The following is a 53,148-nucleotide window of genomic DNA, read 5'->3' on the forward strand; positions in this document are numbered from 1 at the left end:
GCGGCGGACACGACAGGGGGAAAACTGTAACCCATGTATCCGGTTCAAAGTGTTACCCATCTATCAACTGGACACCGTCGTCGACGGTTTCGCCAACGACAGGCGTTGCAGGACGAGCGCCGAGGGGCAGCCAGCCTCTTTCTCCCCGTTTACGGGGAGAAATGCCCGGCAGGGCAATGAGGGGCGGCGCCGACATCGATATGGTATGATAGGTGCATATTCTGCAAACGATCTGACGAGAAATGGATGACCATCTCAAACGAGAAAGCTTTGGAGCACCGACATGGCCGCGAGACGCCGCTAGAGACAGCGGCGCGGCTTCGGGCCGAATTCGGGATCGAACTTAGCAAGCAGGCACGTAAGCCGCTGCCGCGCCCGGTCTATGACGAATTGTCCGGTGAAGACTGATGCTTGTCGACGGGGTCGCTACGGTTAGGCTTACGGATCTGGAGACTGTCCCCTGACAGGCGGTGATCCCTTCCGCGCCATACTGCGCCGGATCATGCCGAAATCGGCGCCGCCGATGGCGAAGGCGGTGACGAAATAAAGCAGCGCCCCGCCGGCGACGAGCCCAAGCAGCGTTGCAGTCTTGACCACCAGCGGCGAGCCCGAAGCCAGTTGGGCGGCGAACCAGTGTTCGGCAAAATATAGCCCCGTCGCCATCACCGCGGCCGACAGCACCAGCCGTGGGATGCGTCTCATGAGCGGCACGTCGCGGCCCCAATGGCCGCGCCGGATCAGCAAGCCGAGCAGCATCAGCGCATTGACCCAGCCGGCGACGGCCGAGGCGACGGCGATGCCCGGCGCGCCCATCTGCGGAAACAGCGTCAGCGCGGTGGTGATGTTCACAGCCACCGAGATAGCGGCGAAGATCATCGGCGTGCGCGTGTCCTCGCGGGCGAAATAGCCGGGGGTGAACGCTTTGATCAGCACGAAGGCCGGCAGCCCCAAGCCGAAGATCGCCAGGATCGCCGCCACGATCGGCGTCGAGTTGTTTGCGGCAAATGCTCCGCGTTCGTAGACCAGCCCGACGATCGGCTCCGCCATGACCAGCAGTGCCGCCGCCGCCGGCAAGGTCAGGAACAGCGTGAACTCCACCGACCGGTTTTGCAGATTGGCCGCCTCGATCAGATTGCCCGACTTCAGCGCCCGCGACAGTTCGGGCAGAAGCACTATGGCGACGGCGATGCCGACGACGCCGAGCGGCAGCTGATAGATGCGATCGGCATAGGCGAGCGACGACACCGCGCTGTCCTGCGCCGAGGCGATTGCGGTGCCGATCAGTTGGTTGATCTGGGTGATGCCGCCGGTGATCGCCGCCGGCAGCGCCAGGATCAGCAGCCGCTTGACATTGGGCGTCATCCTTGGCCGGCGAAAGCCGATCGAGATGCCGGCATGGCGCACCGCCACCCAGACGATCGCCAGTTGCACCAGCCCCGCCGCCAGCACGCCCCAGGCCAGTGCGAAGCCAACGGTGCGCGCGTCCGATCCCTTGTGCCAGGCATAGGCGAGCACGCCGATCAGGATGACGTTTAGGAACACCGGCGCCACCGCGGCGGCGAAATAGCGGCGCAGCGAATTCAGCATGCCGGCCATCATGGCGCCGAGCGACATGCAGATCAGATAGGGAAACATGATGGTCGCGAGCCGGACCGTCATCTCGAACTTTCCAGGCGAGTCGGCAAAGCCCGGCGCCACCAGGTAGCGCACGATCAGCGGCATCGCCAGTTCCATGGCGATGGTCAGCGCCAGCAGCGCCGTGAACAGCACGCCGAACACCTCTTCGGAAAAGCGCTTGGCGCCATCGGTGCCGTGGGTCTCGATCTCCTTGGCGAACAGCGGCACGAAGGCGGCGTTGAAGGCGCCTTCGGCAAACAGCCGGCGGAAGGTGTTGGGAAACTGGAAGGCGGCATTGAAGGCGTCGGCGATCGGCCCGGTGCCGAGCGCGGCCGCCATCAGCATCTCACGGCCGAAGCCGAGGGCGCGGCTCATCAGCGTGCCGGAAGCGACCGTCGCGAACTTTTTGACAAGGCTCATGCGTCTGGAGACTGCCTGCAGGATTGGGACAAATGAGTGGTGGCTGTCACTCGGCTGCAGCCTTGGCCTTGCCGCCGCGCTCGGGCACGGTGCCTTCGAGGACGGCGATCAGCCTGTTTTTGATGGCGGCCATGCGGGTCGGGCTGTCGATCTTCTGGCCGGTGAGATCGGTGACATAGAAGGTGTCGATGACCTTTTCGCCGAACGTGGTGATGTGTGCCGAGGCGATGTCGAGCGACAAGTCGGACAACGCCCCGGTGATCTCGGACAGCAGGCCCGGCCGATCCAGCCCCTCGACCTCGATCACCGAGAACCGGTTCGACAGCGTGTTGCGGATTTCGGCGCGCGGCTGGATGCGGAAGACCTTGGCGCCGCGCCGCGGCTTGGTGCGCTTCTCGATCATCTCCGGCAGCCAGCTCTTGCCCGACAGCACGTCCTCGATCAGCCGGCCGACGCGTTCGGCACGGCGGCGTTCGTCCTCGTCGCGGTCGAATTCCCTCGAGATCAGGATGGTGTCCAGCGCGCGGCCGTCGGAGGTGGTGAAGATCTGCGCATCGACGATGTTGCCGCCGGCCGCCACACAGGCGCCGGCAATGACCGACAGCAGGCGGGGATGGTCCTGCGCCAGCACGGTGATCTCGGTCACCGCCTCGAACTGGTGGGTCTTGATCATCGTGGCGAGCTTCTTGCCCGCCGCATCCGCCTCGCGGATGAATTCGGCGTGGCGAAGCTGGTCGGCGAGATCGACCGCCAGCAGATAATTCTCATAGTGCTTGGCGACATAGCGCTTGCGCGCCTTTTCCGGCCAATCGGCGAGCGACTCGGCCAGCTTTTCGCGGGCAGCCGCGGTGCGCATCGCACGCGACACTTCCGAAAACCCGCCGGTCAACAGCAGTTCGGTTTCGTAGTAGAGCGTGCGCAGCAACTGACCCTTCCAGCCGTTCCAGACGCCAGGCCCGACGCCTCTGATATCGCAGACGGTCAGGACGAGCAGCAGCTTCAGCCGTTCGACCGACTGCACGATCGCGGAAAAGTCCTCGATCGTCTTGCGGTCGTTGAGGTCGCGGGTCTGCGCCGTCATCGACATCACCAAATGGTTCTCGACCAGCCAGGCGACCGTTTCGGTGTCGGCCGCCGACAACCCCATATGCGGGCAGATCCGCCGCGCGATCCGGGCGCCAGCTTCGGAATGGTCCTCCGGCCGGCCCTTGGCGATATCGTGCAGCAGCACCGCGACATAGAGCGCCTCGCGGCTTTTCTTCAGCCCCGGCATCAGCGAGTGGGCAAGCGGGTGGACCTTTTCACCGTCGCCGCGCTCGATCTCGGCCAGCACGCCGATGCAGCGGATCAGGTGCTCGTCCACCGTATAGTGGTGGTACAGCGAGAACTGCATCATGGCGACGATCTTGCCGAAATCCGGGATCAGCTTTGCCAGCAGTCCCGCCTCGTTCATCCGCCTGAGATTGAGTTCGGCATTGCGGTCCGACGTCAATATGTCGAGGAACAGCCGGTTGGCTTCCTCGTCGCGCCTGAGCGCCTTGCCGACGAGGCCGAGCGAACGGGTCAGCAGCTTCAGCGCATCGGGGTGAAATTCCAGCCCGTGCTTGTCGGCGAACCAGAACAGCCTCAAGAGATTGACCGGATCGCGCTCGAACACCAGGTCGTCGGCGATGTTGATGCGATGGTTGTCGATAATGAAATCGGACGTGCCGGCAAGCTTGCGCTTGCGGCGCGAGAAGGTGAGGAAGATGCGGTTGAAGCCCGGCACATGCTTGGCCTGCTCTTCCTCGAGCGCCGCGCAGAAGATGCGGGTCAGATCGCCGACGTCCTTGGCGACGAGGAAGTAATGCTTCATGAAGCGCTCGACCGCCGACAGGCCCGGATGTGTGGTGTAACCCAGCCGCTCGGCGATCTCGCGCTGGATGTCGAAATGCAGCCGTTCCTCGGCCTTGCCGGTGAGGAAATGCATGTGGCAGCGCACCGCCCACAGGAAGTCCTCGGCCTTCTGGAATTCCCGGTATTCGGTGCCGGTGAAGACGCCCTTGTCGACCAGTTCCTCGCCGGTGCGGACCCGGTAGAAATACTTGCCGATCCAGAACAGCGTCTGCAGGTCGCGCAGGCCGCCCTTGCCGTCCTTGACGTTGGGTTCGACCAGATAGCGGCTTTCGCCGGCCTTGGCATGACGCTCGTCGCGTTCGGCAAGCTTGGCCTGCACATATTCGGGTCCGGTCGTGCGCACCACCTCGCGGTCGAAGCGCTGCAAGAGCTCGTCATAGAGCTTCTGCTCGCCCCACAGAAAACGCGCCTCCAGGATCGAGGTGCGGATGGTGATGTCGGTGCGCGACTGCCGCAGGCATTCGTCGATGTTGCGGGTGGCGTGGCCGACCTTCAGCCCCAGGTCCCACAGCACGTAGAGCATGTATTCGACGATCTGCTCGCCCCATGGCGTCTGCTTGTAGGGCAGCAGGAAGAGCAGATCGATATCGGATCCCGGTGCCAGCGTGCCGCGGCCATAGCCGCCGACCGCGACGACGGCCATGCGTTCGGCCGATGACGGGTTTTTGACGCGATAGACGTGAGTGGCGGCGAACTCGTAGAGCGCGCGGATGATTTCGTCCATGAGATGCGACAGCCGGGCGGCGCAGGCAGTGCCGCTGCCGTCGTCCGTCAGCATGCGTTCGGCGATGCTGCGGCCGGCGGCCAGCCTGCCCTTGAGAAGCTGGAGAACACCGGCACGCGCAGCCTTGCCGGAGCCGTCGCCTGCCGTGGCCGCAGTCAGCGCGGTCATCTCGCGGCGCAAGGCTTCGGCGTCGATCAGTTCGTCGAGCTTTAGAGAGATTCTTGCCATAACTGCCGTTCGGCCTCGCCGTTTTGGCGGCGTCTATAGCGCGTTTTCGCGGCGCTGGGTATGGGGCGGACAGACAGGCTCTCCACGGGAGTCGAAACCGGATGATCGCCTCCTGCCGCACTTGATAGATGGTCTTGCTGGACGATGTTGCCAAGCCCGGAAGTGGCGGCGGCCATAAGCATGGAAGCGGTTTGGGTCAGGCAGTCCGGCATGCACCACGGCACCAAGGGTCGAAATTGGCCCTTGACCTTCCAGTCACTGGAAGCACTACCTCTGTTGCAAGTCCGAGACAGAGCGGTCTTTCCGCATTGACGCATTCCGACCACGACCATCACGCCCATAGCGGTTGCTGCTCGCCGAAAGCTGCTCCGTCCGTCGCCGACGCGGTCATTCGCGACCCGGTCTGCGGCATGACCGTCGATCCGGCCGCCGGCAAGCCGACCGCCGAGCATGGCGGCCATCGCTATCATTTCTGCAGCGAGCGCTGCCGTTCGAGGTTCACGGCCGAGCCGAAAACTACATTGCCGCCACCGATCCGGTCTGCGGCATGCGTGTCGAGCGTGCCGCCGCGAAGCACTTTTCCCGGCATGAAGGCCAGGGCTTCTATTTCTGCTCGGCCGGTTGCAAGGTGAAGTGAGGCGGAGCCGGCAAACTATCTTGGCGACAGGCCGGAGCAGCAGGCGATGCCGAAAGGCACGCAATACACCTGTCCGATGCATCCAGAAATCGTCCGCGACAAGTCAGGCGCCTGCCCGATCTGCGGGATGGCGCTGGAACCGATGGGCGTGCCGACCGGCGACGAGGGCCCGAACCCGGAACTGGTCGATTTCTGGCGCGGATCGTCGAGCTCGTCGCCAAGGCGCAGCGTTCGCGCGCGCCGATCCAGGGCCTGGCCGACCGCCTCTCCTTCTATTTCGTCCCGGCCGTCGTGGTGGTTGCGATCGTTGCGTTCATCGCCTGGGCGATCTTCGGGCCGCAACCCAGTCTGATCTTTGCAATCGTCTCGGCGGTCTCGGTGCTGATCATCGCCTGTCCCTGGCAGCGGCGATGAGCCTGTCCTCGGTTTCGGTGATCACCAACGCGTTGCGGCTCAGGACGTTGAAACTCTGAGCCAAGTCCCCAGATAGGAACTCGTTCAAAAAGGAGATCATGAATGACGTTGGCCAAGAAGATCGTGCTGCTGCTGATGGCGGCCGGAATGCTGCTTGCCGTTTTCCTGGAAAGCATTCCGTCGCAAGCCCAGGAGACGAAACACGACATGGGGGCGCACGACATGGGGGCGATGGGCGCGCAGGGTGCCTCGACCGACAGCTACAAGGCGGCGATGGACAAAATGCACACCGCGATGACGGCGATCGAATATTCCGGCAATGCCGATGTCGATTTCGCCCGCGGCATGATCCCGCATCACCAGGCGGCTATCGACATGGCCAAGGTCGAGCTTGCCAATGGCAAGGATTCGGAAATGCGCAAGCTGGCCGAAGCGGTTATCGCGGCGCAGGAAGCCGAGATCAAGCGGATGCAGGATTGGCTGGCCGCCCATCCGGTGAAGTAGCATCAGCCATCGGGCCTCGACTGGAGCACGCCATGCCGTCAACGATAAGAACCACAACATTGCCCTCGGGCGAAGCCGTTCCCGTGCTGGGTCAAGGCACTTGGAAAATGGGAGAGGACGCCCGCCGCCATGCCGATGAGGTCAATGCCCTGAAGCTTGGGCTGGATCTCGGCATGACGCTGATCGACACCGCCGAAATGTACGCCAGCGGCGGTGCCGAGGAAGTGGTGGCGGATGCTATTGCCGGGCGCCGCGACGAGGTGTTCCTGGTCTCCAAGGTGCTGCCGTCCAACGCCTCGCGCACCGGCGTGCCGGCGGCCTGCGAGGCAAGCCTCAGGCATCTTTGCACCGACCGCACCGATCTCTATCTGCTGCACTGGCCCGGCAGCGTGCCGCTGGCGGAAACGGTCGAGGCGTTCGAGGCGTTGAAAAAAGCCGGCAAGATCCGCCACTGGGGCGTCAGCAATTTTGACACTCATGAGATGGAGGAACTGGTCAGCCTGCCGGCCGGCGACGGCGTCCAGACCAACCAGATCCTCTACAATCTGTGCCAGCGCGGCCCCGAATTCGACCTTGCGCCCTGGAGCCGGCAGCGCGGCATTCCGCTGATGGCCTATTCGCCGGTCGACCAGGGCGTATTGGCGCGTAACGCCAGCCTCGAAGCCATCGCCGCCCGCCACGACGCGACAGCGGCGCAAATCGCACTTGCCTGGGTGATGGCACAGGACGGCGTCATCGCCATTCCAAAGGCCAGCAAGCAGGAGCATATCCGCCAGAATGTCGCGGCGCTCGACATCGAGCTTACGCGTGAGGATTTCACCGAAATCGACCGCGCCTTCCCGCCGCCGAGGCGGAAGCAGGGCCTGCAGATGATTTGAGGGATGGTGCGGGACCAGAAGCCAAGGTCGCGTTCTACGGCGCCCCCCTCTGTCCTGCCGGACATCTCCCCCACTTGGGGGGAGATCGGCAGCTTCGCCGTCCCGCTCCTCTTCAACGTTGGCGATTGGCGAAAGCCGAGATGACGGCCAATTTCCCCACCTGTGGGGGAGATGTCCGGCAGGACAGAGGGGGGCGCCGTAGAGCACCGAGGCCCAGCTACTTCCCCGCCATCCCCTTCAGCCGGTAAAGCGCCTCCAGCGCCTCCCGCGGCGTCATCTCGTCGGGGTTGATCTCCCCTAGCGCCGCGCTCAGCCCATCGCTCTTTGCCGGGCTCGATGCCTCCCGCCTCACCGCCACCGAAAACAGCGGCAGATCGTCGACCAGCCGGTTGGCCTTGCCCGAAACCTCGCCAGCTTCCAGTTGGTGCAGCACTTCCCTGGCCCGCCCGACTACCGCCTCCGGCAAGCCGGCCAGACGCGCCACCTGCACGCCGTAGGAGCGGTCGGCGGCACCCTTGCCGACCTCGTGCAGGAAGACCACGTCGCCTTCCCATTCCTTGACCCGCATGGTGACATTGTGCAGTCGAGCGAGCTTGCTGGCCAGCGCAGTCATTTCGTGGAAATGGGTGGCGAAGATCGCCCGGCAGCGGTTTTTTTCGTGCAGATACTCGACCGCCGCCCAGGCGATCGACAGGCCGTCGAAGGTGGCGGTGCCGCGGCCGATCTCGTCGAGGATCACCAGCGCGCGTTCGCCGGCCTGGTTGAGGATCGCCGCCGTTTCGACCATCTCGACCATGAAGGTCGAACGGCCGCGCGCCAGGTCGTCGGAGGCGCCGACACGTGAAAACAGCCGGTCGACGACGCCGATATGGGCTGATGCCGCCGGCACGAACGAGCCGGTCTGGGCGAGGATGGCGATCAGCGCGTTCTGCCTGAGGAAGGTCGATTTGCCGCCCATATTCGGGCCGGTCAGCAGCCAGATCGCGCCGTTTTTGGCATTGCCTTCCGGCGACAGATCGCAATCATTGGCGACGAACGGTCCTTCGCCCGAACGCCGCAGCGACTGTTCCACCACCGGATGCCGTCCGCCCGAAATGGCGAAGGCGAGGCTCGCGTCCACGATGGGTCGGCACCATGCCTCGCTTTCGGAAAGCAGCGCCAGTGCCGCCGACACGTCGAGCACGGCGAGTGCTTCGGCGCCGGCGCGGATCTTGTCCGCCTCGCCGACCGCTTCCGCCGTCAGCCTGTCGAAGGCGGCAAGCTCGATCGCCAGCGCCCGGTCGGCGGCATTGGCGATCTTCGATTCCAAGTCCGCCAGTTCGGTCGTGGTGAAGCGCATGGCGTTGGCCATGGTCTGGCGATGGATGAAGCGCGCCTTCGCCCCGTCGCTGCTCGTCATGATCGCATGGTTGTTGGCGGTGACTTCGATGTAGTAGCCAAGCACATTATTGTGCCGGATTTTCAGCGAGCGGATGCCGGTTTCGTCGATCAGCGAGCGCTCCAGCCCGGCGATCACCTTGCGAGATTCATCGCGCAGCGCCCGCATCTCGTCGAGCTCGGCGTTGTAGCTGGAACGGACGAAGCCGCCGTCGCGCCTGAGCAGCGGCAGCTCGTCGGCGAGCGCCCGCGTCAGATGCTCGGTCAGCGGGCGCGGCAGCGCCTCGATCGCCGCCCGCGCCGCCGTCAATTCTGGCGGCAGGGCGGTCGCCCCAAACAGTTCGGCAATAGCGCCGGCGGCCTCGAACCCGGCACGCAGCGCGCCGAGATCGCGCGGGCCGCCGCGGTTGAGCGCCAGCCGCGACAGCGCGCGTGGCATGTCGGCGACGCTCTTCAGGCTCGCCCGCACCGCCTGGCACAGCCGTGTCTCGGACCGGAAGAACGACACCGAATCCAGCCTTGCGCCAATTGCCGCCGGATCGGTCAGCGGCGCCATCAGCCGGTCGGCGAGCAGCCGCGCGCCGCCGCCGGTCACCGTGCGGTCGATCGCCTTGAACAGCGAGCCCTCGCGGCTGCCGGACAGCGTGCGCAGCAGTTCCAGATTGGCGCGTGTCGCCGGATCGATGAACAGCGTCGAACCCTGCTCCTCACGCTCGGGCCGCGACAGCGGCGGCCGCTCGGCCTTCTGCGTCTTCTCGACATAGGCGATGGCGCCTGAGATCGCCGACAGCTCGGCGCGGGAAAACGTGCCGAAGCTGTCCGGCGTCGCCACCTCGAAGAAACGGGCTATGCGCCCGGCGGCCGACGCCGAGTCGAACAGGCTCGGCGGCTGCGGACTGGCGATGCGGCCGAGCACATCGAACACCGATTTCAGCTCCGGATCGTAAAACACCGGTTCGGCGACGATCAGCTCGCGTGGGTCGACGCGAAAGACATCGGCGAGCAGCCGGTCGGCGCTGGTCTCGGCAACGCGGAAGGCGCCGGTCGAGATCTCGATCCAGGCCAGCGCAAAAGTTCCTTGGTTCCCTGTCGCGCTGCCGCGATCCCCGCTTCTTTGTTCGGCTCCGCCCTTGACCCGGCCAAGAGCCATCAAGAAACTCGATTCCGACGGCGCCAGCAATTTGTCCTCGGTGATGGTGCCGGGCGTTACCAGCCGCACCACGTCGCGGCGCACCACCGATTTGCCACCGCGTTTCTTCGCCTCTGCCGGATCCTCGATCTGCTCGCAGACGGCGACGCGGAACCCTTGTCCAATCAGCTTCTGCAGATAATCGTCGGCGGCATGCACCGGCACGCCGCACATCGGGATGTCGAGGCCCTGGTGCTTGCCACGCTTGGTCAGGACGATGCCGAGCGCCCGGCTCGCCTTCTCGGCGTCATCGAAGAACAGCTCGTAGAAATCGCCCATGCGGTAGAACAGCAGCGAATCCGGGTTCGCCGCCTTGATCTCGATATACTGCTCCATCATCGGCGTTGCCGGCGCAAAGGCCGGCGTAGCGCTGTCGCTGCGAATGGGCGTTTCGTCGTTCAAGAAGTTGCTTCCAAAATATCCCAAGCCATCTGCTTGGCGGTTTACAGCGGCGAAGTGTAGCCTTAATCCCGAACGTTCCACAAAAGAAAGCACCGCGCCCGTCTCAACGAGGTGCTGCACGGGTGAGGAAATCGAAAGCATCATGGCCAAGAAAACCGAAAGCAACGGCCCCTCCGTCAGTGCGCAGGAGGCGCTGGAATTCCATGCCATGGGCCGCCCGGGCAAGCTGGAGATCGTCGCCACCAAGCCGATGGCCACCCAGCGCGACCTCAGTCTCGCCTATTCGCCGGGCGTCGCGGTTCCGGTGCTTGCCATCGCCGAGGATCCCAGCCGCGCCTTCGACTACACGGCGCGCGGCAATATGGTCGCCGTCATCTCCAACGGCACCGCCATCCTCGGCCTCGGCAATCTCGGCGCGCTGGCCGCCAAGCCGGTGATGGAAGGCAAGGCGGTGCTGTTCAAGCGCTTCGCCGATGTCGATTCGATCGATCTCGAGGTCGACACCGAGGATGCCGAAGAGTTCATCAATTGCGTGCGTTTCCTTGGGCCGTCGTTCGGCGGTATCAATCTGGAAGACATCAAGGCGCCGGAGTGCTTCATCATCGAGCAGCGGCTGCGCGAACTTATGGACATACCGGTCTTTCATGACGACCAGCACGGCACCGCCATCATTTCGGCGGCCGGCCTGATCAACGCGCTGGAAATCACCGGCCGCGACATGAAGACCACCAAAATGGTCTGCAACGGCGCCGGTGCCGCCGGCATCGCCTGCATCGAACTGATGAAGGCGATGGGCTTTGCGCCCGAAAACATCATCCTGTGCGACACCAAAGGCGTCGTCTTCCAGGGCCGCACCGAAGGCATGAACCAGTGGAAGTCGGCGCACGCCGTCAAGACCGACGCGCGCTCGCTGGCCGAGGCGCTCGACGGTGCCGACGTGTTCCTCGGCCTCTCAGCCAAGGGCGCGCTGACCACCAAGATGGTGCAGTCGATGGCCGAGAAGCCGATCATCTTCGCCATGGCCAACCCCGATCCGGAGATCACGCCGGAGGAAGTCGCCGAAATCCGCGCCGATGCCATCATGGCCACCGGCCGTTCGGACTATCCGAACCAGGTCAACAACGTGCTCGGCTTCCCTTACATCTTCCGCGGCGCGCTGGACGTGCGGGCGACCACCATCAATGACGACATGAAGATCGCCGCGGCGCGTGCGCTCGCCGAACTGGCGCGCCAGGATGTGCCCGACGACGTCGCCGCCGCCTACCAGGGCATGCGGCCGAAATTCGGCCCCAACTACATCATCCCGGTGCCGTTCGACCCGCGCCTGATCTCGGCCATTCCGATCGCGGTTGCCAAGGCCGCAATGGAATCCGGCGTCGCGCGCAAGCCGATCCTCGACCTCGACCGCTACGCGCAGGAGCTGTCCGCCCGCCGCGATCCGATCGCCTCGACCCTGCAGCGCATCTACGACCGCGTGCGCCGCCAGCCCAAGCGCATCGTTTTCGCCGAGGGCGAGGAGGAGCAGGTGATGCGCGCCGCCGTCTCCTATGTGAACCAGCGGCTCGGCACCGCCATCCTGCTCGGCCGCGAGGACATCATCAAGGAGAACGCCAGGAACGCCGGCATCGAACTGAACAAGCAAGGCATCGAGATCATCAATGCCAGGCTGTCGCGCCGCAACGGCGTCTACACCGACTATCTATACGAGCGCATGCAGCGCAAGGGCTTCCTGTTTCGCGACTGCCAGCGCCTGATCAACAACGACCGCAACCATTTCGCCGCCTGCATGGTGGCGCTGGGCGATGCCGATGGCATCGTCACCGGCGTCACCCGCAACTACTCGACGGCGCTCGACGACATCCGCCGCATCATCGACGCCAAGCCCGGCCACCGCGTCATCGGCGCCTCGATCGTGCTGGCGCGGGGCCGAACCGTGATTGTCGCCGACACCGCCGTGCACGATATGCCGAATGCCGAACAGATCGCCGACATCGCCGAGGAGGCCGCCGGCTTTGCCCGCCGCATGGGTTATGAGCCACGGCTGGCCATGCTTGCCTATTCCACCTTCGGCCATCCGCAGGGCGAGCGCTCCGAACGCATCCAGGAAGCGGTGCGCATCCTCGACAAGCGGCGCGTCGATTTCGAGTATGACGGCGAGATGGCCGCCGACGTGGCGCTCAGCGCGCGCGCCATGGCGCAATACCCGTTCATCCGGCTGACCGGCCCGGCCAATGTGCTGATCATGCCAGCCTTCCACTCGGCCTCGATCTCGACCAAAATGCTGCAGGAACTCGGTGGCTCGACCGTCATCGGCCCGCTGCTGGTCGGCTTGGACAAGCCGGTTCAGATCGTCTCGCTCAACGCCAAGGACAGCGACATCGTCAACATGGCGGCGATTGCCGCTTATACCGCCGGGGCGTGAGGAACGAGCGCCTCTTCCTACAGCAGCCCTGCCTGCTCAGCCTCGTGGCGTAAATTCTGCCGCGGCCTTGGCCCGATCTGCTGGATCACCAGCCCGGCCGCCAGCGAGCCGAGATCGCCGCAATGCTTCAGGCTGCGGCCTTGTGTGTAGCCGTAGAGGAAGCCGGCGGCATAGAGGTCGCCGGCGCCGGTGGTGTCGACCAGTTCGCGGATTTCCGTCGCATTGATGGTGACGGTCTCGTCGCCGCGCACGATGATCGAGCCCTTTTCGGAGCGGGTGACGGCGGCGATCTTGCAATCCTTGCGGATCTGGGCCAGCGCCTCGTCGAACGAGGCGGTCTGGTACAGCGACTTGATCTCGTGGCTATTGGCAAAGACGATATCGACGGTGCCCGAGCGCATCAGCTCCAGAAACTCCTCGCGGTAGCGGTCGACGCAGAACGAATCCGACAATGTCATCGACACTTCGCGCCCGGCTGCGTGGGCGAGCTTCGCCGTCTGCCGGAACGCTTCCTTGGCGCGCGGCGGGTCCCACAGATAGCCCTCGAAATAGGTAACGGCGGCGCCCGACGCCTTGTCCGCCTCGACATCCTCCGGACCGAGCTCGATGCAAGCGCCGAGATAGGTGTTCATCGAGCGCTCGCCGTCCGGCGTGACGAAGATCATCGAGCGCGCCGTCGGCGGTTCGCCATTGAGCGGCCTGGTGTCGAAGGCCACGCCCTGGGCGTGCATGTCATGGGCGTAGATCTCGCCGAGCGTGTCATTCGAGACCTTGCCGAAGAAGGCGGCGCGGCCGCCGAAGCTGGCGACGCCCGCCGCCGTGTTGCCGGCGCTGCCGCCGGAGGCTTCGATGGCCGGGCCCATGCGGCTGTAGAGCAGCTCGGCGCGCCTCGTGTCGATCAAATTCATCGCGCCCTTGATGATGCCGTTCGTCTCAAGGAATGCCTCGTCGCACTGGGCGATAATGTCGACAATGGCATTACCGATACAAAGCACGTCATAGTTCGGCATCAATCATGTCTCCGCGAAAAACCACCGGCTTTCTGGCATGCCGGCCGCGGGCGGGTCTAGCGATTTGATGCGGCTTTGCCTAGGTCGTGATTTTAATTGGCGTGACGCCGCACGTGGTTGCGCCCTTGGTTGCGCTTGTGACTTCTCGTGTCTCCGCTTATTTCGCAGATGTTCAACATGGAATTGGAAACGCCGTGATCTCCAGCGCCGCCCGCGCCGCCGCCAGCCAGCTGTTCTCGCCCGAATTCCGCTCGGTGTTCGTAAAAACGTTGGGCCTGACCTTGCTGGCGCTCGCCGCGCTTTGGTTCGCCATCGAGGGCCTGTTCGAATGGCTGGCCTGGCCATGGATCGACGCATGGCTGCCCGCCCTGCCGTCCTGGGCCGGATGGCTGGGCGTCATCGTCGCCGGGATCGGTCTGGCGCTGGGTCTGGCGCTGCTGATCGCGCCGGTGACGGCGATCATCGCCGGCCTGTTCCTCGACGACGCCGCCGAACTGGTCGAGCGCACCGACTATCCCAATGACCCGCCCGGCCGCGCCATGCCGGCGCTGCGCTCGCTGGTGCTGGCGATAAGATTCTTCGGCGTCGTCATCCTCGGCAACATCGTGGCCTTGCTGCTGCTGCTGGTGCCGGGCATCAACATCGCTGCCTTCTTCATCGTCAACGGCTATCTGCTGGGACGCGAATTCTTCGAATTCGCCGCCATGCGCTTTCGCCCGGAGGCCGAAGCACGGGCGTTACGCAAAAAACATGCCGTCACGGTATTCCTCGCCGGGCTGGTTGTCGCTGCCTTCCTCGCCGTGCCGCTGCTCAACCTTTTGACGCCGCTGTTCGCCGCCGCCATGATGGTGCACCTGCACAAGGCTATCTCGGCGCGGGAAGCAGTGTAGGAGTGCTGATGCTCAGGTGATGCCGGCTCGCGAATGCCGATGTCCTGCGCTTCCGGGGCGTACCCAACGGTACGCTCGGTTCGGTTTCTCGGGGCCGGCGCTAGTGTAAAAGAAAACCACGTCCCAACTCGTCCTCGGATTCGACGATGAATTCGGCCCGGCCGCTGTAGAAGGCGCGGCCGCCGACGCGGGCGATGATGGCATCATGCGGCCCGGCTTTCGCGGTCCTCGCCACGCTGCCGGAAAAGCGCGAGCCGGCGATACTCTCGAACAGCCGCGTCTGGCCGGCGATTTCGCCCCTGGCATGCATCGCCGCCAGCCGCGCGGTGACACCCGATCCGGTCGGCGAGCGGTCGACCTGGGCCTCGGCGAAGACGCATATGTTTTTGGTCGGGCTATCGGAATATGCGTCCTGTCCATCGGTCAGGATGGTGCCGTAGAGAAAGGCAAGCTCGGCATGGTCGGGATGCGACAGCGGGAATCCATTCTTCAGCTTCTCCGTCAGTGCCGTCGCCGCATCGACGAAATCGCGCACGCGGTTCTTGCCGAACTCCAGCCCGAACTGCCGGCAATCGGCGAGCGCATAGAAGGCGCCGCCATAGGCGATGTCGAATCCGATCGCCCCGTAACCCGGCAATTCGATCTGCTGGTCGCGGGCGAACAGAAAGGCCGGCACGCTTTCGAATGACACAGCACCGGCCTTGCCGTCCTGCACCTCGACCGAGGCGACGACCAGCCCGCACGGCGCCTCGATGTTGACTGTCGTCAGCGGCTCCTGCCGCGCCACCAGCCCCTCGTCGACGGCGTAGCGGCCGAGCGCGACGATGGCGTGGCCGCACATCGTCGAATAGCCCTCATTGTGCATGAACAGCACGGCGAGGTCGGCGCCGGGCAGGTCGGGTTCCACCAGCAGCGCGCCATACATGTCGTAATGGCCGCGCGGCTCGAACATCAGGATCTTCCTGAGATGATCGAGATGATCGCGCACATAGGCGCGTTTTTCCAGGATCGTGCCTGCAGGGATGTTGGGATAACCACCGGTGACGATCCGCAGCGGCTCGCCGCCGGTGTGCATGTCGACGACGCTGAGCTTCATGCGTTGGGCCCATCTAAGCTGAAGATTTGGCAAACAACGCCTGCAGCTTGCCGAACGGCAAGGCGGTGCGGGTGAAGCCGAAGGTGCCGTCCTGCTGGATCTCGCGCGCCGCCGTTTCCAGCATGCCGAAGGCGTAATTGGTCAGCCAGGGCCCGAGTGAAATGCGCTTGACCCCTGCCTGGGCAAGATCGGCGATGGTGAAGCCGGGCCTCACCATGACGTTGACCGGCTTGGTCAGCGCCGAGCAGACGGTTTGCACCGTCTCGACATCGCCGAGGCCTGGCGCGTAGAGCACGTCGGCGCCGGCCTTCTCGAAGGCCTGCAGCCGCTTGATCGTGTCGTCGATGTCTGGCCTGCCCCACAGAAAATTCTCGGCCCGCGCGGTGAAGACGAAGTCGTGCTTCAGCGCCCGTGCCGCCTCCGCTGCAGCGGCGACGCGCTCGACGGCATGCGAAAATTCATAAATCGGCTTGTCGGGCTCGCCGGTGTGGTCCTCGATCGAGCAGCCGGCGAGGCCTGCCGCTTCGGCTGCGAAGACAGTTTCCGCGGCACTTGTCGCGCTGTCGCCCTTGCCCTTCTCGAGGTCGGCCGAGACCGGCAGGCCGGTCGCCGCGGTCACGTCGCGGCAGTGGTGGATCATCGCCTCGAAGGTCACCGCGCCATCGGGCAGGCCGCGCGAAAAGGCAAAGCCGGCGCTGGTCGTCGCCAACGCCTTGAAACCGAAGGAGGCCAGCAGTTTCGTCGTGCCGACGTCCCAGGGGTTGGGCATGACGAAGATCGAACTGTGCAGGTCGCGAAAGATTTTGCCCTTGTCCATGGATGCTCCCAGAGTGCGAAGCGCATTTTATCCCGCCACTGCCCGCCGGGCAAACGAATGCGATTGGGTCAGAAGCGATTGGCGTTCTCTCCTGCCAATTTGTCCAGTGCGTCGGACCCCTTGACGTACGCGGTCCCGTCCCAATGGTAGGTGACGGAGATGTCGCGCGAGGAAGCCTCGGGCGCCGCATCATCGCAGCTTTCGCCATTCGGCATGATGGCATCGGTCAACGTCGCCTTGATGGCCGCATAGGGCTGGCCTTCCGCAACGGTCTGAAACGCCAACTCCTGCGTGCGCCTGTAGGCGCACAGGGACTCGTCGAACGTAGAGATCATGTCGATCAGCTCGAACCTGTCGTCGCGGACCAGGATCAGCGGCGTGCTCACATAGCCCTGGCTCGAATTGAAATGCGTGCTCAGGGTGATGATGACGTCATCGCCTAGTCCGATCGGAAGCTTGCCCGGATCGCGGAAATAGGTGCTCCGGTCGACGGCGACATTGACAGCGTCGAGCAGTCTCGGCTTGCCGGCAAGATCGTAGAGCGCCAGCACCGCAAAGCCCTCTGCGCTGTCGGAGGAACTGCCGAGGTCGAACAGCATGGCCAGCCGTTCCTTGCCGCCGGCCCTGATCTGGAGCACGCCAGCATCGGAAAAGCCCGACGTTTCGGGCGGCGAGCCACCGCTATCCCCACCTTCGATATGGCGCATCTCGATCGGCATGGAGCCACGGTAGAAGCCATCCTTGTCCGCCGCCAGATCGGGAATGACCATCCTGGCGAGGTCGAGATAGGTCGTGTTCTCGTGGCCGGGGAGGGTGCTGCCAAGGTCCGGGAAGCTGACGCCCTGCGCGCCGGCCGCGGCCCACAGACACGGCAGCAGCAAGCAGGCGAGGGTGAAGCGAAACAGGATCGAGTTCATAGGCTGGGCGCCTCCCACTGTCGAACATTGGCAAGCTAGCATGGGCGCCTGGCGCGTCCAGCCGGATAAAAACCTGAAGACCAGATCAGGGGATCGGCACCAGCCCGGCCAGCTCGCGCATGTCGTCAAACAGGATGCCGCCGGCCTCGGTCAGGCCGTCGCGGTCGGAATGCGGGTCGCCGTAGTAGGAAAATACGCGCATGCCGGCGGCAATGCCGGCTAATGTCCCGGCGACGCTGTCCTCGATGACGATGCAGTCGGCTGGCGCGAAGCCCATCGTGCTTGCGGCATGCAGGAACAGGTCGGGAAAAGGCTTGCCGCGCGAAACCATGGTCGAGCTGAACAGTGCATGCTCGAACAGCGGCAGCAGCCCGGTCTGGCCGAGCGTGATGTGCATTTTACTCACCCGCGCCGACGAAGCGACGCAAGTTGCGATGCCGGCAGCGTGCACGGCTTCGATGAACTGCCTGACATAGGGGACGGCTTCGACGCCATGCGCGAACAGGTCCGGCAGACCGGCGTTCCAACGGTCGACGAAATCGGCGCCGAGGCTGGCGCCGGTCGCCTCGACTTCCTTCTGCACCGAGACCATGGCGCGGCCGGAGAAGTTCTTGCGGCAATATTCGAAGCTTGCCGGGTAGCCGGCGGCGCTGAGCCATTCGGCAAGGCGCCGATTGGCCAGGTTCTCGGTGTCGACCAGAACCCCGTCGCAATCGAAGATGACGAGTTTGGGTAGCGACATCAGGCCGTGCCGGTCGATCCGAAGCCGCCGGAGCCGCGCGTCGTTCCGCCGGCCAAGCTGCGCTCATCGACCGTCGCCTGCGTCACCGGGGCGAAGACGATCTGCGCGATCCGCATGCCGCGCGTCACCGCGAAATCCTCGTCGCCAAGATTGATCAGCAGCACCTTGACCTCGCCGCGATAGTCGCTGTCGATGGTGCCCGGCGTGTTGAGACAGGTAAGCCCGTGCTTGAAGGCGAGGCCCGAGCGTGGCCGGACCTGGCCTTCCACCCCCTCCGGGATCTCCAGGATCAGTCCGGTCGGCACCAGCGCGCGTTTTCCCGGCAGGATCAGCAGCGGCCGGTCGTCCGGCACCGCGGCGCGCAGATCCATGCCGGCGGCGCCCGGGCTTTCATAGGCGGGAAGCGGCAGGCCTTCACCGTGCGGCAGCCTGATGAAGCCGACGGCCGGACCGATGACGGAGGAAGTGTAGAGGGCTGCGCGCATGAGGCTGATCCTATCGCTATCAACGCCGATTCAGTCAACTCGGCGGCCAGACTATCAACGGCTTTCTTTCAGCGCAGTTCCGTTTCAGCGCAGTTCTACCGGGACGATGGTCGTCTCCTTGATCTCCTCCATGACGAAGGAGGCCGAAACATCCGACAGCGCCACCTTGGCGATAAGCCGCTGATAGAGCCGGTCATACGCCTTCACGTCGGCGACGCGGGCGCGCAAGACATAGTCGAGGTCGCCGGACATGCGGTAGACGCCGGTGATCTCGGGAAAGCCGCCCACTGCCGCCCGGAATTTTTGCAGCCAGTCGGGATCATGATTGGAGGTCCGGACCAAGATGAACACCGAAAGGCCAAGGCCAAGCTTGTCGGCATCGACCAGCGCCACCCGGCCGGTGATGACGCCGTCTTCCTCGAGCCGCTTGACCCGGCGCCAGCAGGCGTTGCGCGACAGCGACACCCTTTGCGACAATTGGTCGACCGACAGCGTGCCGTCGCGTTGCAGTTCGGCCAGCAATCTTCGGTCGATCTCATCGATTTCCAGCGACATGTGGGATGTTTGTCCCAATAATTGACCAGACACAAGGATATTTTGGGACTAATCAATCAAAACCTCGTGTCAGAATACTCAGCATCGGGGGCTTTTCCCGGCAGGAGGACCACCATGACGACACCGCTTGCAAGGCTCTTTACCTCTCACCCGGCCAAGGTGGGCGAGACCTATTTCAGCCATATGGCTTTCGCGGCGTGGTTCTGCTCGCGTCTGTTCATGGCAGCGTTCGCCGCACTCATTCACGCTTTCTTGCCGTTTCTGTTTGAGACTACGGCCAGCCGAATCGTTCGCGAGCTCTATGAGCGCACGCACAACAGAGGCACACACGCGATCAAGGAGCCTGCGGCTCTCATGGATCGCGCCTGAGGGGGATTAAGCGATGTGCCGGTGGGCGGCCTATCTTGGCGAAGCGGTTTTCCTCGAAGACATCGTCACGGCGCCCTGCCATTCGCTGATCGCCCAGAGTCATTGCGCTCAGGAAGCCAAGTCGCCGACCAATGGCGATGGCTTTGGTCTCGCCTGGTACGGCGACCGGCCCGAACCGGGTCTCTATCGCGACATCCTGCCGGCCTGGTCCGATCCCAATCTGAAGAGCCTGTGCCGGCAGATCAGGTCCAGCCTGTTCCTTGCCCATGTGCGCGCCTCGACCGGCGGCGCCACCAGCCGCATGAACTGTCATCCCTTCACTGCCGGCCGCTGGTCGTTCATGCACAACGGCCAGATCGGCGGCTTCGAAAGAATCCGCCGCGCGCTGGAAAACGCGCTCTCCGACGATGTCTTCGATCGCCGCGAGGGCACCACCGATTCCGAACTTTTCTTTCTCCTGATGATCGACGAGGGTCTGGCGGGCGATCCGCAAGGCGCGGTGTCGCGCGCTACGGCGCGGGTGATCGACGCCTCGCGCCGCGCCGGCTTCGAACCGGCGCTGAGACTTACCGCCGCCTTGTCGGACGGCGAATCGCTCCATGCAGTGCGCTATGCGACCGATGCCCACGCGCCGACGCTCTACACCTCCGTCTTCCGCAATGGCGGCGGACGATGCCTTATGTCGGAGCCTTTCGATCGTGATGGCGGCGACTGGCAGCCGATCCCGCCCTCTAGCTTCGTCACCATCACCAGAGACGGCATGACCATTCGTCCGTTTGCGCCGGAGCCGGCAAGACTGGCGCTGGCCGTGTAGATCCCTCGCTATCGCGGCAATATCGCGGGACGGTGCCGACCTCAGCAGACCCTCGCAGCGCAATTCCGATCAAGCACCACCTGTCCTCGAATGCTGAACTCGGCTTGAAGACGCGCCGTAGTCCGCCATTTGGTGAGGCTGGCGCCGCTAGCAAGCCGGAGCATTGGGCATGGACCTCGTCTCTTCCTCCACCAGAGAATTGGCTGCCGCGATCCGCGACCGCAAGATTTCCGCCGTGGAAGCGCTGGACGCGCATTTGGCTGAGATCGACAGGCATAATGAGGCGGTCAACGCGGTCGTCACGCTCGACAGGGAAGGGGCTCGCGCTCGCGCGAAGAAGGCCGACGAAGCGCAAGCGCGCGGCGACGCTCTCGGGCCGCTGCACGGCGTGCCGTTCACGCTGAAGGACACCCACGAAACACTGGGGATGAAGACGACGGTCGGCTTCCCGCCTTTTGCCGACTATGTGGCGAGAAAAGACAGCCCGATCGTCCTCAGGTTGAAGGCGGCCGGCGGCGTGCTCGTCGGCAAGACAAATGTCGCAACGATGCTGGGCGACTGGCAGTCGAACAACCCACTGTTCGGCCGCACCAGTAATCCGTGGGATCTATCGCGCACCGCCGGCGGTTCCAGCGGGGGAGCTGCGGCAGCACTTTGCGCGGGCATGACGCCATTCGAACTCGGCACCGACATGCAGGATTCGATCCGCCTGCCGGCAGCCTTCTGCGGTGTCTACGGCCTCAAGCCGACCGAGCATCGCGTCTCCTTGGCCGGCGCCTTTCCCGATCCCGGTGGCGTACCGCGCGGCGTACGGCTGATGTCCTGCATCGGTCCGCTGGCCCGCAACGTCGAAGATCTGGCGCTGATCCTGAGGATCATTGCAGGACCGGATGGCAGCGACACCGACCTTGCCCCGGTGCCTGTCGAGGGCACGCCGGAGGTTGATCCCAAGACCCTGCGCATCGCTTTCGCGCCGGCCTTTCCGGGTTTTCCGGTAGCCGGCGAGATCAGGGCCGCGGTCGAAAGTCTGGCCGAGCAACTCAAGTCTGCGGGGGCAGCCGTCGAGGAAGCAAGACTGCCGACGCTCGACCTGCATGACGATCTGACGCAAGGCGGCGCGCTGATCGGCATGATGCTGGAGGCTGCGCAACCGGAGCCGCCAGAAGAACCGACACCGGTCTCGCGCTGGTTCGAGGCGCTCGCCCGCCGCGACCAGTCAATCCTTGCCTGGGACTGGTTTTTCGAAGGTTGCGATGTCTTGCTTTGCCCCGTCGCCATGACCACGGCCTTTCCGCATTGCGAGCCGGGAACACCAATCAAGGTCGATGACAGGGAGCAGAGCTACTGGCTGCTGCCAGCCTATGGCGCGGTGTTCAACTACAGCGGCCACCCAGCACTGTCGATGCCCTGCGGGCAGGACCGCGACGGCCTGCCCATCGGCTTGCAGCTGGTCGGCCGTCGCTGGTCAGAATCGCGGCTGCTTGGCATCGCCAGGGCGATAGCGCCGCTGAGCGGCGGTTTTCGCCCTCCGCCCGGCTATTGAGCAAACCGCGCCAACCCATAGGGCTCAAGCAGCGGGTCGCGCGCGTCGTCCAGTATTTCCCGGCCGGCGAACAGGCCGACGGCAGGCGCCAGCGTGATGCCGGAATGCATGACCGCGACATAGAGGCCGCTCACGCCTTGAGCCCGTCCGATGATCGGAAAGCCGTCGATCGGCGTCGGCCGATAGCCGACAGTGTGAAAATCCAGATCCAGCCGGTCGGCGCCGCGCAGCATGGTTTTCATCGACGCATACAACTCGCGGGCTGTGGCTTCGGTATCCATGCCCGGATCGGCGCCGCCGAAATCCGAGCCGGCGATGATGCGGCCCTCGGCAGTCTGGCGCATGTGCAGCCGGTCGCCGATCACCAGGCCGTTGAGCAGCTTTTCGTACGGGCGTGAATGGACGATCAGGCCGGGCGGCGTCTCGATCGGCAGTTTTAGCCCGGCCGTTGCCGCAATTGCCGCAGAGCCGGCGCCGGCCGCGATCACCACCTCGTCGGCGACAATCCGTCCGCCTGACGTATCGACGCCGCTAATCCTGCCATTGGTCTGTATCAGCGCGGTGACTGTCGTGCTGGTAATCACCCGCGCGCCAACCCGCTCGGCGTCGGCCAGCAGCGTCTGCGTGGCCGCGACCGGTTCGGCCACGCCCTCCTCAGCGACGTGAAGGGCGAAGTCGGGAAGCTCGGTCAAATTTGGCTCTATACGTGCGGCTCCCACGCGGTCGACGCGCTCGATCCCGTAGCCCCAGGCGGAATGCTCGGCGGCATAGGCCTCAAGCTCGGCCGGCGGCATGTCCCAGCACAGGCCGCCGCACCAGGCGAGCGGAATGCCGGGCACGTCATGGGCAAGCCGCGTCCACTCGGCCATCGAACGGGTACGCAGCCGGAAATACGGCTCTGGATTGCCCCAACTGGCATTGATCCAGGCAAAGGAATTCGGCGTAGCGACACCGCCGGCGCCGCTGTCGGCAATGATCGTCACGTTCGCGCCAGCCTTCGCCAGATGCCAGCCGATGGACGCGCCGATGATGCCGGCGCCGCCGACGATGACGTGCTTGGCTGCGCTCATGGATGGACCTTTATCGAACCGCCTCATGTTGATGCCATTGCGGCGGACCTATCTCAAGGCGGGGCAACCGCCCAAAATTGTTCGACAGGCTGCAAAAGCGCTGCTAGAAGCCCGCGCACCACATGGGATTCCATAAATTGGCTGAAGACATCACGAACGCGGTGGCGCGCCGCCGCACTTTCGCGATCATCGCGCATCCGGACGCCGGCAAGACGACGCTGACCGAAAAGCTGCTTTTGTTCGGCGGTGCCATCCAGCTTGCCGGCGAGGTCAAGGCCAAGAAGGATCGCATCCAGACCCGGTCGGACTGGATGAAGATCGAGCGCGAGCGCGGCATTTCGGTCGTCACCTCGGTGATGACCTTCGAGTATGAGGACAATGTCTTCAACCTGCTCGATACGCCCGGTCACGAGGATTTCGCCGACGATACCTATCGCACGCTGTCGGCGGTCGATGCGGCGGTCATGGTCATCGACGCCGCCAAGGGTATCGAGCCGCGCACGCTAAAACTGTTCGAGGTCTGCCGGCTTCGCGACATCCCGATCATCACCTTCGTCAACAAGATGGACCGCGAAAGCCGCGACCCGTTCGAGATCCTCGATGAGATCGAGCAGAAGCTGGCGCTGGACACCGCACCGATCACCTGGCCGATCGGCCACGGCAAAACCTTTTCCGGCACCTATCATCTGGCGCTGAACGCGGTGCGCAAGGGCGACGCCGAGAAAGAACGCACGCCGGTCAATGGTCCCGACTCCAACCGCGTCGCCGGCCTGTTGCCGGAGAACGAGCGCGAGGCTTTCATCGAGGAGCTGGAGCTGGCGCGCGAAGCCTGCCGCCCGCTCGACATCGGTGCGTTTCGCGAGGGCCATCTGACGCCGGTTTATTTCGGTTCGGCGCTGCGCAATTACGGCGTCCGCGACCTGATCGAGGCGCTTGGTGCCTACGGGCCGCCGCCACGCGCGCAGGAAGCCGATACCCGCAAAGTCGAGGCGACCGAGGATAGGATGACCTCCTTCGTCTTCAAGATCCAGGCCAACATGGATCCCAACCACCGCGACCGCATCGCCTTCGTCCGCGTCTGCTCGGGCAAGCTCGAGCGCGGCATGAAAGCCAAGCTGGTGCGCACGGGAAAACCGATGAGCCTGTCGGCGCCGCAATTTTTCTTCGCCCGCACCCGCGTCACCGCCGACGAGGCCTTTGCCGGCGACGTCGTCGGCATCCCCAACCACGGCACGCTGCGCATCGGCGATACGCTGACCGAGGGCGAGGAGATCCTGTTCCGCGGCGTGCCGAATTTCGCGCCGGAAATCCTGCGCCGCGTCCGGCTCGGCGACGCGATGAAGGCCAAGAAGCTGAAGGAGGCGCTGCACCAGATGGCCGAGGAAGGCGTCGTGCAACTGTTCTCGCCAGAAGACGGCTCGCCGGCAATCGTCGGCGTCGTCGGTGCGCTGCAGCTCGACGTGCTGAAGGAGCGGCTGAATATCGAATACACGCTGCCGGTCGATTTCGAGATGTCGCGCTTTTCCGTCTGCCGCTGGATATCGGCCGACGACAAGGCCGAGGTGCATCGCTTCATCGAGGCGCATCGCGGCGACATTGCCCGCGACCTCGACCACGATCCGGTGTTCCTTGCCCAGCACGCCTTTTCGCTCAACTACGAGGCCGAGCGCTGGAAGGCGATCCGCTTCGCCGCGGTCAAGGATTATCAGGTCCGCGACAAGGCGGCTTGAACTAGACTCAGCGCCTTCCCTTCCCCCTCGTGGGGAAGATAGATTGGCACGGAGAGCCGAGCCGGATGAGGGGTGTTGGACAGAGTGCCGGCGGCGCCAAGCTGGAACACCCCTCATCCGACCGAGCTTCGCTCGGCCACCTTCTCCCACAAGGGGAGAAGGGAAGATCGGACGGCTCGATCACCCCCTGGCCGCCTCTTCGATCTTGGCGATGTCGATCTTGCTCATCTGCATCATAGCCTGCATGACGCGGCCGGCCTTTTCCGTGTCGGGGTCCTGCAGCAGCCTCGGCAATTGCTCCGGCACGACCTGCCAGGACACGCCGAATTTGTCCTTCAGCCAGCTGCACTGGCTGGGCTCGCCACCGCCCTCGATGAGCCTTTCCCAGAAATAGTCGACCTCCTCCTGCGTCTTGCAGTCGATGGAGAGCGAGACTGCCTCGGTGAACTTGAATTGCGGCCCGCCGTTGAGCGCCTGGAACTGCACGCCGTCGAGCTCGAAATAGGTCACCAGCACCTTGCCCTCATTATCGCCGCTGCCCTTGGGCCAGCGCATCACGCTCAGCACCTTCGAGTTCTTGAAGATGGAGATGTAATGGTTCATGGCCTCCTCGGCCTGGTCGTCGAACCACAGGCAGGGGGTGATCTTTTGCATTTTCTTGCTCCTCGGGCTGTTTTGGCTTGTTTTCACGGGTCCAACGGCCGGCTGGCGATAGATGCCGGTCGCCGCCGTCTGCCCAAGGACGCTCAAACAAAACACGATCCGACAGCACCTCTGACTTTTTTTACTGCCTGGACCGGCTTGCCGTTTTTGGCTCAAGATCCCGGCGCATCGCAAAACCGTGGCCAGACCAGACGGTGGCGTATATAACGCCGCTCAATTCCGGTTTTCCGCCCCTGTTCGGACGACGCAAACAGCAAGGACAGTTTAATGCCCGCCTACCGTTCCCGCACCACTACCCATGGCCGTAACATGGCCGGCGCCCGCGGCCTGTGGCGCGCCACCGGCATGAAGGATTCCGATTTCGGCAAGCCGATCATCGCTGTCGTCAATTCCTTCACCCAGTTCGTTCCGGGCCACGTCCATCTCAAGGATCTCGGCCAACTGGTCGCCCGCGAGATCGAGAAGGCCGGCGGCGTCGCCAAGGAGTTCAACACCATCGCTGTCGACGACGGCATCGCCATGGGTCATGACGGCATGCTCTATTCGCTGCCTTCGCGCGAGCTGATCGCCGACTCGGTCGAATATATGGTCAACGCCCACTGCGCCGACGCCATGGTCTGCATCTCGAATTGCGACAAGATCACGCCGGGCATGCTGATGGCGTCGCTGCGTCTCAATATCCCGACCGTCTTCGTCTCCGGTGGCCCGATGGAAGCCGGCAAGGTGGTGCTTGCCGGCAAGACGCAGGCGCTCGATCTGGTGGACGCCATGGTCGCGGCTGCCGACGACAAGATCTCCGACGAGGACGTCAAGACCATCGAGCGCTCGGCCTGCCCGACCTGCGGCTCCTGCTCGGGCATGTTCACCGCCAATTCGATGAATTGCCTGACCGAGGCGCTCGGCCTTTCGCTGCCCGGCAACGGTTCGACGCTGGCGACGCACGCCGACCGCAGGCGGCTGTTCGTCGAGGCCGGCCACCTGATCGTCGATCTCGCGCAGCGCTACTACGAGCAGGACGACGACACCGCGCTGCCGCGCAGCATCGCCTCGAAGGGCGCCTTCGAGAACGCCATGACGCTCGACATCGCCATGGGCGGCTCGACCAACACCGTGCTGCACATCCTGGCTGCCGCGCATGAGGGCGAGATCGATTTCGGTCAGGACGACATTGACGCGCTGTCACGCAAGGTGCCGGTGCTATGCAAGGTTGCCCCCGCCAAGGCGGATGTGCACATGGAAGACGTCCACCGCGCCGGCGGCATCATGGCGATCCTCGGCCAGCTCGATAACGCCGGACTGATCAACCGCGACCTGCCGACCGTGCACACCGCAAGCCTCGGCGAAGCGCTCGACCATTGGGATATCTCGCGCACGTCAAGCCAGAATGTCCGCGACTTCTTTCTGGCGGCCCCGGGCGGCGTGCCGACGCAGGTCGCCTTCAGCCAGGATCGCCGCTGGGATGAACTCGATCTCGACCGAGAGAAGGGTGTCATCCGCTCGGCCCAATATCCTTTTTCCAAGGATGGTGGCCTTGCCGTGCTGAAAGGCAACCTGGCGCTCGACGGCTGTATCGTGAAGACCGCGGGCGTCGATGAATCGATCCTGAAATTCACCGGCCCGGCCAGGGTGTTCGAAAGCCAGGACGCCAGCGTCAAGGCGATCCTGTCCAACGAGATCAAGGCCGGCGATGTCGTCGTCATCCGCTACGAAGGGCCGCGCGGCGGCCCCGGCATGCAGGAAATGCTCTATCCGACCAGCTATTTGAAGTCGAAGGGCCTCGGCAAGGCCTGCGCGCTGGTCACCGATGGCCGCTTCTCCGGCGGCACCTCCGGCCTGTCGATAGGCCATGCTTCTCCCGAGGCGGCGGAAGGCGGGCTGATCGGGCTGGTGCATGAGGGCGATACGATCGAGATCGATATCCCGAACCGCACCATCCGGCTTGCCGTCGACGATGCCGAACTAGCCGCCCGCCGCGCCGCGATGGAGGCCAAGGGAGCCGCCGCCTGGAAGCCCGAAGAAAAGCGCAAGCGCAAGGTGACGATGGCCTTGCGCGCCTACGCCTCGATGGCGACCAGTGCTGCAAAGGGTGCGGTAAGGTATGTGCCGGAATAGGTTCGCTTCTTCAAAGGGATGACGGTAGATGGATTTCGACCTTATCGTCCGCGGCGGCACGCTGCCCGACGGCAGGATCGCCGATATCGGCATCATCGGCGAGACGATCGCGGCCATCGAGCCGGAGCTGAACGCTGGCGCGGGCACGGCGATCGACGCCCATGGCAATCTGATCTCGCCGCCCTTCGTCGATCCGCATTTTCACATGGACGCCACGCTCTCGCTAGGCATCCCGCGCATCAACGTGTCGGGCACGCTGCTCGAAGGCATCTCGCTGTGGGGCGAACTGAAGCCGCTGTTGACGCACGAAGCGGTGCGCGACCGCGCGCTCGCCTATTGCGACTGGGCAGTGTCCATGGGCCTGCTCGCCATCCGCAGCCATGTCGATGTCTGCGATACCAGGCTGCTGGCGGTCGAAGCCCTGCTCGATGTGAAGAAGACCGTCGCGCCCTATATCGACCTGCAACTGGTCGCCTTCCCGCAGGATGGGTTTTATCGCTCGCCGACGGCGCGCGATAACACCATCCGCGCGCTCGGCATGGGTGTCGACATCGTCGGCGGTATTCCGCATTTCGAGCGCACCGTGGCCGACGGCACGCGTTCGGTGACGGAACTGTGCGAAATCGCGGCAGAACGCGGCCTCATGGTCGACCTGCATTGCGACGAGACCGATGATCCGCTGTCGCGCCATATCGAACAACTGGCCTATGAGACGCAACGCCTCGGCCTGCAGGGCAGGGTCGCCGGCTCGCATCTTACGTCGATGCACTCGATGGACAATTACTATGTCTCGAAGCTGTTGCCGCTGATATCAGAGGCAGGCGTCTCGGCGATCCCCAATCCGCTGATCAACATCATGCTGCAGGGCCGCCACGACACATTCCCCAAACGCCGCGGCCTGACGCGGGTCAAGGAAATGCTTGCCCACGGTATCCGCGTCGGCTGGGGTCAGGATTGCGTGCTCGACCCCTGGTATTCGCTGGGCACCGCCGACATGCTCGACGTCGCCTTCATGGGCCTTCACGTCGCCCAGATGTCGAGCCCGGCCGACATGGCGCGCTGCTTCGACATGGTCACCAACGTCAACGCCGCCATCATGGGCCTCGACCATTTCGGCCTGTCGGTCGGCAAGCGCGCCAGCCTCGTCGTCCTCGATGCCGGCGATCCGGTCGAGGCCTTGCGCCTGCGTCCCGAGCGGCTCTGTGTCATCGCCAGGGGCAAGGTGGTGGCCGAGCGGGCCAGGCAGGAAACACGGCTCTCGATCGCCGGACGGCCGGCAACAGTAAACCGCAGGCATCGCCGGTCTCAAAACTCCATCGATCAGATTGATAGGTCCTGACCGCAAGTCTACAATCAACCTCCAGTTTTATGCCGAGGAGGATGTCATGTGGCACAAGGCGGCGATGGTGGTCGTGTTGGCGGCGACCTGTGCAGGCTGCATGACGGCCGAAGACCGTCGTGCCGCGGACGAGGCGAAATGCCGATCCTACGGCTTCGTCAGGAAGAATGATGCCTTCGCCGAATGTCTGCAGCGCATCGATCTGGCGCGCCGCGCCGAGCTCAGAAGTGCGTCGGTCTTCGATCCTTGGGATCGGCCGGTGATCTATCGTCCGGTTATCATTCGGCCACGGCCAAAGTAGGCCGTTGCGATCGTCCGTACAGGCCCAGCCGATTTCCGGTCCCTGGTCTGGCCGGCTTCCCGATTTCCGCTCGTCAAAGCGGCCGCTTGCGTCTACGACGCTGCTCACCGGGCTTTCATGCGGGAGGAAGCGACATCGGCATGGCACAGCCAACAGCCCAGAATTCAACGTTCAGGAACGTGCTTTTGGCTGGCATTCTGCTGATGCTGGCCGGCGATTTCCTGTTTGCTTTGAATGATGCGATGGGCAAATGGCTGGTCGCCAGCTTTTCCGTCGGCCAGGTCGTGCTGATCCGTTCCATCGGCGCCTTTTTCGTGCTCGGTCCGATGATAGCGCGTCAAGGCGCGGCCAGGCTGTTCCGCATGGAGCGCCTGGAACTGCAGGTCTTGCGCGTCGTCATGACGACGCTTGACACGGCGCTGTTCTACGCCGCCGTCGTCTATCTGCCGCTCGCCGACGTCATGAGCTTCTACATGGCAGGGCCGATCTACGTGGCGGCGCTGTCCCACCTGTTGCTTGGTGAAAAGGTCGGCTGGCGCCGCTGGATGGCGATTCTGGTCGGGTTCTGCGGTGTGCTGATCATGCTCGAACCGTCCTCGGCCGCGTTTTCGCTGTCGTCGACCTTCGCGCTGGCCGGAAGCATTTCATTCGCCTTCGCGATCATTCTCAACCGGCGGTTGCGTGGCACCAGCGACACCTCGCTCGTTACCTGGCAAACCATCGGCACGCTGCTGGTCGGCGGGTTTCTCACCATCGGCAACTGGCAGACGCCGTCCTCGCTCGATTTAGGCGCCATGCTGCTTCTTGGCATCGTCTCCTGCGGCGCGCATCTGATGATCACCAGGGCGCTGAAGCTGGCGCCGGCGTCGACGCTGGCGCCGCTGCATTACAGCCTGCTGCTGTGGGCCGTCATCTTCGGGCTGGCCTTCTTCGGCGACATGCCCGGCCCGCGCATCCTGATCGGCTCGGGCATCATCGTGCTGGCCGGCCTGTTCATCTTCCATCGCCAGAAAGTGGTCGACACGTTGCCGCCCGAAAACGTGCCGAAAGGTGTCAACTAGGGTCCAGATTTCTGGTGCCTTAAGGTTCAGAGTTTTGGCACTTAACCGGCGCGCACCTCCGCCAGATGCGTTGAGAAGTCGGCCGTCTCCATCAGCGCCCTGCAGCGTGAAAAGCGACCGTCGGCATAGGCGCGGAAATCGTCGGCCGGATTGCTGTTGGCAAGCTGGATCAGTCCCCACAGCGTCCACAAGAGATCGCACATCGCCTTGTAGATGACGATGCGGCCGCGCTCCGCCGGCGTCGGCTCGCCACCGAAATAGGCGCCCATCATCTCGTCCTCCTGCGCCGTATCAAACTGGCCTTCGACGCTGAGGTCGCCGAGATCCCAGAGCGGGTCGTTCATGCCGGAATATTCCCAGTCGACGATCCACATCCTGTCGCCCGTATCGAGAAAATTTTCGCACAGCGGATCGCAGTGGCAAGCGACGAGAGGCAGGGGATGCGCGGCAAGCGCCGAGCGCACGGTTTCCGCCTCGCGAACGACGTCGTGGTAACCGGCAGGCAGGGCGACGTCCTTGGTCGACAGCACCTTCAGGTAGTCGTCGATCATCGCAAACAGCTCGAAGCGGAAGGGAAACACCGCGCCGGATGTATGCAATCTGCGGAAGGCTTTGCCGGCACGCTCCGGACTGCCCGGCCGGGTCTTGAATTTATCCGGCGACATCGTCTCGGCGCCCGCGATGAAGCGCGTCACCATCACGCCTGTCTCGCCGTCGACATGCAGCAGCTCGGGGCTGACGCCGGCCATCGCTGCCTCCCGCGCCGCCACCGCCTCGTTGGCGCGGTTGATATACTCCTGCGTGCCCTTGCCGGGAATCCGCAGGCAGGCATCTCCAGCCCTGAAGACGAGGTTGGTGAGGCCACCCAGCCGCTCCAGCGGTCCCTCGTAGCCGGCCAGCGCCGGAATGGCTGCAAGCGCCGCGCGTGCTTCCTCGTCCACCATCGCTTCTGCCCTCTTTTCGCGTCTATTTGTGGTGACGACGGTTCCACAAATTTCGCCGTTTGGCTATCATCGCTTGCATGCGGTTCACTCCAGCGCCGTGCGTTCCTGTAGGACGCGCTAAGAACGCTGCGGCACTTTGATTTGCGGACGAGACTGTAATGGCGGACAGGAAAAACAAAGGCGCGCTCGCCGCGGCCTATGCAGCGAAGCGGCCAGAGGAGGTGGCGGCGCTCTACGACCGCTGGTCCGACACCTACGACGCCGACATGTCGGCGGCCGGTTATCGCCATCCGACCATCTGCCTTGCCCTGCTTGCCCGCCACCTGCCGCGCGGCGCGGCACCGCTCCTCGATGCCGGTGCCGGCACCGGGCTCATCGGCGAGTGGCTGAAGATCGCGGGCTATCCGCAGGTCGAGGCGCTCGACATTTCCGAAGGCATGCTGGCCCAGGCAGCGCGCAAGGGCGTCTATTCGGCGCTTCACTGCTTGGCGCTCGGCGGCCCGCTGCCCTTCGCGGATGATGCCTATGCCGGCATCATATCGGCCGGCGTCTTCACCTCGGGCCATGTCGGCGCTGAGGGGCTGGACGAACTGATCCGCATCTGCCGGCCGGGCGGGATAATCGTGCTGACGGTCAAGAACACCCTGTGGGACGCCGGCTTTTCCGCAGGGATAGCCGACCTCGAGGCGAAGGGCGTCGTCACGCGCGCCGAGGAGACATCGCCCTATGTCTCCATGCCGGGTGAGGCCGACACCGTGCCCAGCCGCGGTCTCGTTATGCGTGTGAACTGACCATCCCCGCTCTTATGCATGTCGCTCAAAAGCACGCCCTCGGGCCTGACCCGAGGGTGCGCAGCGGTTTTGCGATAACGACATGCATAGAAACAAGAACTCAAAGCGCCTCGCATGAAGCCGTTCAGACGCGACGCGCTACGCTTTAGGCTCTGATCCTTTCTCCGGCCGGGTCGTAAAGCGGCTCGAGATGGATTTTTGCCGGCGTCCGCTCCATAGCCACCACCAGCTCGTAGTCGCCGCAGGTGAGGAAATCGTCGCTGACGCCGTCGGCGTTGCGCACATAGCCGTAGCCGATGTTCTTTCCGACCGTGTAGCCATAGCCGCCGCTGGTCAGGTAGCCGACCGGCTCGCTGTTGCGCAGGATCGTTTCGCGCCCGAGCAGCACGATCTCGCAATCGTCGACGGTGAAGCCGGCAAAGCGTTTTTTCAGAACCGCGCCGCCGATCTCTTCCAGCGCCCGCCGCCCGAGAAAATCTGTGTTCTTGCGAAGCTTCACCGCCGAGCCAAGGCCGGCCTCCTGCGGCGTGTCGTTGGGCGTGATGTCGGAGCCCCAGGCGCGGTAGCCTTTTTCCAGCCGCAGCGATTCCAGCGCCCTGTAGCCGACCGGGCGGATGCTGTGCTCCTCGCCCGCCGCCATCAGAGCGTCGAAGATTTCGCCCGTCGCCGCGATCGGCACATGCAGCTCCCAGCCGAGCTCGCCGACATAGGTGACGCGCAGCGCCCTAACTGTGGTGCCGGCGATGGAGATTTCCCGCACCTGTCCGAACGGGAAAGCGGTGTTCGACACGTCCGCATCGGTCACCGCAGCCAGCACGTCGCGGGCCCGCGGCCCCATCAGCGACAGCGTGCCGAAATCCTCGGTGACATCGGTGAGCGTCACGTCGAGCTCGTTGCCGACATGGTCGCCGATCCACGAGAAGTCATGCGTCCTAAAGCCGGTGCCGGTGACGACGTAGAATCGGTCTTCGCCGAGCCGCGCCACGGTCAGGTCGGCCTCGATGCCGCCGCGCGTGTTGAGAAGCTGCGTGTAGGTCAGCCGGCCGACCGGCTTGGCGACGTCGTTGGCGCAGATCCAGTCGAGCGCCTTCAGCGCATCCGCACCGGTCATTTCGTATTTGGCGAAGGACGATTGGTCGAAGATGCCCACGTGTTCGCGCACGTGCCGGTGCTCGTCGCCGACCGGCGAAAACCAGTTCTGCCGGCCCATCGAATAGATGTCCTTCGGCTCGACGCCTTCGGGCGCAAACCAGTTCGGCCGCTCCCAACCGAGCTTGGAGCCGAACACGGCGCGGTGCTTTTGCAGCCGTTCATAGAGCGGCGACACGATCCGTGGCCGGCCCGTGGCATACTCTTCATGCGGGAAGCCGATCGTATAGTGCTTGCCATAGGCTTCCAGCGTGCGGTCGCGGACCCATTGCCGGTCGCGGTGCAGGTCGGAAAAGCGCCTGATATCGACCACCCACAGGTCGAGTGGCGCCTCGCCGTCGACGACCCACTGCGCCAGCACCCAGCCGGCGCCGCCGCCTGCCGCGATGCCGAAGGCGTTGAAGCCGGCGCCGACGAACATGTTGGCGCATTCGGGTGCCACGCCGAGAATGAAATTGCCGTCCGGCGTGAAGCTCTCCGGCCCGTTGATCATCTGCTTGACGCCGACGGTTTCGAGCGCCGGAACCCGCTTGATTGCCTGGTTCATATGCTGCTCGAAATGATCGTAGTCGTCGTCGAACAGCCGGAACTGCCAGTCGTCAGGGGCATCGCCGCCGGGAAGACCGGTCGTCCAGGCTTGCGGGTTCGGCTCATAGCCGCCCATCACCAGCCCGCCGACCTCTTCCTTGAAATAAATGCGGCGGTCGGGGTCGCGGATCGTCGGCGCATCGCTCGCCAACCCGTCTATTCTCTCGGTGACGATGTACTGGTGCTTCACCGGCTGCAGCGGCACGTTGATGCCGGCTAGCGCCCCCACCTGCCGCGCCCATTGCCCGGCACAGTTCACCACCTTGTCGCAGGCGATATCGCCCCTGTTGGTCTTTACCGTTGTGATGCGGCCCTCCTGCATGTCAAAGCCGGTGACGCGGACATCCTCGAACAGCCTGGCGCCATGCATGCGCGCGCCTTTGGCCAGCGACTGCGTGATGTCGGAAGGGTTTGCCTGGCCGTCGGTCGGCAGCCAGTTGGCGCCGACGAGATCGCCGGTTGCCAGCAGCGGCCACATCGCCTTGACCTCGGCCGGTGACAGCAACTGCATATCCATGCCAAAGCTTTTCGCCGTCGTCGCCAACCTCTTGTACTCGATCCAACGGTCGGCATTGGTGGCGAGCCTGAGGCACCCTGTCATCTTCCAGCCGGTGGCCAGCCCGGTTTCGGCTTCCAGCCCCTTGTAGAGATCGACCGAATATTTGAGCACGCGGGTGATAGAGGCCGAAGACCGCAGTTGACCGACCAGCCCCGCCGCATGCCATGTCGAGCCCGAAGTCAGTTTGCCCTGTTCCAGGAGCACGACATCGGCCTTGTGGTCACGCGCCAGATGATAAGCCGTCGAACACCCGATTATGCCGCCGCCGATGACGACGATCTCGGCGTGGGCGGGCAAGGTCATGATATCTGTCCGTATTTTGTTCTGTAGTTTTCCAGCGCGGCATCGAGCCGCGTCAGGTTTTCGTCGGTATAGGCGACGTAGTCGATGCCTGGTGCGTCGAGATAGAGTTCGGAAACCATGCTCCACATCGCCTCGCGCAGCAGCGATGCGCATTGCATGGCCGCATGCGAGCGGCGGATCGCCTCGTCCGGCTCCTTCATGAAATAGGCGGTCAGGAAGGCGAAGGACTCCTCGTCGTTCATGGTGGCGTTCGAGGCAACGCCGGCGAGGTCGAACATCGCCGTATTGAAGCCGGCATATTCAAAATCGATCAGCCACAGCCGGTGGCCGTCATCGAGAATATTAGCCGGCAGAAGGTCATTATGACCAAAGACGATCGGCAGCAATTTCTGCGCCCGTTCGAGCTCGTCGGCAAGCGTCAGCAGCCGCGGCAACTCGCTTCGCATGCGGCTGTCGGCTTCCTCCAGCGTGCGCGCATAGTCGCGGATGACATGGAATACCCAGAACATGAAGCCGGCGCCGGAGACATGATTGGGCATCTCGCGATGGAAGCCGCGCATCAGGGCGGCGACGCGGCCGATATTGGCGCGGACGTCCTCGGCGACAAAAGTCTTGGCGCCGAGAAATTCCGTTACCAGGATGCCGGGCTCGGAATGGCGGACCGCAGGCGCGAAGCCGGCGGCGTGCGCCGCGCGCGCGGTCATCACCTCGCGCTCGCGAAAGACATGATGGAACGGAAAGTCCTGGCCAAAGCGCACGACATGCCGCCCGGCGGCGTCCTTGACCAGATAGTTGGCGTTGCTCAGGCCGCCCGGCAGCGGCGCGATCTCGACGCTGCCGGTCCAGCAGGGCAGGGCGCGGATGCGGTCCTCGGTGGTCACAGGTGAATCCCTCGTTGCGCGGGGTTCAAGGCGTCGCGGGCGACGCAAAGAGGGCGGCCGGCAGGAGGGAGCAATGCGAAGTCCTCGTCGGTGCGGGATCCCGGGATCGGTATCCCGCACCGCACCGACGAGCCCCAGTGCCGGGTTCTTTGACTCCGGCATCCGCCCCCGCGGATTCAAAAAAGTCCTTTTCCCTTACGTCAGACGATTTCCCGGACGTTCGGGCAGGCGAATTTTGGTGCGGCTCTGCCATCGTTCTCCCGTGGCAGTTCCGAAGCCTGTCACAAGCCAGTGTCGCGCCATGTGATCCGGCTTGTCAACGACAACTTGTGGCTTTTTGCCCGAAATCACAAGGATTTCTTGTAAACTGTGGCCGATTTGCTTTAGAAGCGGTCAGTAGCGCAACAAACCGATTGGGTGAGACCGATGCCCTCGAAGCGGCATGGCGAGATCCTGCGTCTCCTCCATGAGGAAGGCACCGTCACCATCGCCAGCCTGGCCGACCGGCTGGGCGTCTCGCTGGAGACCGTGCGCCGCGACGTCAAGCCGCTGACCAGTGACGGTTCGATCCTGAAGATGCATGGCGCCGTCGGCCTGCCGTCGATGGCCGGCGAGGCGCCGTTCGAGCGGCGTATGCGCGAGAATGCCGATGCCAAGCGCGCCATCGCCCGCATGGTTGCCGCCACCATCCGCGACGGCGAAGCGATCATGCTCGACACCGGCACCACGACCTCTTTCCTGGCCCGCGAACTGCTCGGTCACCGGCGGTTGACGGTGGTCACCAACTCCTCCGACATCGCCCGCACGCTGGCCACCGTCAACGGCAACAAGGTCTATATGGCCGGCGGCGAACTGCGCAGCGATTCGGGCGCTGCCTTCGGCGTCTCGGCCATTGCATTCGTCAGCCGCTTTTCCGTCAGCCACGCTGTGATCTCCACCGGCGCGGTCGATGCCGTCACCGGCGTGATGGACTATGATCTGGACGAGGCGGAATTCGCCCGCATGGTGCTGTCGCGCGGCCAGCGCTCGCTCGTCATCACCGACCACACCAAGTTCGGCCGCCAGGGCCTGGTCCAGGTCTGCGGCCTCGACGGTTTTTCCGAACTCGTCACCGATCGGCCGCCGCCGCACGCCATCGCCGCAGCCCTTGCGCAGGCTGGCGCACGGCTCAGTATTGCCGGCAGCGAAAGCGGGGCCTGACCTGGCCAGAGCAGTAATGCGGTGAGCCTGGGATCGGCGGCTTTTCTTCCTTGCCGTCCCGGTGTTTAGTCCGGCGATGGCCTTCACCATCCGCCAATTGCAGTTCTTCATCGCCGTCGCCGAGCAAGGCACCGTGTCTGGCGCCGCCCAAAACCTGTCCATCTCGCAATCGTCGGTCACCGAGGCGATCAAGGAGCTCGAAGGCGATCTCGGCGTCGAACTGTTCGAGCGCCATCCGCGCGGCCTCAACATCACCCACAAGGGCCACCAGTTCCTGCGCCACGCGACAAAGATCCTTGCCGATGTTTCCGATGCGCGCCGCGCCTTCTTCGGCGAGCAAGCGGCGGCTGGCGGCCGGCTGCAACTCGGCGTCACCTCGCTGGTCGCCGGCTATGTCCTGTCCGACCTTCTCGCCCGCTATCGCCGCGCCTATCCGGGCGTCGAGATCTCGGCCATCGAGGACAATGGCGACTACCTCGAACATCTGCTGGTCGGCGGCAAGCTCGACATCGCCGTCATGGTCACCTCGAACCTGCGCGACCGCACCGCCCTGCAATCGGAAATTCTCGAAGTCTCGCCCTACCGGCTATGGCTGCCGCTTGGCCATCCGCTGTCCAGCGCCGACATCATCGGCATCAGCGACATCGCCTCGGAACCGCTGATCATGCTGACCGTCGATGAGATCGAAGAGAATACCGGAAAATTGCTGGCGGCGATCGCCGCCAAGCCGCATGTCGCCTTCCGCACCCGCTCGGTCGAAGCGGTGCGCAGCCTCGTCGCCACCGGCGCCGGCGTGGCGCTGCTGCCGGATCTCGTCTACCGGCCATGGTCGCTGGAAGGCGACCGCATCGAATCGCGCGATATTTCGGGCTCGTTGCCGGTTGTCCAGGTCGGCACGGTCTGGCGGCGCGGCTCCGGCCTGCCGCAGGCCGCGCGCGACTTCATCGGGCTTGCCCAGTCGCAGCGCATGGTTCGTCAGCGGCCGGACAAGAACGGCCGCTGATCTATCGGAAAAACCGATATCGCCTTTCTGACAAATGAATTTGCGAAACCGGAAATTTCACAGCACTTTGACAATCAGGGACCAAGCCGCCGCGAGAGTGCGGCCCCTCAAATGGGAGATCGACGATGAATTCATTCCTGAAGTCATGCACTGCATTGACGGTCGCGCTGGCCTTCTCCGGCCAGGCGATCGCCCAGGTTAAGGAACTTGGCAAGGGCGAAGGCCAGGTCAACATTGTCGCCTGGCCCGGCTACATCGAACGCGGCGAAACCGACAAGAACTATGATTGGGTCACGTCTTTCGAGAAGAACACAGGCTGCAAGGTCAACATCAAGACCGCCAACACCTCCGACGAGATGGTCGCGCTGATGAACGAGGGCGGTTTTGACCTCGTTACCGCCTCGGGCGACGCTTCGCTGCGCCTTGTCGCCGGCAAGCGGGTCCAGCCGATCAACACCGATCTGATCCCGAGCTGGAACACGGTCGACGACCGGCTGAAGGATGCGCCGTGGTTCACGGTCGGCGGCACCCACTACGGCGCCCCCTACCAGTGGGGGCCGAACGTGCTGATGTACAACACCGAGGTGTTCAAGGAAGCGCCGAAGAGCTGGAACGTCGTCTTCGAGGAGATGACCTTGCCCGACGGCAAGCCGAACAAGGGCCGCGTCCAGGCCTATGACGGGCCGATCCACATCGCCGATGCCGCCAACTATCTGATGTTCCACAAGCCGGAGCTCGGCATCAAGGATCCCTACGAACTGACCGAGGACCAGTACAAGGCCGCCCTCGATCTGCTGCGCGTCCAGCGCACGCTGGTCGGACGCTACTGGCATGACGCCGCCATCCAGGTCGACGATTTCCAGAACGAAGGCGTCGTTGCCTCCGGTTCATGGCCCTATCAGGTCAACACGCTGGTTGCTGCCAAGAAGCCGGTCGCTTCGACCATCCCCCAGGAAGGCGTGACCGGCTGGGCCGACACGACCATGCTGGCAGCCGACGCAGCCCACCCGAACTGCGCCTATATGTGGATGGAGCACTCGCTGTCACCGAAAGTGCAGGGCGATGTCTCCGCCTGGTTCGGTTCGCTGCCGGTGGTGCCGGCTGCCTGCAAGGACAACGAATTGCTCGGCGACGAAGGCTGCAAGACCAACGGCTACAACAATTTCGAAAAGATCAAGTTCTGGAAGACGCCGGTGTCGAAATGCGCCACCCAGGACCAGTGCGTGCCTTACTATCGCTGGGTGTCGGACTATATCGGCGTCATCGGCGGACGGTGAGTTCGTTTCGCATTGCTGGCAAGTTGGCGCTGCCCCTTACCCTCTCCCCGTGAACAACGGGGAGAGGGGATCGCGACCGTTGCGGCTAGCCCCTTCTCCCGTCTCTATACGGGCAGAAGGCCGGCAGGCGGATGAGGGGCAGCGCTGTCGTCTGAATTGACGAGCCTGGCAGATCAGGACAGCTCCATGACATCAGCCGTTTCCTTCCAAAAAGTCTCGCGCCATTTCGGCACCGTGCGCGCCGTCGACATGGTCGATCTCGACATCGTGCCGGGCGAGTTCTTCGCCATGCTTGGACCTTCGGGTTCCGGCAAGACGACCTGCCTGCGCTTGATCGCCGGCTTTGAGCAGCCGACATCGGGCTCGATCTCCATCTTCGGCGAACGCGCCGAAGGCGTTCCGCCCTATCGCCGAAACGTCAACACCGTGTTTCAGGACTATGCGCTGTTTCCGCATCTGAACGTGCTCGAAAACGTCGCCTACGGGCTGATGGTCAAGGGTGTCGGCAAGCCCGAACGGCAGAAGGCGGCCGAGGAAGCATTGTCGCTGGTCCGGCTTCCCGGCTACGGCGCCCGCCGCCCGAGCCAGCTTTCCGGCGGACAGCGCCAGCGCGTCGCGCTCGCCCGCGCGCTGGTCAACCAGCCGAAGGTGCTTCTGCTCGACGAGCCGCTTGGCGCGCTCGACCTCAAGCTCCGCGAGAACATGCAGGAGGAGCTGAAGTCGCTGCAAAAGGCGCTCGGCATCACCTTCGTCTTCGTCACCCACGACCAGGGCGAGGCGCTGTCGATGGCCGACCGCGTTGCCGTCTTCAACGACGGCAAGATCATGCAGATCGGCACGCCGGAGGACATCTACCAGCGGCCGAGGACGCGCTTCGTCGCCGATTTCGTCGGCTCGTCCAATGTGCTGCCGCCGGATTTCGTTCAGCGCTATTCCGGCCAGCATCGCTGGGGCAGCCTGCGCCCTGAATCCATTCGCATCGGCCGGGCGGCGAAGGGCGACGGCGTTGCCGCCCGTCTCGTCTCGACCAATTATCTCGGCGCCACGACCAGACTGGCGCTCGACGCCGACGGGTTGAGATTGCATGCCATTGTGCCGGCCGGTGCGAAATTGCCCAGGGAAGGCGAGGCGGTCGTGCTCACCTTCAACCGCGAGCATTTGCATCTGATGGACGAGCCGGGATGATGGCGCTGTCGGCAATTGTGGCTAGCCGAGGCAAGACGCTCTACGGCGCCCCCCTCTGTCCTGCCGGACATCTCCCCCACGAGGGGGGAGATCGGCTGTTGCAACCACTTTCGCCAGTCACCAACGTTGCAGAAGAGGCGCCGCCGGCGAAGCTGCCGATCTCCCCCCAAGTGGGGGAGATGTCCGGCAGGACAAAGGGGGGCGCGAAGGATCGCGGCCTCCCAAATATCCTCCGCCAAGACAGAGCGGCGTCATGACAATCGCCGCGCTCAACTCCAATCCCGCTCCCGCCATCCTGCCGGGAAGCGGCGGCGTGCGCGGCGCCCTGTCCGACTTGTTCTGGCGCAAGCCGAAGCTGCTGCTGCTGTTGATGCTGCTGCCGCCGGTCCTGTGGCTCGGCATCGTCTATGTCGGCTCGCTGTTCGCGCTGCTCTTGCAGAGTTTTTTCTCGATCGACGAATTCTCCGGCCTCATCAACCGGCAGTTCACGCTGAAGACCTATGGCGACCTGCTGCAGGCCGCCAATCTCGACATCATCCTGCGCACGGTGACGATGGCGGCCCTGGTCACGCTCGCCTCGGCGACCATCGCCTTTCCCATCGCCTATTACGCGGCCCGCTATGCGCGCGGCCGCTGGAAGGCGCTGTTCTATCTCGGCGTGATGCTGCCGCTGTGGTCGAGCTATCTGGTCAAGATCTACGCCTGGAAGCTCATTCTCGCCAAGGAAGGCATTCTCACCTGGCTGCTCGCCAAGCTGCATCTGCTATGGCTGCTCGATGGCTGGCTGTCGCTGCCGGTCGTCGGCGGCAACTCGCTGTCGGTGTCGTCCACCGGCACCTTCATCGTCTTCGTCTACGTCTGGCTGCCGTTCATGATCCTGCCGGTGCAGGCGGCGCTTGAGCGCGTGCCGGGCAATCTGGTCGAGGCCTCGTCCGATCTCGGCGCCTCGCCCGGCCAGACCTTCCGCAACGTGCTGTTCCCGCTGGCGCTGCCGGGCATCGTCGCCGGCTCGATCTTCACCTTCTCGCTGACGCTGGGCGACTACATCATCCCGCAGATCATCGGCACCTCGCGGCTGTTCATCGGCCAGGCCGTCTATTCGCAGCAGGGCACCGCCGGCAACATTCCGCTCGCCGCCGCCTTCACCGTGGTGCCGATCGTCATCATGGGCTTCTACCTCTGGGGCGCCAAGCGCATGGGGGCCTTCGATGCGCTCTGATGGCTCACCAACCGCCCCTCTCGGCCTGAAGGTCGCCGCCGCCTGCGGCCTGCTGTTCCTGCATCTGCCGATCTTCCTGATCTTCGTCTATGCCTTCACGACCGAGGAAAAGAGCTTCGCCTGGCCGCCGCCGGGGCTGACCATGCAATGGTTCGCCGTCACCTGGAACCGCCCGGACGTGTGGGAAGCGCTGTCGCTGTCGGTCCGTGTCGCGGCTATCTCGACACTCGTCGCCCTGGTGCTCGGCACGCTCTGCGCGGCCGCCGTTTCGCGAACACGGTTCTTTGGCCGCGAAACCATCTCGCTGCTGGTCATCCTGCCGATCGCGCTGCCCGGCATCATCACCGGCATCGCGCTGCGTTCGGCCTTTTCGCTGGCCGAGGTTCCGTTCTCGTTCTGGACGATCGTGCTCGGCCACGCCACCTTCTGTGTCGTCGTCGTCTACAACAACGCCGTCGCCCGCTTTCGCCGCACCTCCGGCTCGATGATCGAGGCGTCGATGGACCTCGGCGCCGACGGCTTCCAGACGTTTCGGCATGTCGTGCTGCCCAACATCGCCACCGCGCTGCTTGCCGGCGGCATGCTTGCCTTTGCGCTGTCGTTTGACGAGGTCATCGTCACCACCTTCACCGCCGGCCAGCAGCAGACGCTGCCGATCTGGATGCTGGAGGAATTGATCCGTCCGCGCCAGCGCCCGGTCACCAATGTCGTGGCCATGGTCGTCGTGCTGGTGACGCTGCTGCCCATCCTCGTCGCCTATTACCTGACCCGCGACGGCGACCAGATCGCCGGTTCGGGCAAATGACGTCAAGAATCCATAAGGGAGAGACTGCCATGGACACAAAGATGCTGATCGGCTCGAAATTCGAGAAGGGCACCGAGACCGAGGAGCCGATCCTCAATCCGAAGACCGGGGCGACTATCCTCAACCTGCCTGAAGCCAGCCAGGTGCAGATCGAGGCGGCGGTGCTGGCGGCCGAAAAAGCCTTCGTCACCTGGTCGCGCACCACGCCCGCGCAGCGCTCCGGTTATCTCCTGAAGATCGCCGATCGCATCGAGGCCGCGGCACAAGATTTCGCCGCCCTCGAGGCGCTCAATTGCGGCAAGCCGATCAATGCCGTGCTCAACGACGAAATCCCGGCGATCGTCGACTGCTACCGCTTCTTTGCCGGCGCTGTCCGCTCGATGCCCGGCCAGGTCGCCGGTGAATACATTCCCGGCCACACTTCGATGGTCCGCCGCGACGCCATTGGCGTCGTCGCCTCGATCGCGCCGTGGAACTACCCACTGATGATGATGGCCTGGAAGCTGGCGCCGGCGATTGCCGGCGGCAACACGGTCGTCTTCAAGCCGTCCGAGCAGACGCCGCTGACAGCGCTGAAGCTGGCAAAAATCCTTGCCGAGATACTGCCCGAGGGCGTCGTCAACGTCGTGCTCGGCAGAGGCGACAGCGTCGGCAACACGCTGATCAACCACCCGAAAATCAATATGATCTCGATCACCGGCGATGTCGCCACCGGCAAGAAGGTGCTGCAGGCCGCCGCCAAATCGGTCAAGCGCACGCATCTCGAACTAGGCGGCAAGGCTCCGGTCATCGTCTTCGACGACGCCGATCTCGGCGCGGTGGTCAATGGCCTGCGCGCCTTCGGCTATTACAATGCCGGCCAGGACTGCACCGCCGCCTGCCGCATCTATGCCGGCAAGAAGATCTACGACAAGCTCGTCGCCGATCTTTCCTCCGCCGTCTCGACCATCAAATACAACCGCCCCGACGACACGGAAAACGAGATCGGGCCGTTGATCTCACGCCGCCAGCGCGACCGCGTCTCGAGCTTCGTCGAGCGCGCCTCGGAGCTTAAGCACATCGAGATCACCACCGGCGGCAAGCCGGGCGAGGGCACCGGCTTCTTCTATCAGCCGACCGTCGTCGCCGGCGCGCTGCAGGAGGACGAGATCGTGCGCCGCGAAGTGTTCGGGCCGGTTGTCTCCGTCACCCGCTTTGCCGAGGTCGACGAGGCGGTGAGCTGGGCCAATGACAGCGATTATGGCCTTGCGTCCTCGGTGTGGACCAAGGATGTCTCGCGCGCCATGGCGACGGCCGCGCGGCTGCAATATGGCTGCACATGGATCAACACCCACTTCATGCTGACCAATGAGATGCCGCATGGCGGACTAAAGCAGTCCGGCTACGGCAAGGACATGTCGCTCTATGCGCTGGAGGATTATACCGCCGTGCGGCATGTGATGGTTGCGCACGGGTAGCGCCTTTTTCTTCTCCCCGTTGACGGGGAGAAGGTGGCCCGAAGGGCCGGATGAGGGGCAGCACCGGGCCTACTTCTGCGAAGCGGCGATATTCGACTCACCGGCCCCAAGGCCCTTGCCGCCTGGAACGACGCCCCCGGCATCGGCGCCGAAGCCCGCTGCTTCCGGTGCGGCCGGCCGCTTGATCCTTGCCGAGGCGGCCACGACAAGCTCGTTGAAGCCTTCGCCACCATTGTCCAGCATCTCGAACAATTGCCGCCGCATCCTCGGTTCCCAGAATTTGTTGATGTGCTCGGCGACGCCGGCAATGCCTTCCTCGCGCGGCTTGGAGTGAAAAAAGGCGGCAATCTGGTTAGCCATGCGGACCAGCTTTTCGCTGGTGCTCATGATGTGGCCTTCGTCATGCGACATGCTTGGCAACTCCGGAAGCCACCCGCTCGGGGTGGGTGAAAATATCGAAATCATCGCCGCGCACCAAAGCCACCAGCGTCATGCCGGCGTCCCCGGCGGTACGGATGGCAAGTGCCGTTGGCGCCGAAACGGCGATGATGAACGCAGCGCCGATCGCCGCCGTCTTCTGCACCATCTCGACCGAAACGCGCGACGTCACGACGACGGCACCCAAGGTGCCATCGATGCTGGCTTTGGCGAGCGCCCCGGCGAGCTTGTCGAGCGCATTGTGGCGGCCGACATCCTCGCGCGCCATGACGATGCCCTTGCCTGGGATATAAAAACCGGCGGCATGGACCGCACCGGTCTCGGCATGAAGCGGCTGCGCTTTCGACAAAAGCCTGACCGAACGGACGATGTCATCGGTGTCAAGTGTAAGTCTTGACGAACCGACCGCCTCGACCGAGCGCATCGCCTCCTCGATCGACTCGATGCCGCACAGCCCGCAGCCGACCGGGCCGGCCAGGCGTCGGCGCCGCGCCTCGAACCGCGTATTGGCCTGGTCCTTCAGCCTGATCTGGATGTCGATGCCGGCGCCGTGATCCTCGACCTCGATCGCCTCGATTTCCCGGCCGTCGGCGATAATGCCTTCGGTCAGCGAGAAGCCGAGCGCGAAATCCTCGAAATCGGCCGGGCTTGCCATCATCACCGCATGAGTGGTGCCAGCGAAGGAGAACGCCACCGGCGTCTCTTCCGGCACCATCCGGTTGGCGGCCGCACTGCCGCCGGCGCGGTGGGCGAGGCGGGAGATCTGGGTGGTACCGCAACGTTTGGGCATCACGCGGCACCCCCCTCTGGCCTGCCGGCCATTTTACTTAGGAAGCGTCGAAGGTTTCTTGCTTCAATTGACAGTTGCTCTCCTAGGCCATCCCCCACTCCGTCGCTGCTTCGCAGCGCCACCTCTCCCCCCTCCGGAGGGAGAGGAAGGGAGCCTGGAGTTCGCGCGCTTTCCTCTCCCCCGTCGATCGGGGGAGAGGTGTCGAGCGAAGCTCGACGGAGTGGGGGTCGACCAACCGTCAAGATTGAAGCGCTTTCGGTCGAATGCCTCGGCACGATTACTCCGCTGCTTCCAAGGTCGCGATGCGACGGCTGTTGCGGGCCTGCTCGTCATAGTCGAGCTGCCATTCCGACGGCCCGTTGGACGCGCCGACCTGCACCGCCGTCACCTTGTATTCCGGGCAGTTGGTCGCCCAGTCGGAGAAGTCGGTGGTGATGACGTTGGCCTGGGTGTCGGGGTGGTGGAACGTCGTATAGACCACGCCAGGCGACACCTTGTCGGTGATCAGCGCGCGCAGCGTCGTCTCGCCGGAGCGGCTGGTCAGGCGGACCCAGTCGCCGTCGCGCAGACCGCGGTTTTCGGCGTCATGCGGGTGGATCTCGAGACGGTCCTCGCTGTGCCACATGACATTGTGGGTACGCCTGGTCTGCGCGCCGACATTGTACTGCGACAGGATGCGGCCGGTGGTCAGCAGCAGCGGGAAGCGCGGTCCCGTCCTCTCGTCGGTCGCCACATATTCGGTGCGGATGAACTTGCCCTTGCCGCGCACGAAGCCGCTGATATGCATGATCGGCGTGCCTTCCGGCGCCTGTTCGTTGCAAGGCCACTGCACCGAGCCCATCTTTTCCAGATAGTCGTAGGAGACCTTGGCGAAGCTCGGCGTCGTCCTGGCGATCTCATCCATGATTTCGGACGGATGCTGGTAATTCCAGGCAAGCCCCATCGCCTGTGCGAGCTTCTGCGTCACTTCCCAGTCGGCCAGCCCGTTCTTCGGCGCCATCACCTTGCGCACGCGGTTGATGCGGCGCTCGGCATTGGTGAAGGTGCCGTCCTTTTCGAGGAAGGTCGAGCCGGGCAGGAAGACATGCGCGTAGTTGGCGGTCTCGTTGAGGAAGAGATCGTGGACGACGACACATTCCATCGCCGCAAGGCCTGCGGCGACATGCTTGGTGTCGGGATCGGACTGCAGGATGTCCTCGCCTTGCACATAGAGGCCCTTGAACGAGCCGTCGACGGCGGCGTCCAGCATGTTGGGGATGCGCAGGCCGGGCTCGTCGTCGAGCTTGACCCCCCACAGGCTCTCATAGATGTCGCGCACCGCGTCGCCGGAGACGTGGCGATAGCCGGGCAGCTCATGCGGGAACGAGCCCATGTCGCAGGAGCCCTGGACATTGTTCTGGCCGCGCAGCGGGTTCACGCCGACGCCCGGCCGACCGATATTGCCGGTCGCCATGGCAAGATTGGCGATGGCGATGACGGTGGTCGAGCCCTGGCTGTGCTCGGTCACGCCGAGGCCGTAATAGATCGCGCCATTGCCGCCGGTGGCAAACAGCCGTGCGGCGCTGCGGATCTCTTCAGGATCGACATTGGCGAGCTGGCCGACCACCTCAGGGCTGTTTTCCGGCAGCGCCACGAACGACGCCCAATCCTGGAACTCGTCCCAGTCGCAGCGTTCGCGGATGAAGGCCTCGTCGAACAGTCCTTCGGTGACGATGACATGGGCAAGCGCGGTGACCACGGCGACATTGGTGCCCGGCTTCAGCGGCAGATGATGCTGCGCCTCGATATGAGCCGAGCGCACGATATCGGTGCGGCGCGGGTCGAGCACGATCAGCTTGGCGCCCTTGCGCAACCGCTTCTTCATGCGCGACGCAAACACCGGATGTGCGTCGGTCGGATTTGCGCCGATGATCATCACCACGTCGGTCTGCTCGATCGAGTCGAAATCCTGGGTGCCTGCCGAGGTGCCGAAAGTCTGGCCAAGGCCATAGCCGGTCGGCGAATGGCAGACGCGGGCGCAGGTATCGACATTGTTGTTGCGGAAACCCTGGCGGATCAGCTTCTGCACCAGATAGGTTTCCTCATTCGTGCAGCGCGACGAGGTGATGCCGCCGATCGAGGTGCGGCCATACTGGTACTGGATGCGGCGGAACTCGTTGGCGGTGTGGGTCAGCGCTTCCTCCCACGACACCTCGCGCCATGGATCGGTGACCTTTTCGCGGATCATTGGATTGAGGATGCGCTCCTTGTGGGTCGAGTAGCCGTAGGCAAAACGGCCCTTGACGCAGCTATGGCCACGGTTCGCCTTGCCGTCCTTGTAGGGCACCATGCGCACGAGCTCGTCGCCGCGCATTTCGGCCTTGAACGAGCAGCCGACGCCGCAATAGGCGCAGGTGGTGACGACCGAATGCTCGGGCTGGCCGATCTTGATCACCGATTTCTCGGAAAGCGTCGCCGTTGGGCAGGCCTGCACACAGGCGCCGCAGGACACGCACTCGCTGTCGATGAAAAGCTGGTGCATGCCGGGCGACACACGGCTTTCGAAGCCGCGGCCCTCGATGGTCAGCGCGAATGTGCCTTGCACCTCCTCGCAGGCGCGCACACAGCGCGAGCAGACGATGCATTTCGATGGATCATAGGTGAAGTATGGGTTGGACTCGTCCTTCGCCATCCATTTGAAGTTTTCGGCGCCGTCGTTCTTCTTGAAGACGTGGTTGTCGCCCTCATAGCCGTAGCGCACGTCGCGCAGGCCGACGACGCCGGCCTGCGTCTGCAATTCGCAGTCGCCATTGGCCGCACAGGTCAGGCAGTCGAGCGGATGGTCGGAGATGTAGAGCTCCATCACGCCGCGGCGGATGTCCTTCAGCCGACCGGTCTGGGTGTGCACGACCATGCCCGGCGCCACCGGCGTCGTGCAGGAGGAGGGCGTGCCGTTGCGGCCGTCGATCTCGACCAGGCAGAGCCGGCAGGAGCCGAAGGCGTCGACCATATCGGTGGCGCAAAGTTTCGGGATGGCAATGCCGGCCTCCATCGAGGCGCGCATAATGGATGTGCCTTCCGGCACGGTGACGGTGAAGCCGTCGACGGTCAGCGTCACCTGCTTCTCGGACGTCGAGGCCGGCGTGCCGTAGTCGATTTCCTGAATGAGACCCATCGCGAGGTTCCTATTCTGCTGCTTCGGCGACTGGCGCCGGCTTGAAATCTTCGCGGAAGTGGTTGATTGCGCTCATCACCGGATAAGGCGTGAAGCCACCCAGCGCGCAGAGCGAACCGAACTTCATCGTGTTACAGAGGTCCGTCACCAGCTCGATCTGCTTTTCCGGCTCGCTACCCCTGGCGATCTTGTCGATCGTCTCGACGCCGCGTGTCGAGCCGATGCGGCAGGGCGTGCACTTGCCGCAGCTCTCGATGGCGCAGAACTCCATGGCGAAGCGCGCCTGCTTCAGCATGTCGGCGGTGTCGTCGAAGACGGTGATGCCGGCGTGGCCGATCAGCCCGTCCTTGGCGGCGAAGGCTTCGTAGTCGAACGGCGTGTCGAACAGGGAGCGTGGGAAGTAGGCACCCAGAGGGCCGCCGACCTGCACCGCTTTGACCGGCCGTCCAGTCGCCGTGCCGCCGCCGATGTCGTCGACGATCTCGCCAAGCGTCATGCCGAACGCCGCCTCGAACAGGCCGCCATATCTGACATTGCCGGCGATCTGGATCGGAATGGTGCCGCGCGAGCGGCCCATGCCGAAATCCTTGTAGAAGGCAGCACCCTTGTCCATGATGACAGGCACCGAGGCCAGCGAGATGACGTTGTTGATCACCGTCGGCTTGCCGAACAGGCCCTGGATGGCCGGCAGTGGCGGCTTGGCGCGAACGACGCCGCGCTTGCCTTCGAGGCTGTTGAGCAGCGAGGTTTCCTCGCCGCAGACATAGGCGCCGGCGCCGACGCGGATTTCCATGTCGAAGGCGTGGGGCGAGCCCAGCACGTTGAGGCCGAGCAGGCCGGCCTTGCGGGCGGCCTCGACCGCCTTTTGCATCATCGCCACCGCATGCGGATACTCCGAGCGGATATAGACAAAGCCCTTGGTTGCCCCGGTGGCGACACCGGCGATTGCCATTCCCTCGATCAGCACGAAGGGATCGCCCTCCATGATCATGCGGTCGGCGAAGGTGGCGCTGTCGCCCTCGTCGGCATTGCAGACGATGTACTTTTTGTCGGCGATCGTATCGAGCACCGTCTTCCATTTAATGCCGGTCGGGAAGCCGGCGCCGCCGCGACCCCGCAGGCCCGACTCGGTGACCTGCTTGACGATGTCGGCCGGAGCCATCGCCACGGCGTTCTGCAGGCCCTTCAGTCCGCCATGCGCCTTGTAGTGATCAAGCGACAGCGGATTGATGACGCCGCAGCGCGCGAAGGTCAGGCGCGTCTGCCTGGCCAGGAACGGGATCTTGTCGGGCGCGCCCAGCCAGCGCTTGTGGTGACCGCCGGTGAGAAAGCCGCTGTCGAACAGGCTTTTGACATCGGATGGCTTCACCGGCCCATAGGCGACACGGCCATTTTCTGTCGCCACCTCGACCATCGGCTCGAGGAAATAGGCGCCGCGCGAACCGTTGCGCACGATCTTGGCCTCGATGCCGCGATCGGCCAATTCCTTCTCAATCGCCTTGGCGACCTTTTCCGCACCGAGCGCCAGCGCGCCGGAATCGCCGGGAATATAGATGCGCGGGATCATGAGCGCACCTCGGCTACGATCTCGTCGAGTTTTTCGTCATCGAGCCGGCCGATCACCTCGCCGTCCAGCATCGCCGATGGCGCGCAGGCGCAAAGGCCGAGGCAATAGACCGGCTCTAGCGTCACCGAACCGTCGCGGGCCGTCTCGTGGAAGCCGATGCCCAGCAATTGCTTGAGCTTGGCGGCAATCGCGTCCGAGCCCATCGATTGGCAGGCTTCCGCTTGGCAGAGCTTCAGCACATGCCGGCCGGCCGGCCGGCTGCGGTAATCGTGGTAGAAGGTGACGACGCCGTGCACCTCCGCCTTGGAGATGTTCAGCGCTTCGGCGATGACCGGCAGCGCGTCATGCGGCACATGGCCAAACTCTTCCTGGATGCCGTGGAGGATCGGCAACAGCGGGCCTTCGAGGCCCTTCAACTCCTGAACGATCGCCGCCGTGCGCGACGCGATCTCGGTACTTGCAGGCTGCATGATCATGCAGCGCCCTCCCTGGTCGTAGTAATCCGCTAAGTGCCTAGGAAATCGGAGGAAACCCGCCAAATCAATAAAGCTGATCCGTTGCTCGATAGAAATCTTCTATCGATGCCGTCCAGCCTGCAATCTCTAGCTCAGTGGCGGGCGCGGAAATCGTCTGCCAGCGCCATTGCCTCGTCCAGCAGCGCCGAGACCAGCGGGGTGTGCGGCTCGCGCAGCGTCGCCACCAGCCCGACGGTGTGGCTGGCGTCCGGCTCGACGATCGGAATGGCCCGGATCGGCTCGGAAAAGCCGAATGTTTCCGAGAGGTTGAGCGGCATGATCGACGACCATTTTCCGGTACGGATATGCGAGAACAGCACGATCATCGAATTGGATTCGAGTGTCGGCCGCACCTGCGTGCCGGCTTCGGCCAAATGCTGGTCGATGATGCGGCGGTTCTGCATGTCCGGCGTCAACAGGCAGAGCGGCAGCTGGCTGAGCTCCGCCCATGTCACTTTGTCGCGGTCGGAATAGGGGTTTCCGATCGCGGTGATCAGCTGATAGCGCTCGTCATAGAGCGGCACGCTGGTCACCCGCCCCAGCGGCTCGTTGTCGAGATAGGTGATGCCGGCGTCGATGTCGAAATTGCCGAGCAGCGACAGCACCTCGATCGAGGTGCGCGACAGCACCGAGAAGGTGACGCCGGGATGTTTTGCCCGAAAAGGCGTCGTCAGCCGCGCCACCATGGCCAGCGCCGTCGGGATGGCGGCGATGCGGATGCGCCCCGAAAGGCCGTGACGCGCCGCCCGCATCTCTTCGCGCATGGTGCGGGTATCGCCGACGATGCGGCGCGCCCACGCCAGCACCTGTTCTCCCTCCGGCGTCAGCCCCTGGAAGCGCGAGCCGCGCAGAACCAGCATCACGCCGAGCTGGCCCTCCAGCTGCTTGATGCCGGCCGAAAGCGTCGGCTGGGTGACGCCGCACACCTCCGCCGCCCGGCCGAAATGCTCCTCCCTGGCCAGCGCGATGAAGAATTCCAGCTTGTCGATCATGAGCGGACGCTACCCGGCCGAGTGAGGCTGCGCCAGATGCATGCTGTTTTTGCCTGGCGAATCCTCATTGCGGCCGAAGCTTCGCCGCCGTCCAGGCCTAGCTGTCGACCAAGTTCAGAATGTTGCCGTCAGGATCCTTGAACCATGCGACCTTCATGCCGTAGCCGACATGGATGTCGCCTTCCAGCTTCAGGCCCGGCATCTCGTAGTGCTCGAAGACAACGCCTTTCGATTTCAGCGCCTTGACGATGGTGTCGATCTCGTCGCCGACCATCCAGGTCACCGCCGTCGCCTTGTTGGTTCCGGCGAATTGCGAGCGATAGACATTGATGCTGGTGTCGCCGCATTTGTAGACGATCAGTTCGCCACCCTCGTTGTGAACCTCCGTCAGCCCCAGAACGTCTTCATAGAAGGCCTTGGCCTTGGCCAGGTCCTTCACCGCGAGATTGGCCGTTGCGTTGCTGTTTGCGAGCATGATTGGTCTCCTTTGCTTGCGGGCGAGCACGTCCGAAGCCTGCAAAGATAGGGCTGCTTCGTCTTCAGGCGACGCAGCCTGTGCGATCGGCGTGCTTCTTCCCTAAAGACGTTTCGTCCTCTGCAAGACCGACAAACGGACGCAAGTCTTTGCAGCCACGCCCGTGCGTGTCGTTCCGCCGCTTGGTTCTGTTCGGGAACTGCACTATCTCAGGCGTAAAAGCAGAGGAAAAGCTGATGCCCGCCGTCCAGGAAAACGTCACCAAGGAAATCGTCATCGAGCGCCTGAAGACGGTCAACGGACCGGACTTCACCGGCAACATCGTCGACCTCGGCATGGTCTCCGAGATTTTCATTGCCGATGCCAAGGTTTTCTTTTCGATCACCGTGCCGGCTGCCCGGGCCCAGGAGATGGAGCCGCTGCGTGCCGCCGCCGAGCGTGTCGTCAAGGCGATCCCGGGTGTCGCCGGCGCCGTGGTCGCCCTGACGGCGGAAAAGAAGGGTGGCGGCATGGAGGCTCCGGTTCCGCAAAGGCCTGCCACCAGGCCCGTACCGCCGGCCGCACCCGCTGCCGCGCCGCGTCCGGCTCCGCACGCTCCGGCCTCGCACAGTCAGGGCAAGCGCGGCGTGCCCGGCATCGAGGCGATCATCGCTGTCGCTTCCGGCAAGGGCGGCGTCGGCAAGTCGACCACTGCCGTCAATATCGCGCTTGGCCTCGCCGCCAACGGCCTGAGGGTCGGCGTGCTCGACGCCGACATCTACGGCCCGTCGATGCCGCGGCTGCTCAACATCCATGGCCGGCCGCAGACGGTCGACGGCAAGGTCCTGAAGCCGATGGAGAATTACGGCCTGAAGGTGATGTCGATGGGCTTCCTCGTCGATGAGGAGACGCCAATGATCTGGCGCGGGCCGATGGTGATGTCGGCATTGACGCAAATGTTGCGCGAGGTCGAATGGGGTCCGCTCGACGTGCTCGTCGTCGACATGCCGCCCGGCACCGGCGACGCGCAGCTGACCATGGCCCAGCAGGTGCCGCTGGCCGGCGCCGTCATCGTCTCGACGCCGCAGGATCTGGCCCTGATCGATGCCCGAAAAGGCCTCAACATGTTCAGGAAGGTCGACGTGCCGGTGTTGGGCATCGTCGAGAATATGAGCTATTTCCTCGCCCCCGACACCGGCAAGCGCTACGACATCTTCGGCCATGGCGGCGCGCGCCGCGAGGCCGAGCGTCTCGGCGTCTCCTTCCTCGGCGAAGTGCCGCTCGAAATGGGCATCCGCGAAAGCTCGGATGCCGGCACGCCGGTGGTGGTCTCCAAGCCCGACAGCGCCGAGGCCAAGATCTACCGCGACATCGCCGCGAACGTCTGGGGCAGGGTCAAGGAAGAACGCGGCGCGGCCGAAGCCGCCGTGCCGAACATCGTGTTTGAGTGATCCTCCCCCTTGAGGGGAGGGTGGCCCGCAGAGCCGGGTGGGGTCGGTGGCGACGCACTCCACCTTTCTTGGTCAACGCCAGTTGTAGGTCGAGGCGGTTGAGGCGACCCCTCCCGCCCGCTTCGCGCTGTCCAGTTGATAGATGGGTAACACTTTGAACCGGATACATGGGTTACAGTTTTCCCCCTGTCGTGGGGGGGGGGG

At 64.1% G+C, this 53,148-nt stretch carries 44 protein-coding genes and 1 pseudogene; 23 read left to right on the forward strand and 22 right to left on the reverse strand.

Translation table 11 applies throughout. From position 1 onward, the window contains the following. The first annotated feature begins 246 nt into the window (after nucleotides 1–246). Nucleotides 247–408, forward strand: a complete 162-nt coding sequence (locus AC0L15_RS27630; protein ID WP_023803758.1) for a hypothetical protein — start codon at nucleotides 247–249, stop codon at nucleotides 406–408. A gap of 30 nt (nucleotides 409–438) precedes the next feature. On the opposite strand, the gene murJ is transcribed toward AC0L15_RS27630, so the two are convergent. Together murJ and AC0L15_RS27640 are read right to left on the reverse strand one after the other, a co-directional pair. Continuing rightward, the gene (gene murJ / locus AC0L15_RS27635; protein WP_287250261.1) at nucleotides 439–2,037 is read right to left on the reverse strand and encodes a murein biosynthesis integral membrane protein MurJ; all 1,599 of its coding nucleotides are present in this window, start codon (nucleotides 2,035–2,037) and stop codon (nucleotides 439–441) included. Nucleotides 2,038–2,083: 46 nt separating this feature from the next. Further along, complete coding sequence (locus tag AC0L15_RS27640; protein WP_473497695.1) at nucleotides 2,084–4,885, reverse strand: [protein-PII] uridylyltransferase; 2,802 nt, start codon at nucleotides 4,883–4,885, stop codon at nucleotides 2,084–2,086. A gap of 308 nt (nucleotides 4,886–5,193) precedes the next feature. Here AC0L15_RS27640 and AC0L15_RS27645 point away from each other — a divergent pair. From AC0L15_RS27645 to AC0L15_RS27655, 3 genes and pseudogenes are all read left to right on the forward strand, one after another. After that, nucleotides 5,194–5,721 (forward strand): annotated as a pseudogene (locus tag AC0L15_RS27645) (YHS domain-containing protein); the annotation flags it as partial. Nucleotides 5,722–6,038: 317 nt separating this feature from the next. Further along, a complete protein-coding gene (gene copM / locus AC0L15_RS27650) occupies nucleotides 6,039–6,440 on the forward strand; it encodes a CopM family metallochaperone (protein WP_287250266.1) in 402 nt (133 codons plus the stop codon). 32 nt (nucleotides 6,441–6,472) lie between these two features. Then, entirely contained in the window at nucleotides 6,473–7,318 is an 846-nt protein-coding gene (locus AC0L15_RS27655) for an aldo/keto reductase (RefSeq protein WP_473497697.1), read from the forward strand. A 217-nt stretch (nucleotides 7,319–7,535) separates the two neighbouring features. Here the strand turns inward: AC0L15_RS27655 and mutS are convergent, their stop codons facing one another. After that, the gene (gene mutS, locus AC0L15_RS27660) at nucleotides 7,536–10,286 is read right to left on the reverse strand and encodes a DNA mismatch repair protein MutS (protein WP_287250271.1); all 2,751 of its coding nucleotides are present in this window, start codon (nucleotides 10,284–10,286) and stop codon (nucleotides 7,536–7,538) included. Between the two features lie 142 nt (nucleotides 10,287–10,428). Here mutS and AC0L15_RS27665 point away from each other — a divergent pair, with 142 nt between their 5' ends. Beyond that, nucleotides 10,429–12,708 carry an NADP-dependent malic enzyme gene (locus AC0L15_RS27665; protein WP_287250273.1) on the forward strand — a complete coding sequence of 760 codons (2,280 nt, stop codon included), beginning with the start codon at nucleotides 10,429–10,431 and terminating at the stop codon, nucleotides 12,706–12,708. A gap of 17 nt (nucleotides 12,709–12,725) precedes the next feature. Here the strand turns inward: AC0L15_RS27665 and AC0L15_RS27670 are convergent, their stop codons facing one another. Continuing rightward, entirely contained in the window at nucleotides 12,726–13,718 is a 993-nt protein-coding gene (locus AC0L15_RS27670; protein ID WP_287250275.1) for an adenosine kinase, read from the reverse strand. 194 nt (nucleotides 13,719–13,912) lie between these two features. Between AC0L15_RS27670 and AC0L15_RS27675 the strand changes: the two genes are divergently transcribed. Continuing rightward, nucleotides 13,913–14,608, forward strand: a complete 696-nt coding sequence (locus tag AC0L15_RS27675) for a sulfate transporter family protein (RefSeq protein ID WP_287282956.1) — start codon at nucleotides 13,913–13,915, stop codon at nucleotides 14,606–14,608. A 100-nt stretch (nucleotides 14,609–14,708) separates the two neighbouring features. On the opposite strand, the gene AC0L15_RS27680 is transcribed toward AC0L15_RS27675, so the two are convergent. From AC0L15_RS27680 to AC0L15_RS27705, 6 genes are all read right to left on the reverse strand, one after another. After that, nucleotides 14,709–15,704: a proline racemase family protein gene (locus AC0L15_RS27680; protein ID WP_287250278.1), complete on the reverse strand. Its 996-nt coding sequence runs from the start codon at nucleotides 15,702–15,704 to the stop codon at nucleotides 14,709–14,711. A gap of 13 nt (nucleotides 15,705–15,717) precedes the next feature. Further along, nucleotides 15,718–16,521, reverse strand: a complete 804-nt coding sequence (locus AC0L15_RS27685; RefSeq protein WP_473497700.1) for an isocitrate lyase/PEP mutase family protein — start codon at nucleotides 16,519–16,521, stop codon at nucleotides 15,718–15,720. A gap of 68 nt (nucleotides 16,522–16,589) precedes the next feature. Beyond that, nucleotides 16,590–17,438, reverse strand: a complete 849-nt coding sequence (locus tag AC0L15_RS27690) for a hypothetical protein (protein WP_287250282.1) — start codon at nucleotides 17,436–17,438, stop codon at nucleotides 16,590–16,592. A gap of 85 nt (nucleotides 17,439–17,523) precedes the next feature. Next, nucleotides 17,524–18,180: an HAD family hydrolase gene (locus AC0L15_RS27695; protein ID WP_287055152.1), complete on the reverse strand. Its 657-nt coding sequence runs from the start codon at nucleotides 18,178–18,180 to the stop codon at nucleotides 17,524–17,526. After that, nucleotides 18,180–18,665, reverse strand: a complete 486-nt coding sequence (gene dut / locus AC0L15_RS27700) for a dUTP diphosphatase (protein ID WP_023803741.1) — start codon at nucleotides 18,663–18,665, stop codon at nucleotides 18,180–18,182. The genes AC0L15_RS27695 and dut overlap by 1 nt, the downstream gene beginning before the upstream one ends. Before the next feature lie 84 nt (nucleotides 18,666–18,749). Beyond that, on the reverse strand, nucleotides 18,750–19,220 hold the full coding sequence (locus AC0L15_RS27705; protein ID WP_023803740.1) for an Lrp/AsnC family transcriptional regulator: 471 nt from the start codon (nucleotides 19,218–19,220) through the stop codon (nucleotides 18,750–18,752). Between the two features lie 114 nt (nucleotides 19,221–19,334). Here AC0L15_RS27705 and AC0L15_RS27710 point away from each other — a divergent pair, with 114 nt between their 5' ends. From AC0L15_RS27710 to AC0L15_RS27720, 3 genes are all read left to right on the forward strand, one after another. After that, nucleotides 19,335–19,589, forward strand: coding sequence for a DUF6356 family protein (locus tag AC0L15_RS27710; RefSeq protein ID WP_023803739.1), 255 nt, complete (start codon nucleotides 19,335–19,337; stop codon nucleotides 19,587–19,589). Between the two features lie 13 nt (nucleotides 19,590–19,602). Beyond that, nucleotides 19,603–20,403, forward strand: a complete 801-nt coding sequence (locus tag AC0L15_RS27715; RefSeq protein WP_023803738.1) for a class II glutamine amidotransferase — start codon at nucleotides 19,603–19,605, stop codon at nucleotides 20,401–20,403. A 169-nt stretch (nucleotides 20,404–20,572) separates the two neighbouring features. Beyond that, entirely contained in the window at nucleotides 20,573–21,946 is a 1,374-nt protein-coding gene (locus tag AC0L15_RS27720; protein ID WP_023803737.1) for an amidase, read from the forward strand. Here the strand turns inward: AC0L15_RS27720 and AC0L15_RS27725 are convergent. Continuing rightward, nucleotides 21,940–23,016: an NAD(P)/FAD-dependent oxidoreductase gene (locus AC0L15_RS27725; protein WP_473497702.1), complete on the reverse strand. Its 1,077-nt coding sequence runs from the start codon at nucleotides 23,014–23,016 to the stop codon at nucleotides 21,940–21,942. The genes AC0L15_RS27720 and AC0L15_RS27725 overlap by 7 nt on opposite strands. Nucleotides 23,017–23,138: 122 nt before the next feature. Here AC0L15_RS27725 and AC0L15_RS27730 point away from each other — a divergent pair, with 122 nt between their 5' ends. Next, on the forward strand, nucleotides 23,139–24,746 hold the full coding sequence (locus AC0L15_RS27730) for a peptide chain release factor 3 (protein ID WP_473497704.1): 1,608 nt from the start codon (nucleotides 23,139–23,141) through the stop codon (nucleotides 24,744–24,746). A 180-nt stretch (nucleotides 24,747–24,926) separates the two neighbouring features. Here the strand turns inward: AC0L15_RS27730 and AC0L15_RS27735 are convergent, their stop codons facing one another. Next, nucleotides 24,927–25,400, reverse strand: a complete 474-nt coding sequence (locus tag AC0L15_RS27735) for a VOC family protein (RefSeq protein ID WP_027151605.1) — start codon at nucleotides 25,398–25,400, stop codon at nucleotides 24,927–24,929. A gap of 276 nt (nucleotides 25,401–25,676) precedes the next feature. On the opposite strand from AC0L15_RS27735, the gene ilvD reads away from it, so the two are divergent. The 4 genes from ilvD (at nucleotide 25,677) to AC0L15_RS27755 (ending at nucleotide 30,222) form a co-directional block, all read left to right on the forward strand. Continuing rightward, entirely contained in the window at nucleotides 25,677–27,521 is a 1,845-nt protein-coding gene (ilvD, locus tag AC0L15_RS27740) for a dihydroxy-acid dehydratase (protein ID WP_287123046.1), read from the forward strand. Between the two features lie 28 nt (nucleotides 27,522–27,549). Further along, nucleotides 27,550–28,860: an amidohydrolase family protein gene (locus tag AC0L15_RS27745; RefSeq protein ID WP_287250286.1), complete on the forward strand. Its 1,311-nt coding sequence runs from the start codon at nucleotides 27,550–27,552 to the stop codon at nucleotides 28,858–28,860. Between the two features lie 46 nt (nucleotides 28,861–28,906). Then, nucleotides 28,907–29,161, forward strand: coding sequence for a hypothetical protein (locus tag AC0L15_RS27750; protein ID WP_023802862.1), 255 nt, complete (start codon nucleotides 28,907–28,909; stop codon nucleotides 29,159–29,161). Between the two features lie 140 nt (nucleotides 29,162–29,301). Next, complete coding sequence (locus AC0L15_RS27755; protein ID WP_287250288.1) at nucleotides 29,302–30,222, forward strand: DMT family transporter; 921 nt, start codon at nucleotides 29,302–29,304, stop codon at nucleotides 30,220–30,222. 41 nt (nucleotides 30,223–30,263) lie between these two features. On the opposite strand, the gene AC0L15_RS27760 is transcribed toward AC0L15_RS27755, so the two are convergent. Then, the gene (locus tag AC0L15_RS27760) at nucleotides 30,264–31,166 is read right to left on the reverse strand and encodes a phosphotransferase family protein (protein WP_287250289.1); all 903 of its coding nucleotides are present in this window, start codon (nucleotides 31,164–31,166) and stop codon (nucleotides 30,264–30,266) included. Between the two features lie 158 nt (nucleotides 31,167–31,324). Between AC0L15_RS27760 and AC0L15_RS27765 the strand changes: the two genes are divergently transcribed. After that, on the forward strand, nucleotides 31,325–31,957 hold the full coding sequence (locus AC0L15_RS27765) for a class I SAM-dependent DNA methyltransferase (RefSeq protein WP_287250292.1): 633 nt from the start codon (nucleotides 31,325–31,327) through the stop codon (nucleotides 31,955–31,957). A 145-nt stretch (nucleotides 31,958–32,102) separates the two neighbouring features. Here AC0L15_RS27765 and AC0L15_RS27770 read toward each other — a convergent pair whose 3' ends face one another. Continuing rightward, nucleotides 32,103–34,556 carry a GcvT family protein gene (locus AC0L15_RS27770; protein WP_287250294.1) on the reverse strand — a complete coding sequence of 818 codons (2,454 nt, stop codon included), beginning with the start codon at nucleotides 34,554–34,556 and terminating at the stop codon, nucleotides 32,103–32,105. Then, entirely contained in the window at nucleotides 34,553–35,437 is an 885-nt protein-coding gene (locus AC0L15_RS27775) for a phosphotransferase family protein (protein WP_287174097.1), read from the reverse strand. Before AC0L15_RS27775 ends, AC0L15_RS27770 begins: the two co-directional genes overlap by 4 nt. Nucleotides 35,438–35,863: 426 nt before the next feature. Between AC0L15_RS27775 and AC0L15_RS27780 the strand changes: the two genes are divergently transcribed. The 7 genes from AC0L15_RS27780 to AC0L15_RS27810 all read left to right on the forward strand — a co-directional run bounded on the left by AC0L15_RS27780 (nucleotide 35,864) and on the right by AC0L15_RS27810 (nucleotide 43,583). Continuing rightward, entirely contained in the window at nucleotides 35,864–36,637 is a 774-nt protein-coding gene (locus AC0L15_RS27780; RefSeq protein WP_128168300.1) for a DeoR/GlpR family DNA-binding transcription regulator, read from the forward strand. A gap of 76 nt (nucleotides 36,638–36,713) precedes the next feature. Next, on the forward strand, nucleotides 36,714–37,640 hold the full coding sequence (locus AC0L15_RS27785; protein WP_287250297.1) for a LysR family transcriptional regulator: 927 nt from the start codon (nucleotides 36,714–36,716) through the stop codon (nucleotides 37,638–37,640). A gap of 125 nt (nucleotides 37,641–37,765) precedes the next feature. Continuing rightward, nucleotides 37,766–38,917 carry an ABC transporter substrate-binding protein gene (locus AC0L15_RS27790; protein WP_287250298.1) on the forward strand — a complete coding sequence of 384 codons (1,152 nt, stop codon included), beginning with the start codon at nucleotides 37,766–37,768 and terminating at the stop codon, nucleotides 38,915–38,917. A 186-nt stretch (nucleotides 38,918–39,103) separates the two neighbouring features. Beyond that, complete coding sequence (locus tag AC0L15_RS27795; RefSeq protein WP_023802871.1) at nucleotides 39,104–40,102, forward strand: ABC transporter ATP-binding protein; 999 nt, start codon at nucleotides 39,104–39,106, stop codon at nucleotides 40,100–40,102. Between the two features lie 253 nt (nucleotides 40,103–40,355). After that, a complete protein-coding gene (locus tag AC0L15_RS27800; protein WP_128174075.1) occupies nucleotides 40,356–41,321 on the forward strand; it encodes an ABC transporter permease in 966 nt (321 codons plus the stop codon). Further along, complete coding sequence (locus AC0L15_RS27805) at nucleotides 41,311–42,126, forward strand: ABC transporter permease (RefSeq protein ID WP_128168297.1); 816 nt, start codon at nucleotides 41,311–41,313, stop codon at nucleotides 42,124–42,126. The genes AC0L15_RS27800 and AC0L15_RS27805 overlap by 11 nt, the downstream gene beginning before the upstream one ends. Before the next feature lie 29 nt (nucleotides 42,127–42,155). Continuing rightward, on the forward strand, nucleotides 42,156–43,583 hold the full coding sequence (locus AC0L15_RS27810; RefSeq protein ID WP_287250302.1) for a gamma-aminobutyraldehyde dehydrogenase: 1,428 nt from the start codon (nucleotides 42,156–42,158) through the stop codon (nucleotides 43,581–43,583). Nucleotides 43,584–43,652: 69 nt separating this feature from the next. Here AC0L15_RS27810 and AC0L15_RS27815 read toward each other — a convergent pair whose 3' ends face one another. The 7 genes from AC0L15_RS27815 to AC0L15_RS27845 form a co-directional block, all read right to left on the reverse strand. Then, complete coding sequence (locus tag AC0L15_RS27815) at nucleotides 43,653–43,994, reverse strand: formate dehydrogenase subunit delta (RefSeq protein WP_128168295.1); 342 nt, start codon at nucleotides 43,992–43,994, stop codon at nucleotides 43,653–43,655. Then, nucleotides 43,984–44,811 (reverse strand): formate dehydrogenase accessory sulfurtransferase FdhD, encoded by an 828-nt coding sequence (gene fdhD, locus AC0L15_RS27820; RefSeq protein WP_287250307.1) that lies wholly within the window; start codon nucleotides 44,809–44,811, stop codon nucleotides 43,984–43,986. Before fdhD ends, AC0L15_RS27815 begins: the two co-directional genes overlap by 11 nt. 277 nt (nucleotides 44,812–45,088) lie before the next feature. After that, complete coding sequence (fdhF, locus tag AC0L15_RS27825; protein WP_128168294.1) at nucleotides 45,089–47,965, reverse strand: formate dehydrogenase subunit alpha; 2,877 nt, start codon at nucleotides 47,963–47,965, stop codon at nucleotides 45,089–45,091. 10 nt (nucleotides 47,966–47,975) lie between these two features. Next, entirely contained in the window at nucleotides 47,976–49,532 is a 1,557-nt protein-coding gene (locus AC0L15_RS27830) for a formate dehydrogenase beta subunit (protein ID WP_023802879.1), read from the reverse strand. Further along, nucleotides 49,529–50,008: a formate dehydrogenase subunit gamma gene (locus AC0L15_RS27835; protein ID WP_077377054.1), complete on the reverse strand. Its 480-nt coding sequence runs from the start codon at nucleotides 50,006–50,008 to the stop codon at nucleotides 49,529–49,531. The genes AC0L15_RS27830 and AC0L15_RS27835 overlap by 4 nt, the downstream gene beginning before the upstream one ends. Before the next feature lie 131 nt (nucleotides 50,009–50,139). After that, nucleotides 50,140–51,039, reverse strand: coding sequence for a LysR family transcriptional regulator (locus AC0L15_RS27840; RefSeq protein ID WP_027151624.1), 900 nt, complete (start codon nucleotides 51,037–51,039; stop codon nucleotides 50,140–50,142). 97 nt (nucleotides 51,040–51,136) lie between these two features. Continuing rightward, a complete protein-coding gene (locus AC0L15_RS27845) occupies nucleotides 51,137–51,514 on the reverse strand; it encodes a VOC family protein (protein ID WP_023802882.1) in 378 nt (125 codons plus the stop codon). Between the two features lie 236 nt (nucleotides 51,515–51,750). Here AC0L15_RS27845 and AC0L15_RS27850 point away from each other — a divergent pair, with 236 nt between their 5' ends. Beyond that, complete coding sequence (locus tag AC0L15_RS27850) at nucleotides 51,751–52,944, forward strand: Mrp/NBP35 family ATP-binding protein (protein WP_128168292.1); 1,194 nt, start codon at nucleotides 51,751–51,753, stop codon at nucleotides 52,942–52,944. The last annotated feature ends 204 nt before the right edge of the window (nucleotides 52,945–53,148 follow it).

It is taken from the genome of Mesorhizobium sp. WSM4846, from assembly GCF_055811415.1.

Excerpts from the sequence above, each read along its gene's own strand:
- AC0L15_RS27630 (WP_023803758.1), top strand. The coding sequence starts at position 247 with ATGACCATCTCAAACGAGAAAGCTTTGGAGCACCGACATGGCCGCGAG.
- murJ (WP_287250261.1), bottom strand. The coding sequence starts at position 2,037 with ATGAGCCTTGTCAAAAAGTTCGCGACGGTCGCTTCCGGCACGCTGATG.
- AC0L15_RS27640 (WP_473497695.1), bottom strand. The coding sequence starts at position 4,885 with ATGGCAAGAATCTCTCTAAAGCTCGACGAACTGATCGACGCCGAAGCC.
- copM (WP_287250266.1), top strand. The coding sequence starts at position 6,039 with ATGACGTTGGCCAAGAAGATCGTGCTGCTGCTGATGGCGGCCGGAATG.
- AC0L15_RS27655 (WP_473497697.1), top strand. The coding sequence starts at position 6,473 with ATGCCGTCAACGATAAGAACCACAACATTGCCCTCGGGCGAAGCCGTT.
- AC0L15_RS27665 (WP_287250273.1), top strand. The coding sequence starts at position 10,429 with ATGGCCAAGAAAACCGAAAGCAACGGCCCCTCCGTCAGTGCGCAGGAG.
- AC0L15_RS27670 (WP_287250275.1), bottom strand. The coding sequence starts at position 13,718 with ATGCCGAACTATGACGTGCTTTGTATCGGTAATGCCATTGTCGACATT.
- AC0L15_RS27680 (WP_287250278.1), bottom strand. The coding sequence starts at position 15,704 with ATGAAGCTCAGCGTCGTCGACATGCACACCGGCGGCGAGCCGCTGCGG.
- AC0L15_RS27685 (WP_473497700.1), bottom strand. The coding sequence starts at position 16,521 with ATGGACAAGGGCAAAATCTTTCGCGACCTGCACAGTTCGATCTTCGTC.
- AC0L15_RS27690 (WP_287250282.1), bottom strand. The coding sequence starts at position 17,438 with ATGAACTCGATCCTGTTTCGCTTCACCCTCGCCTGCTTGCTGCTGCCG.
- AC0L15_RS27695 (WP_287055152.1), bottom strand. The coding sequence starts at position 18,180 with ATGTCGCTACCCAAACTCGTCATCTTCGATTGCGACGGGGTTCTGGTC.
- dut (WP_023803741.1), bottom strand. The coding sequence starts at position 18,665 with ATGCGCGCAGCCCTCTACACTTCCTCCGTCATCGGTCCGGCCGTCGGC.
- AC0L15_RS27705 (WP_023803740.1), bottom strand. The coding sequence starts at position 19,220 with ATGTCGCTGGAAATCGATGAGATCGACCGAAGATTGCTGGCCGAACTG.
- AC0L15_RS27710 (WP_023803739.1), top strand. The coding sequence starts at position 19,335 with ATGACGACACCGCTTGCAAGGCTCTTTACCTCTCACCCGGCCAAGGTG.
- AC0L15_RS27715 (WP_023803738.1), top strand. The coding sequence starts at position 19,603 with ATGTGCCGGTGGGCGGCCTATCTTGGCGAAGCGGTTTTCCTCGAAGAC.
- AC0L15_RS27720 (WP_023803737.1), top strand. The coding sequence starts at position 20,573 with ATGGACCTCGTCTCTTCCTCCACCAGAGAATTGGCTGCCGCGATCCGC.
- AC0L15_RS27725 (WP_473497702.1), bottom strand. The coding sequence starts at position 23,016 with ATGAGCGCAGCCAAGCACGTCATCGTCGGCGGCGCCGGCATCATCGGC.
- AC0L15_RS27730 (WP_473497704.1), top strand. The coding sequence starts at position 23,139 with ATGGGATTCCATAAATTGGCTGAAGACATCACGAACGCGGTGGCGCGC.
- AC0L15_RS27735 (WP_027151605.1), bottom strand. The coding sequence starts at position 25,400 with ATGCAAAAGATCACCCCCTGCCTGTGGTTCGACGACCAGGCCGAGGAG.
- ilvD (WP_287123046.1), top strand. The coding sequence starts at position 25,677 with ATGCCCGCCTACCGTTCCCGCACCACTACCCATGGCCGTAACATGGCC.
- AC0L15_RS27745 (WP_287250286.1), top strand. The coding sequence starts at position 27,550 with ATGGATTTCGACCTTATCGTCCGCGGCGGCACGCTGCCCGACGGCAGG.
- AC0L15_RS27750 (WP_023802862.1), top strand. The coding sequence starts at position 28,907 with ATGTGGCACAAGGCGGCGATGGTGGTCGTGTTGGCGGCGACCTGTGCA.
- AC0L15_RS27755 (WP_287250288.1), top strand. The coding sequence starts at position 29,302 with ATGGCACAGCCAACAGCCCAGAATTCAACGTTCAGGAACGTGCTTTTG.
- AC0L15_RS27760 (WP_287250289.1), bottom strand. The coding sequence starts at position 31,166 with ATGGTGGACGAGGAAGCACGCGCGGCGCTTGCAGCCATTCCGGCGCTG.
- AC0L15_RS27765 (WP_287250292.1), top strand. The coding sequence starts at position 31,325 with ATGGCGGACAGGAAAAACAAAGGCGCGCTCGCCGCGGCCTATGCAGCG.
- AC0L15_RS27770 (WP_287250294.1), bottom strand. The coding sequence starts at position 34,556 with ATGACCTTGCCCGCCCACGCCGAGATCGTCGTCATCGGCGGCGGCATA.
- AC0L15_RS27780 (WP_128168300.1), top strand. The coding sequence starts at position 35,864 with ATGCCCTCGAAGCGGCATGGCGAGATCCTGCGTCTCCTCCATGAGGAA.
- AC0L15_RS27785 (WP_287250297.1), top strand. The coding sequence starts at position 36,714 with ATGGCCTTCACCATCCGCCAATTGCAGTTCTTCATCGCCGTCGCCGAG.
- AC0L15_RS27790 (WP_287250298.1), top strand. The coding sequence starts at position 37,766 with ATGAATTCATTCCTGAAGTCATGCACTGCATTGACGGTCGCGCTGGCC.
- AC0L15_RS27795 (WP_023802871.1), top strand. The coding sequence starts at position 39,104 with ATGACATCAGCCGTTTCCTTCCAAAAAGTCTCGCGCCATTTCGGCACC.
- AC0L15_RS27800 (WP_128174075.1), top strand. The coding sequence starts at position 40,356 with ATGACAATCGCCGCGCTCAACTCCAATCCCGCTCCCGCCATCCTGCCG.
- AC0L15_RS27805 (WP_128168297.1), top strand. The coding sequence starts at position 41,311 with ATGCGCTCTGATGGCTCACCAACCGCCCCTCTCGGCCTGAAGGTCGCC.
- AC0L15_RS27810 (WP_287250302.1), top strand. The coding sequence starts at position 42,156 with ATGGACACAAAGATGCTGATCGGCTCGAAATTCGAGAAGGGCACCGAG.
- AC0L15_RS27815 (WP_128168295.1), bottom strand. The coding sequence starts at position 43,994 with ATGTCGCATGACGAAGGCCACATCATGAGCACCAGCGAAAAGCTGGTC.
- fdhD (WP_287250307.1), bottom strand. The coding sequence starts at position 44,811 with ATGCCCAAACGTTGCGGTACCACCCAGATCTCCCGCCTCGCCCACCGC.
- fdhF (WP_128168294.1), bottom strand. The coding sequence starts at position 47,965 with ATGGGTCTCATTCAGGAAATCGACTACGGCACGCCGGCCTCGACGTCC.
- AC0L15_RS27830 (WP_023802879.1), bottom strand. The coding sequence starts at position 49,532 with ATGATCCCGCGCATCTATATTCCCGGCGATTCCGGCGCGCTGGCGCTC.
- AC0L15_RS27835 (WP_077377054.1), bottom strand. The coding sequence starts at position 50,008 with ATGATCATGCAGCCTGCAAGTACCGAGATCGCGTCGCGCACGGCGGCG.
- AC0L15_RS27840 (WP_027151624.1), bottom strand. The coding sequence starts at position 51,039 with ATGATCGACAAGCTGGAATTCTTCATCGCGCTGGCCAGGGAGGAGCAT.
- AC0L15_RS27845 (WP_023802882.1), bottom strand. The coding sequence starts at position 51,514 with ATGCTCGCAAACAGCAACGCAACGGCCAATCTCGCGGTGAAGGACCTG.
- AC0L15_RS27850 (WP_128168292.1), top strand. The coding sequence starts at position 51,751 with ATGCCCGCCGTCCAGGAAAACGTCACCAAGGAAATCGTCATCGAGCGC.